This window comes from Serratia sp. AKBS12 (genome assembly GCF_024793895.1).
Lineage (GTDB): Bacteria > Pseudomonadota > Gammaproteobacteria > Enterobacterales > Enterobacteriaceae > Serratia_F.
Map to the genome: position 1 here is coordinate 57672 of NZ_JANUSB010000006.1, position 57671 is coordinate 115342.

The window sequence follows — 57671 nt, forward strand, 5'->3', positions numbered from 1 at the left end:
ACCGCCGCGGCAGTTGCGGCAATGCCCGCAGGTAATATGGCCTTCGCCGGAAACCCGATCGCCGATAGTGAAGCCTTTGACCTCCTGGCCAATCGCCACCACTTCACCGACATACTCATGGCCAACCACCATCGGTACCGGGATGGTCTTCTGGGACCACTCATCCCAGTTATAAATATGCACATCGGTGCCGCAGATCGCGGTTTTACGAATTTTAATCATGACATCGTTGTGGCCCAGCTCCGGCTGCGGCACGTCGGTCATCCAAATTCCTGCTTCCGCTTTCAGTTTTGACAATGCTTTCATGGGTTTACCTTATGCAATAACGCCAAGATCTTTACCGATACGAGTAAACGCCTCAACGGCGCGCTCAATTTGTTCCGGCGAGTGGTCGGCAGACATTTGGGTGCGGATACGCGCCTGGCCTTTCGGCACCACCGGATAGAAGAAACCTGTTACGTAAATGCCTTCCTTGAGCAACGCATTGGCGAATTCCTGCGCCAGTTTCGCTTCCCCCAGCATCACCGGGATAATGGCGTGATCGGCCCCGGCCAGCTCAAAGCCGGCAGCGGTCATTTTTTCACGGAACAGACGGGCGTTGGACCACAAGCGATCGCGCAGCGCATCACCCTGCTCCAGCAGTTCCAGCACCTTGATCGAGGCCGCCACGATCGCCGGTGCCAGTGAATTGGAGAACAGATACGGGCGCGAGCGCTGACGCAGCCATTCCACCACTTCCTTCCTGGCGGCGGTGTAACCACCGGAAGCCCCGCCCAGCGCCTTACCCAGCGTACCGGTGATAATGTCGACACGGCCCATCACGTCACAATATTCATGCGTACCGCGCCCGTGTGCGCCAACGAACCCCACGGCGTGCGAATCGTCGACCATCACCAGTGCCTGATATTCATCGGCCAGGTCGCATACGCCTTTCAGGTTGGCGATCACTCCATCCATCGAAAATACGCCATCGGTAGCAATCAGAATATGTCGTGCACCATCGGCCCTGGCCTGTTTCAACTGCGCTGCCAGCTCGCCCATATGGTTGTTGGCGTAACGGTAGCGTTTAGCCTTGCACAGGCGCACACCGTCGATGATCGACGCGTGGTTCAACGCATCGGAAATGATGGCGTCTTCCGGGCCGAGCAGCGTTTCGAACAGGCCGCCGTTGGCGTCAAAGCAGGAAGAGTAGAGGATGGCGTCTTCCATGCCGAGGAAGTCAGCCAGCTTTTGCTCCAGCTGTTTGTGGCTGTCCTGGGTGCCGCAAATAAAACGCACCGATGCCATACCAAAACCGTGGCTGTCCATGCCCGCTTTCGCGGCCTCAATCATCGCCGGGTGATTCGCCAGGCCAAGATAGTTATTGGCGCAAAAATTGATGACGTGGCTCCCGTCCGCCACGGCGATATCGGCCTGTTGCGCAGACGTAATAATGCGTTCTTCTTTGAACAACCCTTCAGCGCGGGTAGTGGCAAGCTGTTGTTCCAACTGCTGATAAAAAGACGCGGACATTCGGTTATCTCCAGGATGGGCTTATTTCCGGCATATTTTACTGATTTGTTGCCTAACTGACGACAATAGGCAGGAGAGAATATGAAAATTGCAGCAGATATCACGGCGATGTAGCGTCACGCCCGGCTCGGCAAGAGAATAAGAGCCCATCCGATGTTTGCCGCGGCACGAAATGCTATTATAGCCAACATATAGCGTGGGGCATTGTGCACCACCAGGCAGAATGACAGGGGTAAGCCCAATGATTATCGTCACTGGCGGCGCCGGCATGATCGGCAGCAATATCATTAAAGCATTGAATGATAACGGATATCGCGACATTCTTGTGGTAGACAACCTGAAAGATGGCACCAAGTTCGTCAATCTGGTCGATTTGGATATCGCCGACTATATCGATAAGGAAGATTTTATCGCCAGTATCATGGCCGGCGACGATCTCGGCAACATCGACGCGGTATTCCATGAAGGTGCCTGCTCCGCCACCACCGAGTGGGACGGCAAGTACATGATGGATAACAACTATCAGTACTCCAAAGATCTACTGCACTATTGCCTGGATCGCGAGATCCCGTTCCTGTACGCCTCATCCGCCGCCACCTACGGCGGCCGCAGCGAAAACTTCATCGAAGAGCGTCAATACGAACAACCGCTGAACGTTTACGGTTACTCCAAATTCCTGTTTGACCAGTATGTGCGTGAAATCCTGCCGCAGGCGGATTCGCAAATCTGCGGTTTCCGTTACTTTAACGTCTACGGCCCACGTGAAGGGCACAAAGGCAGCATGGCCAGCGTGGCGTTCCATCTGAACGGCCAGATCTCCCGCGGTGAAAACCCGAAACTGTTCTCCGGCAGTGAAAACTTCAAGCGCGACTTCATTTATGTTGGCGACGTGGCGGCAGTCAACCTGTGGTTCTGGAAGAGCGGCGTGTCAGGCATCTTCAACTGCGGTACCGGCCGTGCGGAAACCTTCCAGGCGGTAGCCGATGCGGTGGTGGAATACCATCAGCAAGGCGCAGTGGAATACATCGAATTCCCTGAAAAACTGAAAGGCCGTTACCAGGCTTATACCCAGGCCGATCTGACCAAGCTGCGCGAAGCAGGTTATGATGCGCCATTCAAAACCGTCGCCGAAGGCGTCAAAGAGTACATGGCCTGGTTAAACCGTACCGCTTAAGCTGAAGGAAATCTGCACGGTATGAAAATACTGGTTATCGGCCCTTCCTGGGTTGGCGATATGATGATGTCGCAAAGTCTCTACCGCACCCTGAAGGCCGAGTACCCGTCAGCAGAGATCGATGTGATGGCGCCAGCCTGGTGCCGTCCATTGCTGGCGCGCATGCCTGAGGTCAACCAGGCGCTGTCGATGCCGCTTGGCCACGGGGCGCTGGCGATCGGCGAACGGCGGCGTCTCGGCCGCGAGCTACGCGCCAATGGCTACGATCGCGCCTATGTGCTGCCGAACTCGTTCAAATCGGCCCTGGTACCGTTTTTCGCCAACGTGCCGCAGCGTACCGGTTGGCGCGGCGAAATGCGTTATGGTCTGCTGAACGATATCCGCGTGCTGGATAAAACCGCCTTCCCGTTAATGGTGCAACGCTATGTTGCGCTGGCCTATGACAAACAGCAGATTCGGCGCGCGGAAGATCTGCCGCAGCCATTGCTGTGGCCGCAATTGCAGGTCAGCGACGAAGAGATCGCCGAAACCGCCTCAGCCTTCAACCTTACTGACCAGCGGCCGACCATCGGCTTTTGCCCTGGCGCCGAATTCGGCCCCGCCAAACGCTGGCCGCACTATCACTATGCGCAGCTGGCGCAGAAGCTGATCGATCAGGGTTATCAAATCGCCCTGTTCGGTTCCGCCAAAGACCATGAAGCCGGTGAACAAATCCGTGCGGCACTGGTCGAAGAAGCGCGTGATTACTGCGTCAATCTGGCCGGTGAAACCCAGTTGGAACAGGCGGTGATTCTGATTGCCTCTTGTCGGGCGGTGGTCAGCAACGATTCCGGATTGATGCACGTTGCGGCGGCGTTGAACAAACCTCTGATAGCCTTGTACGGCCCAAGCAGCCCCGACTTTACCCCGCCGCTATCGGACAAGGCTCGAGTCATCCGCCTTATCAGCGGTTATCACAAAGTACGCAAAGGCGATGCCGACCAGGGTTATCATCAAAGCCTGATCGACATCCAGCCACAGCAGGTGTTGGACGCGCTGACGCCGTTGCTTGCCGCCAGCGAGGAGTAATCATGCAGGTGCTGATCGTTAAGACCTCTTCCATGGGGGACGTGCTTCATACGTTGCCGGCATTGACCGATGCCATGAATGCCATCCCCGGTATCCGTTTCGACTGGGTGGTGGAAGAGAACTTCAGCCAGATCCCAAGCTGGCACCCGGCGGTCGATCGCGTTATCCCGGTGGCTATCCGCCGTTGGCGCAAAAACTGGTTCGGTAGCGAAACCCGACAGCAGCGCTGTGATTTCAAACGTCAACTGCAGGCGCGCGACTACGACGTGGTCATTGATGCCCAGGGGCTGATGAAAAGCGCGGCGCTAATCACACGCATCGCCAAGGGCAGCAAGCATGGACAAGACTGTAAAAGCGCGCGCGAACCTTTCGCCAGCTGGTTTTACAACTATCGCCATGACATAGACAAGCAGCAACATGCGGTGGAACGCACCCGTGAGCTGTTCGCCAAGAGTCTGGGTTATCCAAAACCGGCGACCCAGGGCGATTATGCTATTGCCGCCCGTTTCCTTGGCTGCCCGCCAGCGGATGCCGGGCAATATCTGGTGTTTCTGCACGCCACCACCCGCGATGAGAAACACTGGCCGGAAGCAAACTGGCGCGAACTGATTGCGCTGGTCGAGCCGACCGGGCTCGGCATCAAGCTGCCGTGGGGGGCGGAGCATGAACATCAGCGTGCGCAGAGGCTGGCAGACGGTTTCCCGCACGTTGAGGTGCTGCCAAAGCTCAGTCTGCAACAGATAGCCGAAGTGCTGGCCGCTGCACAAGGCGTGGTGTCGGTCGATACCGGGCTCAGCCATCTGACCGCCGCGCTCGATCGCCCGAACATTACGCTGTTCGGCCCTACCGACCCAGGATTGATTGGCGGCTATGGGCAACACCAACGGTCGCTGGTATCAGTGGATAAAACCATGGCTACCATCAGCGCCGAATCGGTTTGGGCAGCATTACAAAAGGATATGTGATGAAGAAATTGCACATCATCAACCTGGAAAAAATGGGCGGCGTAGAACGCCTGTTTTTGCAGTATCTCAACGATACCACCGACGGCAGCAACCAGGTCATCTGCATCAGCAGCGAGGTGGGTGAAGAGATCCGCAAAAAGATGCCGCAGCAGAAAGTGACGTTTGCCAATCGCCTGTGCAACGCCTTTTCTCTGCGCTGCCCGCAGTTTCTGCGCAAATACCTATTGAAATGGAAAATTGAGCGCGCCGATGCCGATGTGGTGATCGTCTGGGACCTGATCCCGGGCCTGGCGGCGAAACCCAAGCGCGGCAAGCTGATTTATTACGATCATGGCTGTTCGTGGCGTTATGCCAAAAACCGCAAAACGCTGGGCTTCTTCGCGATGCTTGATGGGGTTATTTCAGCCTCTTATGCCTCAAAACGCGTGATGGAAATGCGCTTTAACCTGCCTTGCCCCAATCCGGTGGTGATCAATCGCATCAAGACGCCTGCCGGGATCGACAGCGAACCCAAAATGCTGGCGACGCCGGTGCGGATCGGCACCGCCTCCCGCCTGGTCACGCTAAAGGGGATCAGCGTGTCCTTGTTGATGATGCAAGAACTGCTGCGCCGTGGGCACGACGTGACGCTGGAAATTGCCGGCAAAGGCCCTGACCAGCCGGCATTCGAAGCGCTGGCCCAGCGTCTGCAACTGGGCGATCGCGTTCGGTTCAGCGGCTTTCAGGACAACGTGGCGGATTTCTTCAACCGTACCCATATCTATATCAGCACGCCGATAACCGAGCCCTTTGGCTTATCCTGCATGGAATCGCTGTATTTTGGCGTGCCGGTGATATTCCCCCTGGTTGACGGCCAGCCGGAAGCCGTCAAAGACGGCGTATGCGGTATCGGCCTGACGCCATCGGTCACCATTGAAGAGCATCAACAGCTCACCGGCCTCAAGGTCGATTTTCCGCATCAGGTCTATGACCCGATACAGGATAGCCTGGTGACGCCCAAACTGGTGTCGCACCTCGATTGCGCCGACGCGGTGGAAAAAATGCTGCAGCCTGCGACCTATCGCAGCATGAGCGCCAATGCCCGCCAATTTACTGCCGAACATTTTGATTATTCGGTCTTCAAGACCGAATTCGACCGTTCGCTCGAATCGTTTTAACCCTAAAATATAAAGTAAGCCGGAACCCGATCCATGCCAAGTGAGAAACATCCACATCCTGCTTTTAGCTACCTGATCTTTTTGGGCTGCGCGATCGCTTTTTGCACCATTCCTTTTGGCGTTGAGACAGGGCGAAACATTTTTTATATTTCTAGCTACATCTCTTTTATTGCCCTGTGCTTTAACTTCAGGTTTTATACAAAAAACAAAATCGCCCTGACGCTATTCTTATCACTGTGCCTGTTGGGAGCCGCCAGCATGATCTGGGCTCCACTCAATAAACAGCCGGACGATTATGTAAATATTTACCGCAGTTATTTCTCTACCGGCAAATTACAGCTGGCCACCGCATTTATCTTGCTTATCGCGCTGAATGAACGCCTGGATTTTCAAAAAAGCTATATCATCGTTGCCATTGGCGGCGGCCTGGCGGTCAACGCTTACGCAATCTATCAGGGGCTGTGGCTGCATTATCCGCGCGTACAGCTTAACTTCGATCGCGCCACCATTGTTGCCTATATCATCACCGCCATTAATCTCGTCATGCTGCATGCGGTATTGCTGCTGAAAACACGCTATCGGTTGATGCTGTTCCTGTTGGCGTTTATCGTCAGTTTCTCGGTGATCGGCCTGACCGGCACGCGGGCTGCGATGCTGGTATTCCCAGTGATGGTGGCTGTTTTCGTCTTCACTTCGCGCGAGTTTTTCTCGCGTCGACAGAAAATGACCATCGCCTTGGCGTTCCCGTTGCTGCTGCTGTTGAGCGCGATGATCTTCAAATCGCAAATAGAACAACGCATTCACGACTTCCATCAGGATATGGCGTCGATCAACGATCCACAGAAAGACAATTCCATCATGTCACGCCTATCGATGCAGCGCACCGGCATCCATGCCGGCAATCAGGCCCTGCTGGGTCAGTCGGCCGAGCAGCGAGCCAAAGAGATAACCGCCATGGTCAAACAGGAACCCGAACTTATGGGGGTCATGCCTTACCTGACCGTGCATTTGCATAACGAGCTTATCGAAGCCTATTCGTTGAAAGGTATTGTGGGTGCCGTACTACTGCTGACGTTTTATTTAACCTACATTTTTGCTGCATTAAGAATATATAACAACGTCTTGCTGTTTACCGTCATGCTGAGCCTTATTGCCTTTGGCCTTACCGACGTTATTTTCTTCAGTACCGAAGGTACCGTCATGTTCTGCCTGGCGATTATTGCCAGCGTCATATCAATGAAAAAAACGCCTGATTCACAGGATCTTCGACAATGAGCCAACCCGCCTATTTACTCAGTTTCATTGTGCCGTTTTACAACAATGCCGACTTTGTGGTGGAGAGCTTACGCTCGCTGTTCAGTCAGATGACCGATGATATCGAAGCGGTGATCATTGATGACGGTTCAACGGATGATTCTGCGCGCCTGGTACGGCAATTGCTGGATGAGTATCAGCCAGCCAACGTAACGCTGATTAGCCAGCCTAACGGCGGGATTGCACATGCCAGAAACGTCGGGTTGGCCAATACCCATGGTCGCTACGTCACTTTTCTTGATGGCGATGATATCCTCAGCCGCCACTACCTGCACCTGCTGCGCCCGATACTGCTGGGTGACGAATACGATCTGATCGATTTCAATTACCAGAAGTTTTCGGCAGCGGTGCCGGATGATTCCATCGATGACACCGTCGAACTTTATCCCTACCCGATTGAAAATAGCCAACTGGCATGCCTGGCGCCGTTATTTTCCCGCTCGATGTGGCACCTGTGGAACCGGGTCTACAAACGCAGCCTATTGGCGGGAGAGTCCTTTGCCACCGGCCGCCGCTACGAAGACGTCATTTTTACCCCGTTCCTGTATTTCAAAACGCAAAAGATCGCGCACCTGAATCAGGTACTCTATTTTTATCGGGACAACAGCCAGGGCATTACTCGCAATAACACGGCCAAGGACATTGAAGACCTGCGCTTCGCGATGAACAAAATGGTCTGCTTCGCATTGCAGCATGAAAATGAAGCGCAAATACGCCCGCTGGCGGCGTTAATGATTGCCAACTGCTTCAGTGAAATAAAGAATATGTCCAAATCAGTGTACGGCTATTACTACTATCCGCCGGCACTGCTGGAAGATTTTCGGCGTGCAGCCGACGTGTGCCGGGGCACCGCAGTGCCCCGCAAGAAAATGTGCCAGATGCGTTATCCGCAAATCGACACGCTGCTGTCGAAACTGCGCCGTCAGCAAAAGTAACGCCGATATCAGGCGCTATCGCTGCCCGCTTCGCGGTGTGCGGGCAGTAAGTTCGCATGCGCCGCCACCTCCTGATATACCCGCTGCGGCTGAATGACGCCCATTGGGCCTTCAGCCTCCAATGGCAGGGTATAGCCGGAACGCGAGGCGTGAACAATCCGGTGCAGTTCAAGATCCTGAATCGGCCCTGTGGTTCGCGGATCGGCGGTTACAAACAGGCTGACGGTTTTTACCTTCAGCGCCACCGCCAAGTGCAGCGGCCCGGTATCGCCGGTGACCAACAGTTCGAAACTGCCCAGCAACGTCAGCAGTTGTCGCAAACCGGTTTTGCCGATACGGTTATCCACCCGTTCGCGGGTTCTGTCTTGCACCAGCTGCAAGAATTGCTGCGCTTTGCCCTCATCAAACGGCGCACCGATCAACACAATGCGCACGTTGTCATGCTGCGCCACCAGTTGATCTGCCAGGCTGGCAAAATGCGACACCGGCCAGCAGCGCGATTGCGTTGAAGCGCCCAGTTGAAAACCGATGGTGCACAACGCGGGGTCTTTCTCCCCTGCGGGAAACGGCGCCGGAACTTCCATGCTCGGATCGTCAGTGCGGCACCCCAGAATGGAAATCAGCTCCAGCTTACGACGAATAAAGTGCCCGTAATAGTCAAACACATAGTTGGTCAACCACGGCTCCAGGCCGCAAATACCGTTACGGTAATTATCGCGAATAATGTATTTGGCGCCGGCCAATACCGCACTGATAACGTCATAAGGCTGATGGGAATGCAGAATCAATGCCAAATCGGGTTCAAATTGGCGCAACGATTTCAGCAACGGCCCCATGCTTTTAAATTTACTGTCCCAATACACCACGCGGTTAAAGTAGCGGCCGTTTTCCACCAGCTCCTGATTTTTTTTATGCACCACCAGCGTGATATGCGCGTCGGGATAACGTTCACGCACCGCGCGGATTGCCGGCGTGTTAAACATAAAATCGCCAAGCGCCGTGGTGGAATAAATCACGATATTGGCAAACTGCATGCCGGGATCGAAAGTGGCCTTATCCTGAAAACGCCCACGTTTTGCGACGTATCGCCGTAAAAACCAGTCCGCGAACTTTATTTTCCATTTCTTCGACATTTCAATTCACTTTACGTTGATAGTACTCGGCCAGCGTCATACCCGTCGTTCGTGAGTGCAGCCAGGCAAATAATTGTTCTAAATCGCGGTACAGCGCCTCGATATCCTGCTCGGTTTTAAACGTCGGGCTGCCACCGGGCATAAACTCGGACGAATGCAGCATAAACTCAACGTAGTCATGCCCCTCGGCCAGCGACTGTTCGGCAACCCGCTGCATGTTATCCAGGTTGTTACCGGTTGGGCGCAGCCAATGCACCGAAGGCGAACGCCGTTTGCCGCGCAGGCGATCGTACCCCTGCTTCAGCGCGTTCATCAGCTCTGAATGCTTGTACTGAATGCTCATCGGAACTTCCAGCAGACGCGACTGACCCGGACGGGCAATATTCTGCGGATCGATAAAATAGGCATGCGTCGGGAAATGGCGGTAATCGGTACCGCCGTTGCCGTGCGGACTGCCAGGAGAAAATTGCCAGTTAACCCGCGGCGTAACGGAACAATCGACCTGATAGCCGTATTCCAGCAATAGACCGGCATAATATTCATTGAACGCCCAGCGACCGGCGCGGTGGCTAAGCATTTTGGTTTGAAAGGTGTCTTCCAGCAACTGGGTCATGTGATCCACCTTGGCGCGGATCTGGTCGACTGGATACTCAATCAGATATGGCTTGTGGCGCCAGTCGTCATCGGTCAGTGGCGTCAACGGCGGGCTGTTCCAGGCATGCAGATGCATGCCTACCTCACCCGCGCTGCGCGCTATCACATCGCGCGCGAATTCGACGTACTGTGGGTCTACCGCCATTTCATAGTTGGTCAGATAAACCGGCTTAAAGGCGTATCGTTCGCACAGCGCCTGGAAACGCGGGAGAAAACGGGTATTTTCCGTCGAAATACGATCGTGGTTTTGCCACAGATTGTCGCCTTCGGTATCAATAGTGATGAGAAATGCCGGTTTAGTCATGAATATCGTGCCTGATATCAATAGAATGCATTATGTTACGCAGCCCGCGTGTCCAGGGCAAACGACTTCGCTGCGAGGTTTGGACAACGTTGAGGTGCATTTGTCGCGCGCAGGCCGCTGTTTTTTGCTTCACGGCAAGAAAAACCGGCAACAGTAGCCACATGGGGTAGTGTCATTTAGAATCATCCATTGGTTTCCCATATAGCGAATGATGATGAACGACGCGCCAGCACAGATCCCTGCCACTCCTCCACAGCGTATTTTGATCGTCAAGCTGCGCCACCACGGTGACATGCTGCTGACGACACCGGTTATCAACACGCTGAAAGCCAATTACCCCGAGGCGCAGATTGATGTGCTGCTGTATAAAGAAACCCAGGACATGCTGGCCGACAACCCGGCGCTGACGCAGGTGTTCATCATCGATCGTCAGTGGAAGAAACAGGGCACCAGAGCCCACCTGGCGCATGAATGGCGCCTGATCCGTCAACTGCAGGCCCGACAGTACGATCTGGTGGTCAACCTGGCCGATCAGTGGCGCAGCGCGCTGGTTACCCGCCTCACCGGCGCAGCGATTCGCCTGGGTTTTGATTTCCCCAAGCGGCGCGGGGCGCTGTGGCGTCATTGCCATACTCACCTGGTGCCGGTCGACGACCACGCCAACCTTCACACCGTCGAGCAGAACCTGTCGCTGCTGCAACCACTGGGCCTGAAAACCACCAACAGCCAGGTCACCATGAGCTATGCGGCACCAGACTGGCAGACATGCGCAACGTTATTGCAGCAACACGGCATCAGTGGCAACTACATCGTGGTGCAACCTACCTCACGCTGGTTTTTTAAATGCTGGAGTGAGGAAAAAATGGCCGCCACCATCAGCGCGCTGCACGCCGATGGCCACACCATCGTAATTACCTCCGGTCCGGACGCCAAAGAGCGCCAGATGGTCGAGCGTATTGTAGCCCAGTGCCCACCGCAGGGCGTGGTGTCACTGGCCGGGCAACTGACGCTGCGACAACTGGCCGCGCTTATCGATCATGCCAAACTGTTTATCGGCGTAGATTCGGTGCCCATGCATATGGCGGCGGCGCTGCAAACGCCGTGCGTCGCGCTGTTTGGCCCGTCAAAGCTGGTGTTTTGGCGCCCATGGCAGGCCATCGGCAACGTCATCTGGGCCGGCGATTATGGCACTCTGCCCGATCCGGATGACATCAATACCGGCACCGATGAGCGCTACCTTGACCTTATTCCTACAGACGCGGTGATTGCAGCCGCGCGGAGTCAGCTTTCATGAAAGCATTGCGTTTGGCGATTGTACGCCAAAAATACCGACCGGACGGCGGAGCCGAGCGTTTTGTTTCCCGGGCGCTGGAGGCTCTGGAACAACAGGACCTCGAACTGAACGTGATCACCCGTGAATGGCAGGGTGACGCCAACCCAAACTGGCATATTCATTTATGTAACCCAATGAAGTTCGGTCGTATCAGTCGTGAACGCGGTTTCGCCGAAGCGGCACGCGCGCTATGGCAGAAAGAGCGGTTCGATCTGGTGCAGAGCCATGAGCGGATTGCCGGTTGCGATATTTATCGTGCCGGTGACGGGGTACACCGGCGCTGGCTGTTGCAGCGTGCGCGTCTGTTGCCGGAATGGCGTCGCAAGTGGCTGTTTTCCAATCGTTATCACCGCTATGTGATGTGCGCCGAACGTGCGATGTATGCTGCGCCGGAGCTGAAGGCGGTCATTTGTAACGCAGAAATGATCAAACAGGAAATCATTGCCGACTTCGGCGTGCCGGCGGATAAAATCACCGTTATTTACAATGCGATCGATAATCAGAAGTTCCTGCCGGCCAACCAGCAGCTCAGACAGCAGCTGCGTCAGCAGTACCAGATCCCGCAACAGGCGCACTGTCTGATTTTTGTCGGTTCCGGTTTTGAGCGCAAAGGCCTGGCGGCGGCGATCCGCGCCGTCGCCGCCACCGACAGCTATTTGCTGGTGGTTGGCAAGGACAAGGCAGAAAAGCGCTACCGCGCACTGGCGCAATCGTTAGGCTGCGGTGAACGGGTGCGTTTCATGGGGGTACAAAAGCAGACGCTGTCGTTCTACCAGAGTGCCGACGCGCTGTTACTGCCGACGCTGTACGACCCCTTCCCCAACGTGATCCTGGAAGCAATGTCCTGCGGGCTACCGGTGATTACCAGCACCACCTGCGGCGGTAGCGAGTTTATTACGCCAGGGCAAAATGGCTACGTCACCGACGCGCTGGACGTCACGGCAATTACCGAGGCCATTCGCGCGTTACCACGTCAGGCCATCGGCTCATCGATGGGCGAAGCGGCAAGGCTGGGCATTATGTCGGCAACGCCGGCGCGGCTCTCCGAACAACTGGTTTCGTTGTATAACCGACTACTGGATTAACCTATGCGTATCCTGATGATTATCGATGGGCTGCCCGGCGGCGGAGCAGAAAAGGTAGTACTGACCCTGTGCCAGGGCATGCAGCAACTGGGCCATGAGGTCAGTCTGATCTCCTTGCGCGACGTATGTAACTACCCGATCCCCACAGGCATTCATTATCAGGTGGTGGCAGATCGCAGCCGCACGCCGTGGCGCAAGCTGACCGAGCTTTCACGCCGTGCCGCGCAGCTGGATCAGGCCGTTACGGCCAACGAACGGCAGCATGGCGCGTACGATTTGGTATTTTCCAATCTGCACAAAACCGATCGTATCGTCAGCCGCAGCAAGCTGCTCGGCGGCGATCGGCTCTGGTTCTGCATTCACGGCATGCTGTCTACCTCCTATCTCGGTCATCGCACCGGGCTGGACCGCTGGCTGAAGCAGCGGAAGATTGCCAAGGTTTACCATCAGCGCAATATCGTGGCCGTTTCACGCGCGGTGGGCGACGATCTGCAACAAAACCTGCCCATTCGCGCCAAACAGCTGGCGGTGATCAACAACCCGTTTGATATCGCCGCCATTGAACAGTTGGCCTCGCAGCCGTGCGAGCTGGCCGGCCAGAACTATCTGCTGCATGTCGGACGCTTCCACCCACATAAGCGCCACGATCGACTGCTGAAAGCCTATGCGCTATCCGGCATTGATGCGCCTCTGGCATTGATTGGAGCGGGTAAAGAGAGCGAACTCGACGCCGTCAGACAGCTAGCACGCCAGTTGGGCATAGAACAGCGCGTCCTGCTGCTCGGCTTCCAGGAAAATCCGTACCCGTTTATCAAGCATGCAGCTCAACTGGTGCTCAGTTCAGACAGTGAAGGGTTCGGCAACGTGTTGGTGGAGGCGCTGCTGTGCGGCACGCCGGTGGTCAGTACCCGCTGTCCGGGTGGACCGACGGAGATTTTGGAAAATGCCGATATGGCCGAGGCATTGGCGGAACTGAATGAAAACTCGCTGGCGGAGAAAATGGCGCTGATATATCGCCAGCCGCCAGAAATAAATCGCCAGCGGCTGATGCGCTACGGTCTACAGCCTATTTGCGAGCAATATCTGGCACTGAAAAAATAATCTCGGCAGGGATTAGTCCAGTCCCTGCCCATAATAATTAACCGAGCGCCTGTATCCGTTGCCAGACGTCCTCCACCGGCACGTCAATACAATCACCGGATTCGGTTTGCAATATTTCATATTGCCCTGACCAGGGATGCCAGGACGTTTTATCAGTATCGCCAAAGAATACCACCTGGGTTTTATTCAACGCCGCCGCCAAATGCATTTGCCCGCCGTCGCTGCACAACACCAAATGGCATAAATCGAATGCTGCGAGCAACTCGCGCACCGAGGCAGTCGGATACAGGGCAACGCGTTCGCTATGGCATTGAGCCAGCAACTGCTCCGCACGCTTTTGATCGCCGATATCGTCCGGCGCCAGCGTGCCCTGCGGCGACCAGAAAATCAGCACTGCATTATCGGTATCGGCGGTCAAGCGGCGCACGATCTCGGCATAACGCTCCAGCGGCCAGCGGCGGTTGGCAATGCGACTGCTGATATGCACCGCGTAAATACGTGTGGCGTCCGGCAGCAGCCGCTGCCGTCGTTGTTGCGCCAACTGCCGCTCCTCTGCGGTCAAATACACCCGCACCGGCGGAATGGCGATCGGCTTATCAGTAATGGCCGACAGATAGCTGAAGGTATGCTCCACCTGATGTTTGCCGGAAAAATCCTCATGTTTAAACGGGCGGGTTATGTCCGGCGTGCCCAGATCGGCACCGATAATATGTTTGACCCCCGCCATTTTCGCCAGCCGCAAACTGTATTTACAGGGCACCGGGTTGGCGAGGATCGCCGCATCAAAGTTAATTTTACGCAGTTTAAGAAAAATCATCAGGCGTTGAAGATAAACCCCCAGCGTGGTTTCATTTTTCGCCTTGTGCTTTGCTTTTTTATAAACAAAAACCCGTTCGATATGGGGATTATTCTTAACGACGTCCTGACTGATTTTATTGATTAACAGGTAGAGTTTGGCCTCGGGATAGGCAATTTTTACCGCTTCAATCAACGGGGTCGTACAAACCAGATCGCCAATGTTGTCGCGGCGAATAATTAAAATATTTTTCATACCAAGCCTATCGACGAAAACGCTCGCCTGTTGTCTGAAACTGCCACCCAAGGTTACCAAATTAGCGCCTTTCCCTTCCAGTTATGGTACTATTCCGAATAACCCATATAAATGAAATTGATAGAATGTTGCTGCGTTTATATCAGGTACTACTCTACCTCATCCAACCCCTGATCTGGCTCCGTTTATTGTTGCGTAGCCGCAAAGCTCCAGCCTACCGAAAACGCTGGGCAGAGCGCTATGGCTTCTGCGCCGGCAAAGTGGTGCCGGGCGGCATCATGCTGCATTCCGTTTCTGTCGGTGAGACACTCGCCGCCATCCCGCTGGTACGCGCACTGCGCCACCGCTACCCCTATTTGCCGATTACTGTGACCACTATGACGCCGACTGGTTCAGAGCGCGTTCAGTCGGCTTTCGGCAAAGACGTCCATCACGTTTATCTGCCCTACGATCTGCCCGGCTCAATGCGTCGTTTCCTCGATCAGGTGAATCCCAAACTGGTGATCATCATGGAAACCGAACTGTGGCCAAACATGATCAATGCGCTGCACCAGCGCCAAATCCCGCTGGTGATCGCCAACGCGCGCCTTTCCGCCCGTTCTGCGGCCGGCTACAAGAAAATTGGCGGCTTCATGCGTGACATGCTGCGACGCATTACGCTGATTGCCGCGCAAAATCAGGAGGATGGCGAGCGCTTTATTGAACTGGGTCTCAAGCGCTCGCAACTGACGGTTACCGGCAGCCTGAAGTTTGATATTTCCGTCACGCCGGAACTGGCAGCGCGAGCCGTCACCCTGCGGCGACAATGGGCGCCGCGTCGCCCGGTGTGGATCGCCACCAGCACCCATGAAGGCGAAGAAGCCATTCTGCTGGCTGCGCACCGCAAGCTGCTGGCTGCGCACCCCGAACTGCTATTGATTTTGGTGCCCCGCCATCCGGAACGCTTCCCCACCGCCAAAGAGCTGACGCAAAAAGCCGGCTTCAGTTACATCACCCGCAGCAGTGGCGAGATCCCTTCAGGAAGCACGCAGGTGGTTATCGGCGACACCATGGGCGAACTGATGCTGCTGTACGGTATTGCCGATCTGGCCTTCGTCGGTGGCAGCCTGGTGGAGCGCGGCGGCCATAATCCGCTGGAAGCGGCGGCGCATGCCATTCCGGTACTGATGGGGCCACATACCTTCAACTTCAAGGATATCTGCGCCAAGCTGTCACAGTCTGAAGGACTGATTACCGTCACCGACGTCGAGTCGCTGGTCAAAGAAGTGACAACGCTGCTGACCGATGAAGACTACCGCCGCTACTATGGCCGCCACGCCGTGGAAGTGCTGTATCAAAATCAGGGTGCGCTCCAGCGCCTGCTGCAACTGCTGGAGCCCTATCTGCCGCCTCGGAGTCACTAATGAGCAACCGCAAAAGTCTGTCGGTCGTCATGATTGCGAAAAACGAAGCCGATCTGCTGCCGGATTGCCTGCAATCGGTGCAGTGGGCCGATGAAATCATCGTGCTTGACGGCGGTAGTCAGGACGCAAGCCGCGCCATCGCCGAAGGTCTGGGCGCCAAAGTGCTGGAGAACAGCGACTGGCAAGGCTTTGGCAAACAGCGCCAACTCGCCCAGCGCTACGCCAGCTGCGATTACGTTTTTATGATCGATGCCGACGAGCGCGTAACCCCGCAATTGCGTCAGTCAATTGAACAGACGCTGAGCGCCGCTGACGACAACGTGGTTTACAGCGTGGGCCGCCGTAATCTTTTTCTCGGCCGCTTTATGCGCCACAGCGGCTGGTATCCAGATCGCGTCAATCGTCTGTACGCCCGTGAACGCTACCGCTATAACGATCACCTGGTGCATGAGTCGCTGGCCATCGGCAATGCCCGCGTAGTGCCGTTAAGCGGCGATCTGCTGCACCTGACCTGCCGTGACTTTTTTGCCTTCCAGCGCAAGCAGCTGCATTACGCGCAGGAATGGGCCAACCAACGCCATGCGGCCGGCAAACGCTGTGGCTATACGTCGATTCTCAGCCATACGCTGGGCGCCTTCTGCAAGACCTGGCTGCTGCGCGCCGGCTTCCTCGACGGCAAACAGGGGTTGCTGTTGGCGGTGGTTAACGCGCAATATACCTTCAATAAATACGCCGCCCTCTGGGCGTTGGGCCATAACGACGCTGAGAAGTGAATATGACCAGTAAAGCCATCTATCCCGGTACCTTCGATCCGATGACCAACGGCCATCTGGATTTGGTCACCCGCGCGTCGCTGATGTTCGATCGCGTGATCCTGGCCATTGCCGCCAGCCCAAGCAAAAAGCCGCTGTTTACCCTGGATGAGCGCGTAGCGCTGGCGTCGCAGGTCACCTCGCATCTGGACAATGTCGAAGTGCTGGGCTTTAGCGAACTGATGGCCCATTTCGCCGCCCATCAGAACGCCAATATTCTGGTGCGCGGCCTGCGGGCGGTTTCGGACTTTGAGTATGAATTGCAGTTGGCCAACATGAACCGCCACCTGATGCCCCAGTTGGAGAGCGTGTTTCTGATGCCGTCGGAAGAGTGGTCATTTATCTCTTCGTCGCTGGTAAAAGAAGTAGCACGCCATGGCGGCGACATTTCGCCGTTCCTGCCGGACGTCGTCACCCAGGCCCTGATGGCAAAGCTGTCGGCCCAGTGATCAATGCTGGCAGCGGCGGCAAAAGAAAGTGCTGCGCTGCCCGTGCTTGGCGCTTTCAATCGGCGTGCCGCAGACGCGGCAAGGTTCCCCCGCTCGCCCATACACCTGCAATTCCTGCGCGAAATATCCCGGTTTGCCGTCTGATTGCAGGAAATCCCGCAACGTGGTGCCACCTTGCTCGATCGAGCGCAGTAATACCGCCTTGATGGTTTCCGCCAGCAGTTCGGCTTCGGGTTGGCTCAACGATCCCGCCTGGCGGTCGGGCAAGATCCCGGCGGTGAACAGCGATTCGCTGGCATAAATGTTGCCGACGCCCACCACCAGTTTGTTATCCATCAGCCAGGGTTTAATCAGTGTGCGCTTGCTGCGTGATTTATCAAATAGATACTGGCCGTTAAACGCTTCGCTCAACGGTTCCGGCCCCAGGTGCGCCAACACGTTGCTGGCTGCCAGGTCGTCACACCATAGCCAGGCACCGAAACGGCGCGGATCGGTGTAGCGCAGGATCATGCCGTTGCTCATCACCAAGTCAACGTGGTCATGTTTGCCCGCTTCACTCTCTTGCGCCAGCATACGCAGGCTGCCGGACATGCCGAGATGTACGATTATCCAGCCGTGGTCCAGCTCAATCAGCAGGTATTTGGCACGACGCTGTACGCTGCGCACCGGCCGGTCGCTTAATGCCAGAATTTGTTCTGAGACAGGCCAGCGCAAACGCGCATTGCGCACCACGGCGTACTGAATACTGTGGCCAACAAGATAAGGCTCGATACCACGACGGCTGGTTTCAACTTCTGGCAATTCAGGCATGACGTGCTCTCCCTCAGACTTAACTCTTTCTTATAAAACAAAAAACCCGGCCGAAGCCGGGTTTCAATTAATCCGCTAAATTAACGATTACTTAATTTTAGCTTCTTTGTAGATCACGTGTTGACGGACAACTGGATCGAATTTCTTCAGTTCCAATTTTTCCGGCTTAGTACGCTTGTTCTTCGTGGTGGTATAGAAGTGACCAGTACCAGCAGAAGAAACCAGCTTGATCTTCTCGCGAACACCTTTAGCCATGATGCAGTTCCTTAATACTTCTCACCACGGGCACGCAGATCGGCCAAGACCGTCTCAATACCCTTCTTATCAATAACACGCATACCTTTAGCAGATACACGCAGAGTTACAAAGCGCTTCTCAGCCTCAACCCAAAAACGGTGTGAGTGCAGGTTTGGCAGAAAACGGCGTTTGGTCGCGTTCATTGCGTGGGAACGGTTGTTACCGCTCACCGGGCGCTTGCCAGTAACTTGGCAGACTCGGGACATGTCTATTCTCCAAAAATCAAATCAGCTCGAGCTTCGTATAGGGTATGGCCGCCTCGTCAGGCTTTAGAGCCCATCTCAGCAAACTTCATACTGAGGAGACTCTCGTCATCAGGTCAGAAACCGCACACCAGGTCAGAAACCTGCTGAGATAGGCTCTTAACGCCAAACCCAAGATTCTCAAAGGTGGCGTAGTATACGCTCTGAAGCGTAAGTGCTCAAGTCCCGAACAGCTAAAGATCCCTCAAGGATCGCGAAAAATTTGCCTAAAGCCATCCGCGCTCGGCGAAAGAGACACATTCACCCCGGCCAATCACCAAGTGATCGAGCACTCGGATCTCCAATAATTGACAGGCATTCGTCACCTGTTCAGTAATCAGACGGTCGGCATGACTGGGTTCGGCCTTACCCGAAGGATGATTATGCGCCAGAATGATTGCGGCCGCATTAGCCTTCAGCGCTTCGCGTACGATTTCCCTCGGGTGGACGACGACGCAGCTGATGGTACCAGTAAACATCTCTTGATGGCGAATGACCCGATGCTGGTTGTCCAAAAACAACACTAGAAATACTTCCCGCTCGCGGTGGGCCAGCAAACTTTGCAGGTAATGGTGGGTCACCTTGGGGTTTAGCAATGCGTTTTCCTGCGCCAATTGACAGGAAAAACAGCGGAAAGCCAGCTCCGAAATGGCCTGCAGCTGACTGTAAGTGGCGTCGCCCACCCCCTTCTGACTGCAAAACTGCGCATAATCCGCGGCAATCAACTGGTGCAGTGAACCAAACTGGCGTAGCATTTGCTCCGCCCGCTGCATCACATGCACGCCGGGCAACCCGGTTCGCAGAAAAATCGCCAGTAGCTCGACGTCCGACAAGGCCGCCGCGCCATCACGCAACAGCTTTTCCCTTGGTGCCAGCTCTCCTGGCCATAACGACATATCCTCACAGCTCATCATCGGCCTCCCTGACAGCGTCAAATCATGCCACGCCAACGATCGCGTGACGACAAGTGCTTGATAACCTTGCGAGGCAACGCGCAAAGCCAGATGTAACGTTTTGCACGCACTGCAGAAGCGCTCACCTGTCCGGCGGTTATGCTAAAATGGCTCATCCTTCGGTTTTCAATCGGACAATGATGATGACGGGACTTTCCGGCAAACGTATCGTACTGGGCATTAGCGGCGGCATCGCTGCCTATAAATGTCCGGAACTGGTACGCCGCCTGCGAGACAGAGGCGCTGAAGTGCGCGTGGTGATGACGCATGCGGCCAAGGCATTTATTACCCCACTGACGCTACAGGCGGTGTCGGGTTATCCGGTGTCGGACGATCTGCTGGATCCCGCCGCGGAAGCCGCCATGGGCCATATCGAACTGGGCAAATGGGCCGATCTGGTGATTCTGGCGCCGGCTACCGCCGATTTGCTGGCGCGCGTTGCCGCCGGTATGGCCAACGATCTGCTGACTACCGTTTGCCTGGCCACCGCCGCACCGATAGCCGCAGCACCGGCCATGAACCAGCAGATGTACCGCGCCGCCGCGACCCAGGCAAACCTGCAAACGCTACAGGCGCGCGGCATGCTGCTGTGGGGGCCGGACAGCGGCAACCAGGCCTGCGGCGACGTCGGTCCGGGACGCATGCTGGATCCGCTGGATATTATCGATCTGGCGAACGCCTATTTTTCTGCGCCGCAGGACCTGACACATTTAAAGGTTATGGTAACCGCCGGTCCAACGCGTGAAGCGCTGGATCCGGTCCGGTTTATCACCAATCACAGCTCTGGCAAAATGGGCTTCGCCATTGCCGCCGCTGCCGCCGCGCGTGGCGCGCAGGTCACGCTGATCGCCGGGCCGGTCAGCCTACCGACGCCGCCGGGGGTGACGCGCATTGACGTCACCAGCGCGCTGGAAATGGAGCTCGCCGTACAGCAACGTGCGGCAGCACAAAATATTTTTATCGGCTGCGCTGCGGTGGCGGATTACCGCGCTGCCCAGATCGCCGACGAAAAAATAAAAAAACAGGGTGATGACATTACCCTCAAGATGGTAAAAAACCCCGACATTGTCGCCGGCGTTGGCGCAATGAACAAAAATCGACCTTTTGTCGTTGGGTTTGCCGCCGAAACCCAGAATGTGGAAGAATACGCGCGACAAAAACTGGTGCGCAAGAAACTGGATTTAATCTGCGCCAACGATGTATCGCTTGCAGGGCACGGTTTCAACAGTGATACCAATGCATTGCATCTTTTTTGGCAGGATGGGGAAAAGCGCCTGGCGCTCAGCGATAAGGCACTCCTTGGCCAACGTTTAATAGACGAGATAGTCAGCCGTTATGATGAAAAAAATCGACGTTAAAATTCTCGACCCGCGTATCGGTCAGGATTTCCCATTACCGACCTACGCCACGCCTGGCTCCGCCGGGCTAGATCTGCGCGCCTGCCTGGACAGTGCGGTGGAATTGGCTGCGGGTGAAACCACGCTGTTGCCTACCGGGCTGGCAATTCACATCGCCGACGCCAGTCTGGCTGCGGTGATCCTGCCACGCTCCGGTCTGGGCCATAAGCACGGCGTGGTGCTGGGTAACCTGGTGGGTCTGATTGACTCCGATTATCAGGGCCAACTGATGGTTTCCGTTTGGAACCGCGGGCAGAAATCGTTCACCATTGAACCCGGCGAACGCATCGCGCAGATGGTTTTCGTGCCGGTCGTTCAGGCCGAATTCAACCTGGTAGAAGCGTTCGACGACAGTGAGCGCGGCGAAGGCGGCTTCGGCCATTCCGGGCGCCACTAGGCCCCCATTAGCACGTTATCCGGCAGAGAATGTCGCCAGGAACGTTGGCATCCGGAGAGCAAGCTTTCTCTGCGACAGACGTCCTCGACAATGCGGCATCGCATGCCGGGCAACGCGGAGAATACCGGCCCAAAAGGGCCGCTGACCCCACACCGTAAAAAAGCTATCACATAAGCCGCACAGAGTTTGCTCTGGCGCGGCCGGTGCCGGGTTTTCGAAAGTCCAAGCCGTTTTAGCAAGGGTCTAATCAGACATGGCAGAAAAAGAAAATACCAAAAGGAATCGGCGCGAGGAGATATTGCAGGCGTTAGCCCAGATGCTGGAATCCAGCGATGGCAGTCAGCGCATCACCACGGCAAAGCTGGCAGCAAACGTCGGTGTTTCCGAGGCCGCGCTTTACCGGCATTTTCCCAGCAAGACACGAATGTTTGACAGCCTGATCGAGTTTATTGAAGATAGCCTGATTACGCGCATCAACCTGATTCTTCAGGACGAGAAAGAAACTTTCAGCCGCCTGCGTCTGATTCTGCTGCTGGTTCTCGGGTTTGCCGAACGCAATCCGGGGTTGACGCGCATCATGACCGGCCATGCGCTGATGTTTGAGCAGGATCGGCTGCAAGGCCGCATCAATCAGCTGTTTGAACGTATCGAGGCGCAGCTGCGCCAGGTGCTGAAAGAGCGCAAGCTGCGGGAAGGCAAAGGGTTTATCGTGGACGAAACGCTGCTGGCCAGCCAACTGCTGGCATTTTGCGAAGGCATGCTGTCGCGCTATGTACGTTCCGAATTCCGCTACCGCCCAACGGACGAGTTCGACGGACGCTGGCCGCTGCTGGCGGCTCAATTGCAATAATAAAACGCCGGGCATGCCCGGCGTTTTTTATCTCGTCAGCGGCTGAGTCAAACGCCGTATTGCTCACGATAGGCGCGCACCGCCGCCAGGTGATCGGCCATTTCCGGTTTTTCTTCCAGATAGGCAATCAAATCCTTCAGCGTAACAATTGAAATCACTTTGCAGTGGTAATCACGCTCAACTTCCTGAATGGCAGAAATGTCGCCACGACCACGCTCCTGGCGATCCAGAGAAATCAGCACCCCGGACAGACTGGCACCGCTGGCGCTGATGATTTCCATCGATTCGCGAATTGCGGTACCGGCGGTTATCACGTCATCCACCAGCATCACCCGGCCTTGCAGTGGGCTGCCCACCAGCGACCCACCTTCACCATGAGTTTTGGCTTCTTTGCGGTTGAAGCAGTAAGGCACATCACGCTCATGGTGTTCAGCCAGCGCCACCGCGGTGGTGGTGGCAATCGGAATACCCTTGTAGGCCGGGCCAAACAGCAGATCGAAGTCAATCGCGGAGTCCACCAGCGCCTCGGCGTAAAAGCGACCCAACAGCGCCAGATCGCGCCCGGTATTGAACAGGCCGGCGTTAAAGAAATACGGGCTGGTACGGCCGGATTTCAACGTGAACTCACCGAATTTCAATACCTGTTTGTTGAGCGCAAACTCGATAAACTGGCGCTGATAGGCTTTCATTACTGCTTCTCCTCGTTTGGTCTTGATTAATGCTGCGCCCGATCTGCGGGCGTAAAAAAAGCGACCTCTCGGTCGCCTTGAAAATTAGTCTGCCAACGCCGCTTTCTGCGCCTGGAAGATGGTTTCGATGCCCCCTCGGGCCAGTGCCAGCAACGCCAGCAGCTCGTCATGGCTGAACGGCTCGCCTTCGGCGGTGCCCTGCACCTCAATCATGCGGCCATCTTCCATCATCACCACGTTCATGTCGGTTTCAGCGGCGGAATCTTCTACATATTCCAGATCGCACAGCGCCTCACCGTTCACGATGCCCACCGACACCGCTGCCACCATGCCTTTCATCGGGTTCGCTTTCAGCTTGCCGGCCGCTACCAGCGCATTCAGCGCATCGGCCAAAGCAACACAGGCGCCGGTGATCGATGCGGTACGCGTGCCGCCATCCGCCTGCAATACGTCGCAGTCGAGGGTAATGGTGAACTCACCGAGCTTTTTCAAATCGACCGCCGCACGCAGCGAACGGGCGATCAGACGCTGGATTTCCAACGTGCGCCCGCCCTGCTTGCCTTTGGCTGCCTCGCGCGCGTTACGGCTGTGGGTGGAACGTGGCAGCATGCCATATTCCGCGGTGATCCACCCCTGGCCCTGGCCTTTCAGAAAGCGCGGAACGCCATCTTCAACCGTGGCGGTGCACAAAACCTTGGTATCGCCAAACTCAACCAGCACTGAACCTTCAGCGTGTTTCGTGTAGTGACGGGTGAGTGTCAGGGGGCGAACGTGTTGTGGTGCTCTGCCAGCAGGACGCATGGGCTTTCTCCGCTTTAATTCATCATTGGCTGCGCATTATACGGGCTTCGTGACGTTATGCCTATCCTGCCTGCGGGCGCGACGCTATAATCGATCCATCTTTTCCTCTACGGGTACGCATAAATGATCCGCAGCATGACCGCCTACGCCCGGCGTGAAATCAAGGGTGAATGGGGCAGCGCAGCTTGGGAGCTGCGTTCCGTTAACCAACGCTATCTCGAAACCTATATCCGCTTGCCGGAACAATTTCGCAGCCTGGAGCCAGTGGTCCGTGAACGTATTCGCGCCCGGCTGACGCGCGGCAAAGTGGAATGCAACCTGCGTTTTGAACTGGATCCCAGTGCGCAAAGTTCGCTACTGCTCAACGAAAAGCTAGCCAAACAGCTGGTTGAAGCGGCCAACTGGGTAAAAATGCAGAGCGACGAAGGGGAAATCAATCCCATCGACGTACTGCGCTGGCCTGGCGTAATGTCCGCCCAGGAGCAGGATCTGGACGCCATCAGCGCTCAACTGATGCAGGCGCTGGACGGTGCGCTGGATGACTTTATCGCCGCACGCGAAAGCGAAGGCACCGCGCTGAAGGCACTGATCGAGCAACGCCTGGACGGTGTCAGCGGCGAAGTGAGCAAAGTGCGAGCCCAGATGCCCAATATTCTGCAATGGCAACGCGAACGCCTGGTCAGTAAGCTGGAAGAAGCGCAGGTTCAGTTGGAAAGCACCCGCCTCGAGCAGGAACTGGTGCTGATGGCACAGCGTATTGACGTCGCCGAAGAGCTGGATCGCCTTGACGCGCATGTGAAAGAAACGCACAACATCCTGAAGAAAAAAGAAGCCGTCGGCCGTCGACTGGACTTTATGATGCAGGAGTTCAACCGCGAATCGAACACCCTGGCTTCTAAATCAATCAATGCCGAGGTCACCACCTCCGCGATTGAATTGAAAGTGCTGATCGAACAGATGCGCGAGCAGATCCAGAATATCGAGTAACCCGCCTCGCGGTTCATATGCCCGCACTGCGGGCTTTTTATGACCGTTGGCGCCCCGTCAGAACTCTTGTTGGGTGGGCCGCAAGACAATCTCGTTAATATCCACTTCCGCAGGCTGTTCGATCGCATACGCCACGGCACGCGCAACCGAATCCGCCGGGATCGCCTGCTGGTAAAATTCCTGTACGAACTGCGAACTGTCGGAATCCGAGCTACCAAACTTCAGTTCGGAATCCACCGCGCCCGGGCAAATTGTCGTAGTACGGATATGTGCCCCCACCTCATGGCGCAATCCTTCAGAAATGGCGCGCACGGCAAATTTGGTACCGCTGTAAACCGTACCGCCAGGGCTGAAGACCTTCACGCCAGCCACCGAAGAAATATTAATGAAATGACCGCCGTTTTGTCGCTCGAATACCGGCAGCGCTGCCGCGATACCGTACAACACCCCTTTGATGTTGATGTCGATCATCCGCTCCCATTCATCGACTTTGCCGGCGCTGAGCGGTGCAATGGCCATCAGTCCGGCATTATTGATCACCACGTCGACGCGACTAAACTCGGCTACGGCGGCGGCGATCATCGCCTCAACGTCACTACGCCGGGCAACATCAACCTCGATCGCCAGCGCCTGACCTCCGTTGGCCACGAACTCGGTCACCAGTGCGTCAAGGCGCTCTTTACGCCGAGCTGCCAACACCAGTATCGCCCCCTGAGCAGCGAGATAGCGAGCAGTTGCTTCTCCCAACCCGCTGCTGGCACCGGTGATAACTACAACCTTGCCTGAAATGCCCCCCATGGCGATCTCCTGTGATAATACGTCGTGAGTAGGACGTCAGAAATCGGGTCTTAAAGACTGCGATGCAAAACTGACGCGTGCAAACTATCGAAGTATAGAACAGGGCAGTAAAACAGCGCCGGGGATGTCGTTACGCCCCATCAGGCTGATACAGCGCCGGCTGGGGTGACTGATGTTATTTATGAAAAACCAAAGAATTCGCACCGCTGATGACAAACGGCGCGGCCTGTGGCCTGACGATAGTATTTTGTTCTAATTATCACTCAGAGTAATGAAAGGCAGCGCAAGCTGTGGCTAAATGTCGTTTTTCTGGCCCGCTTGTTGTACGGACTCTGTATGTCGCAAATCTTGCAATTCCTTTTGGCTCTGGTGGTGATCATTGCCCTGGCGCTGTTGGTCAGCCATGACCGCAGAAAAATTCGCCCACGTTATATTCTGCAATTGTTAGCGATCGAAGGCGCTTTGGCCTATTTCTTCCTGCATTCCGCCAGCGGTTTAAGCGTGATTAAATCCATCGCCGGTTTCTTCGAGCTGCTGCTGACCTATGCTGCGCAAGGTTCCGAATTCGTGTTTGGTGGTATGAGCAAGGAAGGGTTGGCATTCATCTTCCTGGGCGTGTTGTGCCCGATAATCTTTATTTCCGCGCTGATCGGTATCCTGCAGCATTTCCGTATTCTGCCGTTGATTATCCGCCTGGTCGGTACCCTGTTATCAAAAGTTAACGGTATGGGCAAGCTGGAGTCCTTCAATGCGGTCAGCACCCTGGTGCTTGGCCAGTCGGAAAACTTTATCGCCTATAAAGGCATTATTGGTGATATCTCGCCGCGCCGGATGTACACCATGGCCGCCACGGCTATGTCGACGGTGTCGATGTCGATCGTCGGCGCCTATATGGCGATGATCGATGCGCAATACGTAGTTGCCGCGCTGGTACTGAATATGTTCAGTACCTTTATTATCCTGTCGATTATCAATCCCTATCAACTGGATGATGAGCCCGAACTGAAGCTCAACAAGCTACATGAAGATCAAAGCTTCTTTGAAATGCTGGGGGAATACATTCTGGCGGGGTTCAAAATCGCGATGATTATTGCCGCCATGCTGATCGGCTTTATCGCCCTGATTGCCGCGGTCAATGCCATTTTCGCGGCGATATTCGGCATCAGCTTCCAGCAAATTCTGGGCTACGTGTTCTACCCGTTGGCATGGCTGATTGGCATCCCGGCGCATGACGCCTTGCGAGCCGGCAGCATTATGGCAACCAAGCTGGTTGCCAACGAGTTTGTTGCGATGATCGAACTCAAAAAGATTGCGGCGGAAATGAGCCCGCGCGGTTTGGGTATTCTGTCGGTGTTTTTAGTGTCATTTGCCAACTTTGCCTCAATCGGCATCGTCGCCGGCGCAATCAAAGGCCTGAATGAACAGCAGGGCAACGTAGTTTCCCGCTTTGGCCTGAAGCTGGTTTACGGCTCCACGCTGGTCAGCCTGCTTTCCGCCGCGATTGCCGGGCTGGTGCTGTAACGTACAAGTGGCCCGTGAGCGATTCACGGGCCAAGCTTGATCAAAATGCCACACAAACCGGCGCATCAACGCGCATAACCGAATCCTGCGAGAATTGCTGTTTATAATTCGCGCGCAGCGCCTCGATATCGGCCTCGCTTGCTTTGCCAGCCATATGAATCAACACCAATGCTTTGCTGTTTTCGCGCACCAGTTGCCCCTCGTTGCCTAACCATTGGCCGCGCGCGTCAAAAACCGATAATCCCTGTTTGAAGCGCGGGGTCACTTGCCGATCGACAAAACTCTGCCACTCTTGCCCGCTAAGCGCCGGGCCATGCGGCCGGTTGAGGCCAAAATACAGCGTGGTTTGCACCATCGGTTCACCCGTGACACAGCCAGTCTGCAAGGAAGGCGCAGATAGCGGCGTGGGGCTGGACGCAACGCAGCCAACGAGTAATAACGCTGCACCGAGGGTGGTCAGCCAGGTAAAGGTTCTTACCATCATATTTCCTTATGCGCTAATATGAATGCACACGCCAAATAGCACCCTAACGGGGCAATATGAAGCAACATAAATAAAATAAACTAATCCGAAACTTAATCGGTTAGAAAAACTCAGTGGCGACATAAGGGCGTGCTCGTTACTCTTCACATTACGACTCTTATTATTGTCCTCAGCGAAGCCCTCATGTTACTGAGCATTCTTTATATCATTGGTATCACCGCCGAAGCCATGACCGGCGCTCTTGCCGCTGGCCGCCGTCAAATGGACATGTTTGGCGTAATCTTTATCGCCTCTGCCACCGCTATCGGCGGCGGTTCAGTACGTGACATGCTGCTTGGTCATTATCCACTGAGCTGGGTAAAACATCCTGAATATATTGTGATTGTCGCCATCGCTGCGATCGTTACCACCTGGCTTGCCCCGTTGATGCGTCATTTGCGCCGCCTGTTCCTGGTGCTGGATGCCGTCGGGCTGATAGTGTTTTCTATCATTGGCGCGCAAGTAGCCCTGGATATGGGCCACGGACCGATCATTGCCGCCATCGCCGCAGTGATCACCGGCGTGTTCGGCGGCGTACTGCGTGATATGTTTTGCAATCGAATCCCTTTGGTATTCCAAAAGGAAATTTATGCAGGCATCGCCTTTGCCGCCGCCTGGCTGTACATCGGTCTGCTTCACCTGAACCTGCCACACAATGTGGTGGTCATCATCACGCTGGTCGCCGGTTTAAGCGCCCGTTTGCTCGCACTGCGTTTTCGTCTGGGTCTGCCGGTATTCAATTACCAGCATCACGATCACTGAGGCTGGGAAGAAAAACCACCAATCTGCTGGTCGGCCAGCGCGTCGACCAGCAGCCTGACCGACGGATGCTGGAAGAACGCCTTGATGTTATTGGCTCGTTTTGCCCCAATCCCGGCATTTTGCTGCCATGCTTGCGTCGTCTGTTGCAGCGCCTGCGCCCAATTCTCAACGCCAAGGCTCTGTGACGGCGTCAAGGGTGCACCCAGCGCGATCAGCCAGCGCGCAAAAGGCCGTTGCCGTGCCAGCCTGAATTGCTGATAGATGACTTGCGCGCGTTTCTGGCCGATGCCCGGAACCGCCATTAGCTGCTGCGGCGTTAAGGTTAACCAGTCCGCCAGATTCTTCACCAGCGATTGTTCAATCAGCGCTTGCCAACTCGCTTCGTTCACACCGCGCAGGTTTAGCCCCCGGGGGCCACTCAGCCAGACCAGGCGCGCAATGAACTGCTGTCGACAGCCTGGCTGCAATTCGAAACAGCTCAAGGCATGGTAGCGCTTGGCATCGGGTACTGTAACCGCTTGTCGTTCAACGGCGCGCCACACCACCTCGCGCAGATGTGGAATACCATGGCCTTGCAGGTTAATGGCAACATGATCGCCGGGCAGTACGCTCAACTGTTGCCACAACGGCAGCGAACCCACGTTAACCCGGCGAACCCACTTGTCATCCAGACGTATCGGGTCCAGCGCCAAAACCACCGCAATCTTGCCGGTACGGCCAATGCGGAAAATAACCTTGTTTACTCGCGCCACCTGCTGCGCGGCCGGATACTTCCAGGCTGCTGCCCATTCCGCCGGCTTATTGCGCCAGTAACGCCCTTGCGGCGGGCTGTCTTGATGAATGACCACGCCATCGGTGACGAAAGGCAGCGGGTTTTGATGCCAGTAAGTGCGCCAATATTCAACGCCGTCGACATCATTGACCGACTGCGTATAAGCCTGCGCCAGCGGGAACCCGAGCGCAGCGAGTTGTCGCAGCCGCTCTGCCATGGTTGCCGGCCCATCCGGCCATCCCCAGACAAACAGCCCAATCTGCGCTAATAACGGCGACGGCCGTTGGCGTAACAGCGCGCCGGCCACCTGTGAACGCGCATTCACCCCACCGGTGACGCTTTGCTGATGATCGGTCATCATCAGAAACAGTTCCCCCTGCAACACCAGCCTTTCCGGCGCACGTGGCAACCAAAATGGTACCGCGGGGATGGCCTTTACTTTTTCTAGCCAGTCTTCGCCCTGCTTGCCATCGCCACGGCTAATTGCGCCAATCAGCATGCCCCGTTGGTACACCAGCGTTACCGCCACCCCGTCCACTTTCGGCTGCACCCAAAGCGCGTCGCGGCCGCGCATCCATTGCGCCACAGCCTGTCGATCCGCCAGCTTGCGCAACCCGGTATGGGCAACGGGATGCGGCGTTTTCCCCACCGGTAAAGCCGGTAATGCATCATCGCCGTCGCTCCCCGCACAAGATTGCCAAAAACGCAGCTTCTGCCGCAGGCTATCGTAGAGTTCATCGTCAATCAGCCCCTGTCCCTGCTGGTAATAGGCAACATCCCAGCGCGTCAGTTGCTGTTCCAGTGCCGTCATTTCCAACCTCAGCCGTTCCGGGCGCCACTGGGGGCATGTTTCCGCCCTGGCTGCGCCGCAGCAGCACATTGCCAGCCACAACGCGAGGCCAAGCCAGGCCTGGTATTTCCGCATGCTGCACCTCCCTGATTGAGGTCATTAAAACCACAATGCGCAAACCAGGCCAGCGGCCATAAATGACGCTGCAAAATGTCTTCCAAAAGAAATTGTTGTTTGCATAAAACCACGGAAATATCGCGATACGTTGCGCAGATTTGTTTTTTGCCGACGTTTTTCACACAAAGCAATGGGCAAAATGCGCGCAAACGCTGCAACAAGGGCGTTAGCCGTGTATACTGTGCGGAGAAAATACTCATCCGCTGTTATTGGCACATCAACCGCTATCAACGAACATCATCATGGCTCAAGGCACGCTTTATATTGTCTCTGCTCCCAGTGGCGCAGGTAAATCAAGTCTGATTCAGGCTTTGTTAAAGACGCAACCGCTGTACGACACACAGGTTTCGGTTTCGCACACCACGCGCGCAAGCCGCCCGGGTGAACAGCATGGCGAGCATTATTTCTTTGTCTCGCACGACGAATTCCGTCACATGATCGCGCAGGATGCGTTTCTTGAGCATGCCGAAGTGTTCGGCAATTATTACGGTACCTCACGCGCCGCCATCGAGCAGGTGCTGTCGACCGGCGTCGACGTTTTCCTCGATATCGACTGGCAGGGGGCGCAGCAAATTCGCGCCAAAATGCCGCAGGCGCGCAGCATCTTCATTCTGCCGCCGTCGAAGGAAGAACTGGGGCGCCGCCTGCGCGGCCGCGGTCAAGATTCCGAAGAAGTGATCGCCAGGCGCATGGCGCAGGCGGTTGCAGAAATGACGCATTATGCGGAGTATGATTATCTGATTGTGAATGATGATTTCGATCTGGCGCTGTCCGATCTGAAAACCATTATTCGCGCTGAGCGCCTGCGTTTAGGCCGGCAAATGCTGCGGCATGACGCTTTAATCAGCAAACTATTGGCAGACTGAAGTCAGTTTCAGTATTATGCCCAGTCTTTTCGTCACCTGTGGAGTAGCACAAATATGGCACGCGTAACTGTTCAAGACGCTGTAGAGAAAATTGGTAACCGTTTTGACCTGGTGTTGGTCGCTGCTCGTCGGGCACGTCAAATCCAGACCGGTGGTAAAGACGCTCTGGTTCCAGAAGAGAACGACAAGTACACCGTGATCGCCCTGCGCGAAATCGAAGAAGGTCTGATCAACAACCAGATCCTGGATGTGCGTGAGCGCCAAGAGCAGCAAGAGCAGGAAGCCGCAGAAATTCAAGCGGTTACCGCAATTGCTGAAGGTCGTCGTTAATTAGACTGCGAGTCTGCCTTTGTACCTGTTTGAAAGCCTGAATCTGCTGATTCAACGTTACCTGCCTGAGGAGCAGATTAAGCGCCTCAAACAGGCATACCTCGTTGCACGTGATGCTCACGAGGGACAGACACGCTCCAGCGGTGAGCCTTACATTACTCACCCGGTCGCCGTGGCCTGCATTCTGGCGGAAATGCGTCTCGATCATGAGACGCTGATGGCCGCGCTGCTGCATGACGTCATCGAAGACACCCCGGCCACCTATCAGGATATGGAACAGCTGTTTGGCAAAAGCGTTGCCGAACTGGTTGAAGGCGTATCCAAGCTCGACAAACTGAAGTTCCAGGACAAGAAAGAAGCACAGGCGGAAAACTTCCGCAAAATGATCATGGCGATGGTGCAGGATATCCGCGTGGTATTGATCAAGCTGGCCGACCGGACGCACAACATGCGCACCCTCGGTTCGCTGCGGCCGGACAAGCGCCGGCGCATCGCGCGTGAAACCCTGGAAATCTACAGCCCACTGGCCCACCGCCTGGGTATTCATCACCTTAAAACCGAGCTTGAAGAGCTGGGTTTCGAAGCGCTTTACCCCAATCGCTACCGCGTGATCAAGGAAGTGGTGAAAGCCGCTCGCGGCAACCGCAAAGAGATGATCCAGAAGATTCTTTCCGAGATCGAAGGGCGGCTGACCGAAGCAGGTATCCCCTGCCGCGTCAGCGGGCGAGAAAAACACCTGTATTCCATTTACCTCAAGATGCATCTCAAGGAACAGCGCTTCCATTCCATTATGGATATCTATGCGTTCCGGGTGATCGTGAAGGAAGTCGACACCTGCTATCGGGTGCTTGGCCAGGCGCACAGCCTGTACAAACCGCGTCCGGGCCGGGTAAAAGATTATATTGCCATTCCCAAGGCCAACGGTTATCAATCGTTGCACACCTCATTGATCGGCCCGCACGGCGTACCGGTAGAAGTGCAGATCCGTACCGAAGACATGGATCAGATGGCGGAAATGGGGGTTGCCGCGCACTGGGCTTACAAAGAACAGGGCGAAACCGGCACCACTGCACAGATCCGCGCCCAGCGCTGGATGCAAAGTCTGCTGGAGTTGCAGCAAAGCGCCGGCAGCTCGTTTGAATTTATCGAGAGCGTCAAATCCGATCTTTTCCCGGATGAGATTTACGTTTTCACCCCGGAAGGGCGCATTGTCGAACTGCCGGCGGGCGCAACGCCGGTCGATTTCGCCTACGCGGTGCACACCGATATCGGCCACGCCTGCGTTGGCGCGCGTGTCGATCGGCAGCCGTATCCACTGTCGCAGTCGCTGAGCAGCGGCCAAACGGTGGAAATCATCACCGCACCGGGCGCGCGGCCGAACGCCGCATGGCTGAACTTTGTCGTCAGCTCCAAAGCACGCGCGAAGATCCGCCAAATGCTGAAGAACCTCAAACGCGATGATTCCGTCAGCCTGGGGCGTCGCCTACTCAACCATGCGCTGGGCGGCAGCCGCAAGCTGGCCGAAATTCCGCAGGAAAACATCCAGCACGAACTCGAGCGCATGAAGCTGACGTCGCTGGACGATCTGCTGGCGGAAATCGGCCTTGGCAACGCCATGAGCGTGGTGGTGGCGAAGAATCTGCAGGGCGATCGCTCCAGCCTTGGCGCCTCTTCCGGCGTGCGCAACCTGGCCATCAAAGGTGCCGACGGCGTGCTTATCACCTTCGCCAAATGCTGCCGACCGATTCCGGGCGATCCGATCATTGCCCACGTCAGTCCGGGCAAAGGGCTGGTTATCCACCATGAATCCTGTCGCAATATCCGCGGCTACCAGAAAGAACCGGAAAAGTTCATGGCGGTAGAGTGGGACAAAGAGACCGAACAGGAATTCATTGCCGAAATTAAAGTGGACATGTTCAACCATCAGGGCGCCTTGGCCAACCTGACGGCGGCAATCAATGCGGCCGAATCGAACATTCAAAGCCTGAATACCGAAGAAAAAGATGGCCGGGTTTATAGCGCCTTTATTCGCTTGACCACTCGCGATCGCATTCATTTGGCGAATATCATGCGTAAAATCCGTATCATGCCGGATGTGATTAAAGTTAACCGTAACCGAAATTAGCGCCTATGAGCCCCGAACGCTATGCGCGGATTTGTGAAATGCTCGCAACCCGCCAGCCAGATCTGACGGTCTGTCTGGAACAGGTTCACAAACCGCATAACGTCTCCGCAATTATCCGTACCGCTGACGCCGTCGGCGTGCACCAGGTGCATGCCGTGTGGCCAACCACTCGCATGCGTACGCTGGTCTCTTCCGCTGCCGGCAGCAACAGCTGGGTCAATGTCAAAACGCACCGCACCATCGGCGAAGCGGTCAATCATCTGAAAAACCAGGGTATGCAAGTTCTGGCGACCAACCTTTCTGCCCGCGCGGTAGACTTCCGTGACATCGACTATACCCGCCCAACCTGCATCCTGCTGGGCCAGGAGAAATCCGGTATTACCGAAGAAGCGCTGCAATTGGCCGATCGTGACATCATTATTCCGATGATCGGCATGGTGCAGTCGCTCAACGTATCGGTGGCCTCTGCGCTGATCCTGTATGAAGCACAGCGGCAACGGCAAAATGCCGGCATGTATCGTCGCGAAGCCAGTACGCTGGAACAGGAAGAGCAGCAGCGTCTGCTGTTCGAAGGGGGATACCCGGTGTTGGCCAACGTTGCCAAGCGCAAAGGGCTGCCACGGCCGCAGATCGATCAACAGGGCCAAGTGGTCGCCAGCGCCGAATGGTGGGCAGCCATGCAGGCAACGGTGCAAAAATGAAAGGCCGCCTGCTGGACGCCGTCCCACTAACCACGCTTTCCGGGGTTGGAGCCAGCCAGGCGGGAAAACTGGCCAAAATTGGTCTGGAAACCATCCAGGATCTGCTGCTACATCTGCCGTTGCGCTATGAAGACCGCACTCGGCTATACCCGATTGGCGAGCTGCTGTCAGGTATGTTCGCCACCGTAGAGGGCGAGGTGCTGCGCACCGACATCAGTTTTGGCCGCCGTCGCATGTTGACCTGTCAGATCAGCGATGGCACAGGCATCCTCACCATGCGCTTCTTCAACTTCAATGCGGCGATGAAAAACAGCCTGGCCACCGGCCGGCGCGTTACCGCCTACGGTGAAGTCAAACGCGGCAATCACGGCGCGGAAATCATCCATCCTGAATACCGCATTCAGGGGGAACACAGCGAAGTGGAGCTGCAAGAATCCCTGACGCCGGTCTACCCAACCACCGAGGGCATCCGTCAGGCCACGCTGCGCAAGCTGACCGATCAGGCGCTAACCCTGCTGGATACCTGCGCAATTGCCGAACTGCTGCCAGCCGAATTGAGCGGAGGCTTGATGAGTCTGCCGCAGGCGTTGCATACCTTGCATCGCCCACCGCCGGATATCCAGTTGGCCGATCTGGAACAGGGCCGACATCCGGCGCAGAAGCGGCTGATCATGGAGGAGCTGCTGGCGCACAATCTCAGCATGCTGGCAGTCCGCGCCGGAGCGCAAAGTTATCACGCGCAGCCGTTGATGCCGGACGATCGATTGAAAAACCGATTTCTCGCCCAGTTGCCCTTTGCACCTACCGGAGCACAACGGCGCGTGGTTGCTGATATCGAAGCCGACCTGCAAAAGAATTTCCCGATGATGCGTCTGGTACAGGGTGACGTCGGCTCTGGAAAAACGCTGGTTGCGGCACTGGCAGCGTTACGTGCGATTGCTCACGGCAAACAGGTGGCGCTGATGGCGCCCACCGAGCTGCTGGCCGAACAGCATGCCAATAACTTCCGCCAGTGGTTTGAACCGCTGGGCATCGAGGTCGGCTGGCTGGCTGGCAAGCAAAAAGGCAAAGCGCGTATTGCGCAGCAACAAGCCATCGCCAGTGGCCAGGTTTCGATGGTGGTCGGTACCCACGCCATGTTCCAGGAGCAGGTTCAGTTCAACGGGCTGGCCCTGGTTATCATTGACGAACAGCATCGTTTTGGCGTGCATCAGCGCCTCGCTCTATGGGAAAAGGGCGAAGAGCAAGGCTACCATGCCCATCAGTTGATCATGACCGCCACGCCCATTCCACGCACGCTGGCAATGACCGCCTATGCCGATCTCGATACCTCGGTGATCGATGAACTGCCTCCCGGCCGTACGCCGGTAACCACCGTTGCCATCCCCGATACCCGTCGCGCCGATATTATCGAACGGGTCAGAAACGCCTGCCTGCAAGAAGGCCGCCAGGCTTATTGGGTCTGTACGCTGATTGAAGAATCCGAACTGCTGGAAGCGCAGGCGGCAGAAGCCACCTGGGAAGAATTGAAAACCGCGCTGCCGGAGCTGAAGGTCGCGCTGGTACACGGGCGCATGAAGGCCCAGGAAAAACAGGCGGTGATGCAGTCGTTCAAACTGGGTGAGCTGCAACTGCTGGTAGCCACCACGGTGATTGAAGTCGGCGTTGACGTGCCAAACGCCAGTCTGATGATCATCGACAACCCGGAACGTCTGGGGCTGGCGCAGTTGCACCAGCTGCGCGGCCGCGTTGGCCGGGGCGCAGTAGCCTCGCACTGCGTGCTGTTATACAAAACGCCGTTGAGCAAAACGGCGCAAAAGCGCTTACAGGTGTTACGCGACAGCAATGACGGCTTCGTGATCGCCCAGCGCGATCTGGAAATTCGCGGCCCCGGCGAATTGCTTGGCACTCGACAGACCGGCAGCGCCGAATTCAAAGTGGCTGACTTACTGCGCGATCAGGCAATGATCCCGGAAGTACAGCGCGTAGCACGCCATATTCACCAAAACTATCCAGAGCATGCTCACGCCCTGATCGAACGTTGGCTGCCAGAAAAAGCCCGTTACTCCAACGCATAAAAAATGCCGGCCACCCTGGGGTGACCGGCATGATGCTTATATGCCCTTCTCTAGCTACTCGGCTTAACCAACCGCCGGGAAAACAGGCAGCAGCAGATACAGCTTGATGACTATGGCATTGGCGATATCAATGAAGAATGCGCCAACCATCGGCACTACCAGGAAGGCCAGATGCGACGGACCGAAGCGATCGGTAATCGCCTGCATATTGGCAATCGCCGTTGGCGTAGCCCCCATGCCAAAACCACAATGTCCGGCAGCCAGTACCGCCGCGTCGTAGTTTTTCCCCATGACGCGGTAGGTAACGAAAATGGCGTACAGCGCCATCACCAGCGTCTGAACCGCCAGGATAGCCAGCATCGGCAACGCCAGCGAGGCCAGTTCCCACAGCCGCAGGCTCATCAGCGCCATTGCCAGGAACAGCGACAGGCTGACGTTGCCCAACACCGACACCGCACGTTCAAACACCGTATAGAAGCCGGTAAACGCTAGGGTATTGCTGAGGATCACGCCAACAAACAGCACGCAGACGAAGGTCGGCAGTTCAAGCACCGAACCGAGCAACAGACCGGAAATCAACTGCCCCAGACTCAAACAGATGGCAATCATGGCAATGGTCTCAATCATTACCAACGAGGTGATCAGACGGCCGCTTTCCGGCTTTTCAAAACCGCTCGGTTGCTGGCTATCATCCGGTGAACCTTCCGGCGTAGAGGAATGTTTTACCAGGTAACGCGCCACCGGTCCGCCAATCAGGCCACCCAATACCAGACCGAAGGTCGCACAGGCCATCGCCACTTCCGTTGCATTTTCAAAGCCATAACGCTCGATAAACAGCTTGCTCCAGGCCGCACCGGTACCGTGACCGCCCGACAGGGTGATCGAACCGGCGATCAGGCCCATCAACGGGTCCAGCCCCAGCATTTTCGCCATGCCAATGCCGATGGCGTTCTGCACCACCAGCAAGCCCAGCACCACAAACAGAAATACCACCAGCGCCTTACCGCCGGCGCGCAGCCGTGCCAGGTTGGCATTCAGACCGATGGAGGCAAAGAACGCCAGCATCAACGGATCTTTCAGCGACATATCGAAGCTGATTTCCCAGTTAACGGTCTTTTTCATGATCAGCAGCAGCAAAGCAACCAGTAAGCCACCGGCAACCGGAGCCGGGATAGTGTATTTTCTGAGCAGGGGGATGGTTCTAACGCATTTGCCCCCAAGGAGCAAAACCAGGGTTGCCGCGACTAGCGTGCCATAAGTATCGAGATGAAACATCTAGCTACTCCATGTGAGGGGAAAAGATCCAATTAAAATAATAAGTTATAGAAAACCATATCGTTTTTAAACTTGATGAGTGCAGGATTAGAAGAAAATTCCGCTGAAAAAACAAGAAAAAATGAATAAAAATGAATAAAAATGCGACATAACATAAAAACAGCCTAACATAATATTTATGCGCAACCGTTTGCTTTTGCTGGCTGGGCGATTAAAATGCGCTCTTTGCCGTTTCTGGAAAATGCCTTACCATGACCATGCCATCCGCCGAGCTTGATGCCGTAAAGTCCGTATCAACGACTCCCCGCAACAGTGAACTGATTTACCGACTGGAAGATCGCCCACCGCTGCCGCAAACGCTGTTCGCCGCTGGTCAGCATCTGCTGGCGATGTTTGTTGCCGTCATTACCCCGGCGTTGCTGATCTGTCAGGCGCTGGGCCTGCCAGCTCAGGATACTCAACACATTATCAGTATGTCGCTGTTTGCCTCCGGATTGGCCTCCATTCTGCAAATCAAAACCTGGGGTCCGGTCGGTTCCGGCCTGCTGTCGATTCAGGGCACCAGTTTCAATTTTGTCTCGCCGCTGATCATGGGCGGTCTGGCGCTGAAAAACGGCGGTGCCGATGTGCCAACCATGATGGCTGCGCTGTTCGGCACCCTGATGGTCGCCTCCTGTACCGAAATTCTACTGTCACGCGTATTGCACCTGGCACGGCGTATCATTACGCCGCTGGTGTCCGGTATCGTGGTGATGATTATCGGCCTGTCGCTGATCCAGGTGGGCCTGACGTCGATCGGCGGCGGCTATGCCGCGATGAACGATCACACCTTCGGTACGCCAAAAAACCTGCTATTGGCCGGCGCGGTGCTGGCGGTAATCATCCTGCTTAACCGCCAACGCAACCCGTATCTGCGCGTCGCGTCGCTGGTGATCGCCATGGCGGTCGGCTACTTGCTGGCCTGGGCGCTCGGCATGTTGCCGGAAACCCAGCCGGTGACCCCTAGCGCTCCGATCACCATTCCGACGCCGCTGTATTACGGCTTGGGTTTCGACTGGAACCTGCTGTTGCCGCTGATGCTGATTTTTATGGTCACCTCGTTGGAAACCATCGGTGATATCACCGCTACCTCCGACGTCTCTGAGCAGCCTGTCAGTGGCCCGTTGTACATGAAGCGTTTGAAAGGCGGGGTGTTGGCTAATGGCCTGAACTCGATGCTTTCGGCAGTGTTCAATACCTTCCCGAACTCCTGCTTCGGCCAGAACAACGGCGTGATCCAGCTGACCGGCGTCGCCAGCCGCTACGTCGGCTTCGTGGTCGCGCTGATGCTGATTGTACTTGGCCTGTTCCCGGCGGTAGCCGGTTTCGTACAGCACATTCCCGAACCGGTGCTGGGTGGTGCGACCATCGTCATGTTCGGCACTATCGCCGCGTCGGGCGTACGCATCGTGTCACGTGAGAAACTCAATCGCCGCGCCATCATGATCATGGCTCTGTCGCTGGCGGTAGGCATGGGGGTTTCACAGCAGCCGCTGATTTTGCAGTTTGCGCCAGACTGGCTGAAGACCCTGTTGTCTTCCGGCATCGCCGCCGGCGGCATTACCGCCATCGTGCTTAATCTGCTGTTCCCGCAAGAGAAAGAATAATCACTCTTCAACGTGATAAAACGGCCGCCTGCGGCCGTTTTTTTTATTGTCTATCAGACCATTGCCCTTGAGATGGCGGGCCAATTACGGCATAAACAGGGTATCCTTTTTTACCGACGCAGGTATAGGCGATGAAATTTATCGGGAAACTGTTGCTGACGTTGCTGCTGTTGGTAGTGCTCGCGCTAGTGCTGCTGTATGTCATCGGGCAAACGCGTTGGGCCGCCGAGCGGCTCGGCAACTGGGTAAGCGATAACAGCGACTATCGCCTCAGCATAGGCAAAATCAGCCACGCCTGGCGACAACCGGCTCAAATCAGCCTGGAAGACGTGACGCTGACACGCCCCAACCAGCCGCAGTCGCTGGCCGCCAAACGGATCGATCTCGGCCTGAGTCTGCGCCAAATTACCAACCCGCGCTATTTCCACAGCGTCACGCTGCGCGACGGTACGTTGAACCTGCAGCCGCAGGCAGCGCTGCCATTACAGGCGGACGTACTGCAATTGAGCAATATGGCGCTGCAGTCCAACGGTGCCGATTGGCAGCTCAACGCGCAGAAGGTCAATGCCGGCATTACGCCATGGCAGCCAAAAGCCGGCCATATACTGGGTGAAAACAACCAGTTCCAGTTCAGCGCCGGTTCGCTGTCGCTAAACGGCATCCCCGCCTCCCAGGTGCTGGTGCAGGGGGAAATCAAGCAAAACCGGCTGTTGCTGAACGATTTTGGCGCCGACCTGGCGCAGGGTGATCTGACCGGCAAGGCCAGCCGTGCCGCCGATGGCAGTTGGCTGGTGGAACGTCTGCGCTTGAGCAATGTACGGCTGCAAACGCCACAGACGCTGGGTCAGTTTTGGCAACGCTTCACCGCCCTGCCGCCGGTCAGCGTAAAACGTTTTGATCTGATTGATGCGCGGCTGGAAGGCAAAGAGTGGGCATTTAACGATCTCGATCTGTCGCTGCAAAACGTCAGCTTCCACCAGGGGGACTGGAGCAGCCAGGACGGCTCGCTGAACTTCAACGCCGGCGATATGATCAGCGGCCGAGTCCACCTGATCGATCCGATCATCAATATGCGACTATCGCCGGCGGGCATTGCCATCGAACAGTTCACTTCGCGCTGGGAGGGCGGGCTACTGCGCGCCTCGGGCAGTTGGCTGCGCGCCAATCATCGCCTGCAGCTGGACGATGTCGCCGTGGTGGCGTTGGAATATACCCTACCGCAAAACTGGCGCGAACTGTGGCTGCAACCGCTGCCGGACTGGCTGGCTCAGGTATACGTCACCAAGTTGACCACCAACCGCAATCTGATCATTGATATCAACCCCGAATTCCCATTCCAGCTGACATCGCTGGACGGTTACGGCAGCAATTTGCTACTGGCGAACGATCATCACTGGGGCATCGGTTCAGGCTCGCTGACCCTGAACGCCAGCGAGGCCACCTTCAACAAGATCGACGTCAGGCGCCCTTCTCTGGCGCTGACGGCAGATCCGCAGCAAATTGCCGTTACCGAACTCAGTGCGTTTATGCCAAACGGCTTGCTGGACGCCAAAGCCAGCGTGTCGCAACTGCCAGGCAAGCCGTTCACGCTGGCGCTGAATGGCCGTTCGGTACCGTTGAATACCTTGCAACAATGGGGATGGCAGCCGATACCGCTCGAGGGCGATGGAAATCTGCAGTTGCAGCTGAAGGGATTACTCAATAGTGATGGGCCGTTTAAAGCATCTTTGCGGGGCCAGTTGCAGGCTACCAGCAAGGATGGGCAAACGCTGGAGCAGCAGGTGCCGTGACGAAGGGGTTCCCGGCGGACGGGTCAGTAAAAAAGGTCGTGTGGCTGGTAATCCAGGCCGCCTCGCAAAAATTGACAATGCCGCTGAGGGACTGGCGCATGGCAATGAGTCGCTTTATTATCGAGTTCGGTGACCGTCTGGACGGTCACTTCTGAGAAAGGCATTTACACAGAATCGTGTACAGGGTCGCTGTCCGGCGGTAACGGCGGCCAGCATCGGGCTGTGTGGATCAACGTCACTATCCAGACGGTATCGGCTTCTTCATCCAGTTCATACACAAGCCGGTAATGTTCATGTGGTATAAGCTCCCGCGTGCCAGCTATTTTTCCCTGTACTCCCATCAACGGCTGCTCTGCCAGCAGGGCAGCCGATTCGCTGAACCGCTCATCCATCTCTGCCGCTGCCAGTGGGTTTCTTTCTGCCAGGTAATCCCATATCGCTGTACGGTCATCCAGTGCCTCCGGCACCCAGCGAACCTTCATATTTTACCTGCCACTCTGGCCCGTCGTTCTGCGAACAGCTTTTCAACCTCTTCGTTATCCGTTCCTGCACCTGCCCGGATAGACTGACGCCCTCTCTCCACTTTCTGCGCCAGGTAAGCATCGTAAGCCCGGCTCTCGCTCTGACGTCTGATATATTCCCGCATCAGTTCACGTAACACCTGAGAGGCCGGTCTGTCGCTGGCTTTCGCTGCGGCGATAAAGTCTTCCCGCAGCGAGCTTTCCAGCTTCATCGTGAACACCGCTTCTTTAGGCATGGTTCTTTCTCCCAGTCCGCTTAAGTACTGGCTAAGTATATACCTTATCATTACCTTTACTCCACTTCGCCTGGGTTTCGTTCGTATTTCTGCTCCGCCGGATGCGTACTGGCGTGTACCGCCTGCAACGCACGGATGCTCAGCTGCGTGCTCTCCACACTACGATGACCCAGCATCGCCTGTACCTTCCTTCGACGCCTTGGGCGGCAGCACCCCCGCCACACCGTGCGCTCCGGCGAACCCGGCTCAGGTCGGCGACATTTTGTTGCTGGTTGTCCTTGTCACGAACAGTGATGTTACCTTCACTCACCGCCGCCTGCGTGGTGCCGCTAGCATGGCCGCTGCCGTTCAGGCCCGATACCCTCGAACCGATACCGGAACTGACGATTAACGGCGACACCCTCGCCGAGCTGGGTTTTACATCCGGCGCACCCTTTCAGCTCACACTCAGGCCCGATGGCCTGTGGATCACCGCCGTCACCGACGAATCCACATGGGAAGCCGTCTGCGCGGCCAGCCAAGATCGGCAAGATTTGGGGGCGGATTGGGTGCGGCAGAACGGCGAGCTGATCATCGGCGGGGATTGGCTCACCGAGTCCGGCATTACCGATGCCGAACAACTGGAAGTCGCCGCCGCATCCGGTGTTATTCGGTTGCAGCGGCGGGAAGTCGAAGTTTTCAACGCGTAAAAGCAAAGATCCCGGCCAATTGGCCGGGATTTACCAAGGATTCAGCGATAATAAAAATACCAAAAAATAAAGCCAGCAGGTGGCCCCATCCAAGTGAGTTTGAGGCAGGCAAAAAAATCATCTAATGAGAACGGAAAGTTATCATTCATATTCCAAGCTAACCAAGCACCTAATAAACGTCCAAACATTGTCAAAATAAACAACACTACGCTCATCGCACAGCATAAATATAAAAGGTTAAGTAATGATTTAGTGCTATTTTTCATCACTTGCCTCCACCGTCTTTCAACTTATCCTGAACCATACCAGATACAGCAGAATCACCGATATTACCTGCTATTGATGGTAATGGATGTTGTGGTGCTGGTTTAGTTATTGTCCAGACACCTGTTGGAACCCATTCATACTGCTTTGATATTGGATTTAGTTTTTTATCAAATGGCACTTTGATAACGTTACCTGCTGCATAACCCGCTGAAGCCCCGACTTTACTCAGCAACGTCGCCATAAACGGATCATCACCGCTGATTTCAGCCTGATAATAGCCGCCAGCCGCGTTCCATGCCATCGTTGGGTTGTAACCTTTACCGGCGGTAATCCCACCAACGATTACTGAGCCAATTACATCCGACAGTTTTACTTCACCTGTCGTACCATATTGGATACCAGCCCCTAAGCCAGCACCTACGCCCACAGCAATAAGCTGTTCTTTGGTGTTATTCACTGCATTAGTAATAATTGCCTTCCCGCCCATTATTGCTACTGGCCAGGAGGTTGGGGTCATTACCACATCCATGATTCGATCACCGGTTGTAATATTATCCGCCAGGAATTTAAGATCCGTTCCGTTGAGATAATTCACCAGTGCTGCGGCACTTGGATCTTTCAGCTTTTCATCCAGTCTGATTTGATGCGGGTTCGCATCATTCGCCACATTGGTCGCCCCCTGTATCAGTTCCTGCCAGCTCACACAGGCAACGCCACCACCGGTACAAGCTTCAATCAGTTCCTTACTGTTTTTATTACTAATGTCGATATATTTTTCGACCACCTTATTACAGTCACCGCCAGAGGCTTTGCAGTCCTGCATTTCTTTATCAAGCGCTCTGGCTTCTGTGCTGCTCAGATAGTTATTCTCAACCGCATTCTTACCGGCCTGAGCACCCGCCAGAGCATTCGCGGTGCTATCGCCCGTCACGCCGCCTGCCAAACCCGCTGCCAACGTCGATAGCGCACTGAGACTCTGCTTCTGCTCCTCACTCAGTTTAGCAATTTTTTCCGGCGTGTCTGCACCATATAACTTCTCTGCCAGATAACGCGCAGCCAATTCACCTCCCGCTGCCCCCGCAGCACCCGCGGCGGCCGAGTTGCCGCTCACTTGTGCTGCCATCGCCCCCCATACCGCATGGGCAAGCGCGTTAGCCGTTTCATTCGTGCCGGTATACTTCTTGATTTGCTCTGCCGCGTACGGGCTCAAACCACCAGCAAGGGCCTGGGAGATATTTCCTCCTGCCAGCCCCTGCAACGCAGCCGTTACCGCCTGCGCCGCTTTCTGCACGTCACTGCCCGTACCATACTGCTTCATGGCCTCTTTATACGCAGTGGTGTCTTTCAGGATGCTGACGTACTGAGCAATCTCTTCCTGCTTGGCATTTTTTCCCGGCTCCGGCGGCAGTTTGCCATCTTTAGCTAGTTCTGCCTTTGCCGCATTCAGCCCGTTTATCTCACCCTGCGTGCGGATGACATCCGTTGCCTGCCCACCTATCTCTCCGATCAACTGCGCCTGTTTCAACCGCTTCTGCTCTTTCTCCTTGTCAAAGATCGGCGCAATACTGCCGTTGGCATTCTCCGTATCCCGGTTCAGGTCGGCGACATTTTGTTGCTGGTTGTCCTTGTCACGAACAGTGATGTTACCTTCGCTCACCGCCGCCTGCGTGGTGCCGCTAGCATGGCCGCTGCCGTTCAGGCCCGATAGCATCCCGCCCGCCAGGTTGCCCTGGAACTCCTTACCACCAAAGTCGCCACCGCCGCTTATCCCAACCCCGACATGTTCGACGTTGTAGTCCGCCTTATTGTACAGGTCACTGAAGCCCAGCGTCCCGGTATCCAGGCTGTTTTTGTCCGCCGCGCCCGTTGAACTGATTACCGCGCCATCCAGTTGGGTATGCTCGCCGACCTTAACGTCAAAGCCGCCCTTGCCCGCATAAATCCCGGTCTGCTCCTGCACCGAGTCGTAGTTGCTGTGCATCTTGTCCTGACTCAGGTTCAGGTAGCCAGAACCGCTCATCGAGCCCCAGGTGAAGCTGCCACCCGCACTGGCGTTCTGCTGCTTCATGTCGTAGAGATCGCTGTCCTGCTGGCTTCTGAGCGTCAGATTACGTCCGACGTCAACATCCACCTTGTCACCGCTGACCTGTGCACCGGCCAGGGTGGTATCGCGCCCGCTGTTCATGGCAAGCGTCTTACCGCTGTCGATGGTTGTCTCTGTCCACTGCGTACCGGTACCTTTCTCACTGCCTTTGCCAGCGTTGACGTTGGCGAACACCTTGATACCCGTGTCTTTACCCAGGCTCAGGCCGATACCGATTTCACCACCGCTGCTCTTGTTACTCCCCGTCTGCTGCTGGGAATTAGCAGCCCCGGCAAGCAAAATGTCGCGAGAGGCATCGATGGTGGTATCGCCACCCGCTTTCAACTGGCTACCCGCAATCACCACATCGCCACCGTTGGCACCACTGCCTTTACCGGTTGCGGTCACCGACAAATTATTACCCGCCGTCAACGTCGAACCGGTGACATTATCAGAGACCTGTTTTTGCGTGGATGACGACTTTTGGGCCCCCAGGGAAAGGCTGATACCAATCGCATTACCCGCATCGCCCTTGGTATCTTCCAACACCGCGGCCTGCCCTGCCTGCACCCCAGACAACGCGGCTTTGGTGCCTTGCAAGGCGGCCAAACGGCCATCGCTTTCACTTTTGGCACTTTGCGCTGCCGCTATTGCTGAGTTGGCCGCTGCACCTGCCGCACCGGACAACGCCACCGTCAGGCCACTCTGCTTCTGCTCAAACCGCTCTTCTACCGTACGCAGGTCATGCCCCGGTTCGATAACGACGCTGTCGCCAGTAACGCTGAGATTTTTACCGGCAATCAGATCCGCACCGCCAATATGTGCCTTGCCGCCCGCAACGATATTCACATCGCCGCCGGTCGAGCCGATAGTGCTGACACTCTGGCTCTGCGTGGTACCGTCTTCATTCACCAGATGGCGAGAGCTGGAGCTACCAATCGTCACCCCGATACCGCCGGTGCCCATCAGCCCGCTCTTTTTCTTCTCATCCAACCGATAGCTGGACTGTTCTTCCGTCGCCGCCACGATCTCGACGTTGTTACCCGCTTGCAGGTTAACCTTGCCGTCACCCACAACCGAAGACCCCTTCACCGTCAGATCGTTACCCGCAGACAGCGACACGTTGTCGCCGCTCAGCAGCGTGCCTTTTTCCTGCGTGGCGTAATCTTCCCGCACCGTGTGGGTGGTGGTCTTTGACAGGAACCCTTTCTTGGTTTTGGTTTCTTCGAAGAAGGAGTAGTCGCTTTCGGTGGCACTGTTGAGCGTCAGATCGCGCCCGGCGCTTACCGCCACATCACCGCTGGCCTGCACCTGTGCCGCATTCAAGGTGGTATCTCGATCGGCGCGAATGGTGGTATTGCCCCCGCTGGCGATCTCCGTTCCTTGCTGACGAATAGACTCATCCACCTGCTGGCGTTTACCTTCCTTGCTTTCGCGGTATTCACTGGTTTGCTGGGTGTTGAGGTTCACGTCACGCCCGGCGTTCAGGTTGACGTTGTTGTCCGCCACCATTGCTGCGGCCTGCAAGTTCATATCCCGGCCTGCAGCCAGCGTTAAATCGCCTCCGCTGGTGAGGGTGGTGCGCGTGGCATCGTTAGTGCGCTGTTCGGTGCCGTTATCTTTCTGCCGGGTGCTCGCTTCCTGTGTTTGCAGGTTGATATCGCGCCCAGCCATCAGGGTAGTATCAGTCTGGCTGCCAACCTGGCTGGCCTTCACGTTGACATCACGGCCCGCATCGGCTGTCAGCGGCCCACCAGCGCTAATTTCGCTGCCCTGGCTGCTGTGAGTTTCGCTCTCTCTTACGTTCCGCCAGCCCTGATATTTATCGGCACTGTAGGTGGTGTTGGCCAGGACGTTGATATCGCCCCCCGCCAGCAGATCCATTGCACCGCCGGAAGTCAATTTGGCTCCCAGAATGTCGATGTTGTTGCCAGCGCTCAGGCTCAAGCTGTCCAAGGCCTGGATGGTGCCGATATCGCCGATTTCCGTGCGTGACAGCGACAGGCTTTGTGGCATCCAGCCGCCCAGAGAACCCTGGGTATTCCACTGATTCGTCAGCGTCTGGTTGATGATGCTGCCATCAAGGCTTTCCAACTGTACCATTTTGCCGCTGATGATTGAGCCGATATTATTGATATCGCCAATCGCGCTCAGTTGCAGGTTGCCGCCCGCATTGAGTAGGCCAGCATTGAGGTTGCTGATGCTGTTCTGGCTATCGAGCGTCAGCGCGTTCTGTGCGGTCAACGTGCTGCCACTGTTGGTGATATTACCGGCGGTGAGCGAGACATTTTTACCGGCAATCACGCTACCGTTATTGATCGTCACATCTTTTGGTGACAGGTAGAGCTTCGGCACCATCACCGTCTGGCCATTGATGCTGGTCGCTTCCCACCATAAGATGCTGTGATCCAACGAGGCGATCTGCTCCGCCGTTAACGCGACCCCGAACTTCAGCCCCAGCGACTGTTGCGCCCTGGCGGCGTTATCCATCAGGGTTTGCATCTGCTCCAGATCTGAACCCACGCCGTTCAGATAACGGCTGCCCGTCTGATTCAGCATGGCATTGCTGACGTAACGGGTATCAAAGGCCGCATCCCCCAGGAAACGGTAGTCGTAATCCGGGTGGAGGTTAAGGCGGTCCAGGAAATAGGAAGAGCCGATAAATTTGTCTTCTACCGTGAACTGTTCGTTGGTTTCACGCGGGCTCTGACCTGGGTTGATCCCCAGCAATGCGTAGAGATCGCCAAACAGGTTCGGATCGAGTTGCCCCAGGCCGTTCAGTTTCGGGTTGGTGGTGATCAGATACGGGCTGTCCGGATCGGTGGACGCCACAAAATAGCCGTTCTCGCCCGTAGGCAGAGGATACGCGCTGGTATCGACCGTTTTGCCTTGATACTGGTTTAAGGCCTTACCATCCGTGCCGATCAGGTCCTTGCCATCGGTGGTAGTGTTTTGTAACTTGGCTCCATCACCCAGATTGGCGTTACCCTGGTCACCGTCGCTGTATTTTCCTAACCCGGTGAGCTCAGGCGTGACGTTATCCAGGCCGCTGCCCCCGTTAATCTGTTGCAGGGCATTTTGCAGACTGTCTTGCCATTCAGGCAAATTGACCGCCGCCTTATCACCGACTGACAACGCCTGTTTCTCTACGGCATTACCAATTGTCTGTTGACTCAAAGTATTGAGCGTTGGGACATTGATAGTGTGACTTACACCATCTGCGTTGGGTGAGGTGGTGGTATTACTCAGATCGTTGGCAAAGTTGGCCACGACGTTACCGCCAGCCTGAATAACGGAACGGTAGATTTCACCTTCTCCACGTTCATAGCGTACTTTGCCCGTCGCCGTGTAGACGATGTAGTTGGATGTAATCTCCCCTTTAGAAACGCTGGTTTCTGGCACCGGAACTTTACTCAGGCCATAACCATACTGATACGTTTGATAGCGGGTTTCAGTGCCCGAGAACCAGGATTGGTTATTCAGGTTACTCCCTGAAAGATAGGCATTGTTATTGGCTAAAATATTGCTGGCCTGATTGTCCAGTTGGCCAGCATAAAGGCTGAGATCGCGCCCGGCCGCGATACGGGCTGCGCCACCGTTTGCCGTGACGGTGATCGTCGAAACGCCAGAGGCAAACTCCTTAATCCGTTGGTTAAGATAAGGCGTTGGCGTTGAACTGTAATGCGTTGTCGGAGACGCTCCGTGGCCAGGGCTGCCGCCGCCCGATTCCCAGGACTTGATGACATAGCCGTAGTCGCCTTTGTTGAAGAAGGTTAACGGTATTTTGGCCTCAAAATCTGTCACCCAGGAGTACTGCGGTGCGCTGCTTTCAGAGCTGACCACACTCAGCCCATCGCGCTGATTCAGCAAATGGGCGGTGTTAATGGTGATATCACCATTTTGTGTCTCAATGGTGCCAGAGCTGTTCACCACTTCAGCGTTGGCATTGCCTGCCATATCACGCTGCATCCACAGGCTATTGCCCGCCAGGATGTCACCGCGCAGGTTTTTGATGCTGTTGGCCAGCAGGTACAGGTTGTTACCGGCATACAGCAAGGCGGTGTTAATCAGGCCGCCAGCCGCATTCAGCGTCATCGAGCCCAACGTGCCGGTAAACCCGTCCACGGTGATATCGCTCTGGCTGTTCAGGGTTACGTCGCCCCCTGATTGCAGGGTTCCGGCCGCGTTCATGGCTATAGCGCTGCCACTGAGGGTGCTGGCCCCACTTCCGCCGGTAATTTGCCCGTTGTTGGTCAAGATGCCGTACGTCGTGAGGTCGACGCTCTGCCCCTGCAGAGTTCCCTGGTTGGTCAACGTCCCCTGGCTGTTGATATTCAGGCTCTGGCCTGCGGCAATCACGTTCTGGTTGGTAAAGGCGTTCACCAGTTGTAGTGTCAGGTTGCCCAACGCCACGACCTGGCCACGTTGGTCAAAATCGCCACTGCTCAGCAGTAAATCGCCCCCGCTGAACATTTTTCCTGTCTCTTGCAGCGCCACCTGACCGGCATTGATGCCAAGCCCGGAAGTGCCAAGCAGCGTGCCGCCGTTAGTCAGTTGCTGAGTATTCAACGCCAGGTTGCTTCCCTGGACCGTGCCCTGATTGTTCAGGCTATCTGCGGTCAACGTTCCCTGCAGTTCTGCCAACAAGGTACCGCTGTTGTCCAACGCATCCGCATTCAGTAACAGGGAGCCTGCCTGCAACCAACCAGTGTTGGTAAATTGCGAGCCATAGAGTGACAGATCGGAGCCAGCAAGCAGGCTACCGTCATTACGCCCTGATATCGTCCCCTCAAACCGGGTGTCAGCACCGCTTTGCATCAGGCCGCTGTTGACCCAGTACGGCGAGGTAATGGTGAGTGCGTTCTGGCTGAGAAGGGTGCCCGTAGCGTTATTGGTCAACCCACCGCTAAGGTTCAGCGTTAAGCCTGTTTCACCTTGCACACGCCCGCTGTTGGTTAGCGTACCGCTGTTAACCCACACGCCGTTCCCCTGGATCCGCCCAAGGTTGGTGACCGAGGCCGCATCCAGTTTCAGGTCACCCGCCGTCAGCAGGGTTTTATCTTGCTGTTGGGTGAAATCTCCGCTCAGCGCGACCGTCAGGCCGTCAACGCCGCTTATTTCACCCTGATTATTCAGGGAGTCAGCGCGCAGGGTGAGATTTTTTGCCAGCCACTGTCCAGCGTTGGTCAACGACTGTGCCTGTAATACAGCTGCACCATTGGCGGTAATTTTGCTGCCAGCCGTCGCATTCAATGCCCCAGACAGAACCATTTGCAGCGCATCCGCACTCTGGATTGCGCCACTGTTATTCAACGTCTGAGCATTCAGCAGGATCTGTTGCCCCTGCCAGCGACCGTCACTGGTCACCGTACTGCCATTGACAGAAAGCGTTCCCTGCGTCAGAAGTGAGCCCTGGCTACGGTTCACCAGCGTCAACAACGGGACGGAGAATGCCTGAATGCCTAACGTCAGCGACTGCAGGCCGATCAGCGTACCTGCGTTATTCACCAAGTTCTGCGTCAGGTTGAGGATGTTACCCTGTACGGCACCTTGGTTGTTCAACGTAGCGCCCGCCAAAGACAGATTTCCGTCGCTCAGGACGGCACCGTCATTGGTCAGCGTCTGCGCCTGTATTTCGCTGTTACCCTGGCTAAGCAGTGACCCTTCATTCACCAATTCATCGGTGACGTTGACTGCCAGAGAATCGCTCCCCAGCAGGTTGCCACGGTTCAACCAGCTAGTGGCCGTGACGTGGGTTTGTCCACCTTGAACCAACCCTTCTGAGGTCAGTTGCCCGGCATTCAGCGACAATGCGCCCCCGGCCAACGTGCGGCTTGACTCACCCAGCGTCAGCGCATCACCGCGGGCATTCAGCCACTCGCTACCTTGCCATAATCCCGTGTTACTCAGCGTGGCGGCATCCAGCGTCAACCGGTTGGCCACCAGCTTGCCGCTGTTGGTTAAATAGTCGCCGCTCAGGTTCAGCGTCTCCAGGCTGCCCATCTGCCCGCTGTTTTGCAGCGTATTGAGCACCGTGCCAGTCAGGCCCGCAACCGCGTTTATCGATCCGCGGTTATCCAGGCTATCGACGCCAAAAGTCAGGTTATTCCCCTGCCAGAACCCGGCGTTGGTGACTGCGCCACCGTTGACTGCCAGCTCACCCCCGCTCAGCAGTTGTGCACCGGCCAGCACGTTCAGCGCGGTGCTGTTCAGAGTCAGCCCGGCATTGCCCTGCATGATGCCGCTGTGAGTCACGGCGCCACTGTCCACCGCCAGCGAATTGCCCGCCAAGACTCCGGCATTGTTCACCGATTGGCTGCGGAAGGTGGCATTTTCACGGGCCACCAGTTGGCCGCCTTGCTGGTTTACCAAGGCACCCTGCACATTCAAGTTCAGGTTGTTCGCCAGGATGCTGCCCTGGTTGGTGAATTGCTGGCCGGTGAGAGACAAATCATCGTTCACCTGCAATAGGCCAGCGTTCTCCAGTCGATCGAGCGCCAGCTCCAGCGCACCGCCGCTGACCAGCTTTCCGCTGGCAAGGTTACTGATAGTGGGGATAGCCAGTTGCAGATGGCTGTTGCCCTGTAGCAGGCCGCTGTTGGTCAGCTGTGGCGCGGTCAATACCACCTTGTCTGCCGCCAAGGTGCCCTGGTTCAGAATATGAGCCGCCTTGAGATCAAACCGATCCTGGCTCAGTAACAGGCCACTGTTGAGCATGTCCCCGGTCAGGTCTGCCGTCAGGCGATCTTGCGCCTGGGCACTGCCACTGTTCTGCCAGGTCTGGGCTTTCACCGCCAGTTGTTGCCCCTGCAGAGCACCCTGGTTGACCAACCGTTGGCCTTCAAGGCGTAACGCCCCGCTCGATAACATCTGGCCTGTGGCTGCGTTATTGAGATAAGTGCCGGAAAGTTGCAGGGACTGACTACCCTGCACCAGCCCCTTGTTGATAACGTCGCCCACGACGGAGAGCACGGTGGCCGCCAGCCATCCCGCGTTGTCCACTGAGCCCGCAGAGACAGTCATCCCTTGCTGGCCGAGGATCTTCCCTTGGTTGGTCAACGTATTGGCGACTGTCAGGCTCGTCGTTTGTTCACTCAGCGCATTGCCGTTGTTAAGCCATTCTTGGGTGGACAGATCCAGTGTCTGGCCTTGAAGCAATCCGCTATTGGTCAGCGAATCTGCCCGTAATGTCAGTGCACCGCCACTGAGTAAAGCACCACCGAGCTGGTTGTCTAACGTGGCGGTGCCGAGATTGAGCTGACGGCTGCCTTGCAGAGTCCCCGTATTGAACAGAGCCGTGGTATCCAAGGTCAGCGTCGTTGCGGCCAGCAGGCCATCATTACTGAACTGAGGGGTGGTCAGCGCCAGGGAGCCACTCGCGTTGACGGTGCCGTTTTGCTGGTTGCTGAACTGTTTGGCCAGTGACAAGACCATCAGGATCGCCTGCATCGTCCCGGCGTTGGTCAAGGTGTCTGCAGTCAGGTTTAGCGAACCGCCGGTGAGTACACGCCCACGGTTGGTGGCTTCAGCAGCCTTGATAGCAAGAGCGCTGTCGCCCTGCAACGTGCCGCTATTGGCGATGTTGTTGGTGTTCAGGGTAAGTTGATCGGCTGCCAGTTGCCCGGCATTGGACAACGCCATACCGTTCAGTGACAGCTTATCTTTCGCCAATAACAAACCGCTCTGCTGGTTATCGACTCGCTGGGTTTTGGCCGTCAGGTTCACCGCATTGATTTCACCGCTGTTGAGCAGTTGATCGCCACTGAGCACCAAATCCCGATCGGTGGTGATCAACCCGGCGTTTTTCAGAGTCGGGATAGCCAGTGACAGGGCATTGGCCGTATACACGGTGCCGCCCTTCTGGTTATCCATCAGGCGTGCGATCAGATCCAGGGTCTGACTGCCTTGTAGCAAGCCGCTGTTGGTCAGCGTCTGGCTGTTGATTTTCAAGACAGGAGCGACCAGCGTGCCCTGGTTGGTCAGGGTGTCCGCCTTCAGGGCCAGGGTTGCGGCATGGCTTTTACCACTGTGCAGCAGTGAGCCAGCCTCTACCGTTAATGCCCCTTTCGCCGTTTGGGTTCCCGCCAGCGTGGCTTGTTGGGCCTGGAGGGTGAGTTTGCCCCCGCTTTGTATCTGGGCACCCGGCTGCGTGTTCAACGTCGTGCCATGCCAGGCCAGATCGCCATCCGCATTCCATTCCCCGCCTAACGTGGCGTTACCCGCGTTAACCGTGATCTTGCCTTGGCTGGTGGTGAGGGAATCTGCCACCGTGGTCAGCGTATCGCTGTTGAGGGTTAATCCCGTCGCGCCGGAGATCAGGCCATTCTGTTGCAGCGTTCCAGCCCACAGCGTCAGGCTGTCGTCACTCAGCAACTCGCCGTAGCGGCCATTTCGCAACGTATCGCTAACGGTAAGATCGGCTTTGCCTTTGGCGCTCAAGGTGCCGTCTTGATCCAACGTCTGGCTGGTAAGGGCCAGCGCTCCTCCACTCAGTATCTTGCCGCTGTTGGCGAGTGACTGGCCGCTCAACGACAGGTTGCCCTGGCTCTGAACGGTTCCACTATTTGCCAGGTTGGAAAGGGTGCTTTGTATCGCCCCATTGGCCGCCAGCGTGCCGCTGTTGACCAAGCTAGTGCCGCTGAGGGTGAGGTTTTGCCCGGCGGTCACTTGCCCCTGCGTCATACCGCTTTTGAACAACGTCATGTCGACATGGCGGGCAGCATCAATCTGGCTCGAACTGTCCACCAGCGCGTCACGAGCCCGCAGGGTGACATCGTTGCCAGAGATCAGCTTGCCGCTGCTCATCTGCAACGTACCACCGCTGGTGAGAGCGATATTCTGGTCACTGACCAGTGTCCCCCCCTGCTGGGAGAGGTCTCCCTGGCTGTTTAACGTGATGGAGCTGGTGGCCTTGTGGTCACCCAACATGCTGATACTTTGCCCTGTCGCCGTTAATGCACCGCCTTGCGCCAGCGAATTATTGAGCGTCAATTTGCCGTTGGCATCCAGGGTGATATCCCCGGCACGGGCATTGAGGTTACCGAGGTTGACGCCTACGCCTTTGTCGCTGGAAACCAGATGAATACGGTTGGCATACATGCCGCCCAGCGCACCGGTATCGACCGCCACTTTAGGCTCCTCTCCCTGGCCCGCGATCGGGGTCGCATTACCCTGCGCATCCACCCGGTTGGCCCCCAGCGTGAGGGTGGCATCCTGGGCATACAGCTGGGCGTTGATCTCGGTAGCACGGGCGATCAGGGCAAATTTCCCGCTCTGGCTGGCATCCAGTCCTTTGCCCTGAATGCTGATGGCCCCTTGCGTGACTTCCAGCGCCTGCAGTTTGCCGTCCGGCCCTAACACCGGTTTACCGGTGGTCAGCGTCGCATTCGGGGTGTTGATGAAGCCGCAGCCGTTGCAGGTGATGCCGTAAGGGTTGGCAACCATCACGTTGGCCTGTTTGCCCGCCACCTCCATATAGCCTTGCAGCTGGGAGCGGTTCGGGGCGACAACCTCGTTAATGATGCCTTGGGCTTCCTGCCCGGCCTTCAGATTGGGGTTGTTCTGGATCAGGCCGCCAAGCTGGGTCTGATTGAGCTGCCCGGTGGCGTTGTTGAGGATTAGCCCCTGTTTGTCCACGTTGAATTCATTGTATTTATTGTGGGAAATGCCCGCCTGATTAGGCGTGGCGATGTTGACCACCGGCACACCATTACCAGCCTGATCGAGTCGGGTATTCCCTTCGGCAACGTTAACACCGTTCGCCAAGGCGGGCAGCAACGGCTGCCAGGCCAACAGGCTGCACAGGGTATAACTCAGCCAACGCTGGCCAGCATGAACGGGTCTATCCTCTTTCTTCGTCATCCTTGAAATCCTTCCCTGTGAATTAAAGAACGATGTTAATACGGTAGTAAATCGATACCCGGTCCGGCTCTAACCAGCTCGGATGCGCCAGCGGCCAGCCAACGGTAAATTGGCTGCTGAAATAGCGATTGCGGCTGCCCAGCCCCACCGCGCCGCCCCATAACGTGCCGGAAGCGTAGGCATCCACAGAGTCGTGGTGCAGATAACCGCCATCTACGGCAGCCAATACGGAAATATCGCCCAGATACGGTAGGCTGAACGGCGACCAGTTGACCTCGTTACGCCAGTAGCCGCCTTTATCGCCGGAGAGATACTGTTCCTTGAAGCCACGCACCGAACTTTCGCCACCTAGGGGCAGGCGTTCACTGCCGTAAAGGCGATCGGGCGTCCACTGGCCGTACAGGCTGGTGAGGTAGTTCCAGTTCGGTGCCAACGGCAGGTAATAGCTGCCGGAGAGCGTGTATTTATTAAACTCCGCCCTAGGTGCTTCGCTGGCTTTACCGCTGTCATCTTCCGCGCCTAACCAGGGAATGCCACGGCTGTAGGAAGGATTGAGCGTGGCAAAACCCCCCCACAGTTTTTGGCTATGGCTCATGCCCAGAGATACGCTGGTCAGTTTGCGGCTGCTGCTGTCCAACCGGGTGTCATTAAGATAGTTGCGGTTGATGCGGTGGGTCAGGCCCAGCGCCAGGCCGGTTTTCATGTCACTGTTACGGAACAATACGCGCGAAACGTTGAAGCGATGGGTTTGGCTGTCGCCGGTGGATCGCCAATCAAAGCCCTGATTGTCTATCGTCGAGAGATACTCGCTGTAAGAGTAGTTGTAATCCACCAGCCAATAACCATAAGGCAGGCTGACTCCGGCCTGTACGCTGCGGGCATCGTGATCGTTGGCGAAATCGCTGCTGCGCGCACCGGTCACAAACCACTGATCCGCCAACCCCAGCAGGTTATTGCCGGTCAATGAGCCGTTGATTTGCCCGGTGCCGGTACTCTTTTGCCCGCTATTATCAAAACCCAACCCCAGCATCACCGGGAACTCGGGTTTGGCGGTCAAATTGACCACCGAATAACCCGGTTGGCTGCCGGGCAGGATTTCAATCTGCACCGGTTGTTGGCGCAGGCGGTTGATCTGCTCCATGCCCTGTTCGATATCGCGCAGATTAAGGATGTTGCCCACCAGGCCGGGGAATGCCATCTTCAGCATTCGGTCATCCCGTTGGTCCAGCCAGATCTTCTCCAGTTGCCCTTCCAGTACCAGCAGCTTCAGTTCCCCATGGGACAGGTCTTGCTCGGTCAGGAAAGCGCGGCTGGTGATATAGCCCCGTTCGATATACCAGTCGGAAACCTGCTGCACCAGGGTGTTGATCTGGGCCAGATTCAGGCAGCGTTGCAGATAGGGCTGCGTCAAGGCTTGCCGCGCACGGGCGGGCAGATGGCTGGCACCTTCAAGGTGAATGGTCGTAATGGTAAAGCACGGCCCGCCGGGGGCTGTGGCTGCTGGCGTTTGTGGCAGCACCGGGGACAGGCTGCGTTGCAATTCCTGTCGTTGCTGTTGGTTTTGCTGCAACAATTCACGTTGTTGCTGTTGGATAGTATCTCGATCCGCCGGGCTGAGCATATTGGCGCCAGCAGCCGAACTGAGAGAAAGAAATAACAATGATACTGCCAACCGCTGAGTTACTGAGTCCATTCAGATAAACCGCCTTAATGATTTTGCGGCATTCTAACGACAGGATTCAGCATCAGACAAGCAGGAGATCGTGACTTTGCGGGACCTGATGTCATCAATATCAGGATAAATCTCAAGATTAGACGAGGTAAATATCCTTAAACCGATTTACTCCATTCAATGTATTTGTTGAGTGCAAATTAAATAGTCAATTATGCCAAATAAGCAAAGATATTTCTGATTAAACAAACAATCGGCAACTACGCCACATATCTACGATAGATTAAGCCATCAATTAAGCCCAACCCGTTAAGCGGGCGCAGCATGCAGCACCCATCTGGCCAGATGCCCTATGCTGCGCTTGATGCTCAGTTCGCTATCGCCTCTGAACCGCCTTTGTCCAACGGCTCTTCCGGTTCGGCTGGCAGCACCATATAGGTACCCTCAAATACTGCCCCTTTGTCATCGTCACCGAATAGATGCACTTCTGCCTGCACGCGCGCCCGGCGGCCACGAGCCAAACGGGCCAGATCGCCACTCAGTGAGCTCAGATCGGCCACGGCGCGCGGTCGTCCGGTGATAGGTTTGCTATAGCGAATATGCGCATCCGCCAGAATGATGGTGCCGCCCAGATGACGCTCACGCAACAGCAGCCAGATCAATCCCCAGGCCGTCAGCGTTGCCAGCGAAAACAGGCTGCCGGCAAACAGCGTATGGTGCGGGTTCTGGTTGCCGACTTCCGGCATGGTGGTAACAAAACGCTGGCCGGTATATTGGCTGATGCGCACGCCCATCTTTTCGCTCAGAGGAATATGATCGTACCAGGCCTGCTGCAATTGCCCGCACCAGTCAGGACGGTGCAGGATATCGTCCAGCGTCGCTACCGGTTTGATCATCAGGTAGTGGCGTATCGGCGTGGTTTGCGGCGCCGTGATCTCGCCCTGGCTTTCAAACCCCAGCTTGGCGAAGAACTCGACCGCATCCTCACGCGCGCTGCACACGACGCGTTTGACGCCTTCCTGTCGCGCCACCGATTCCAGCGTCATCGCCACCAGCGTCCCCAGCCCTTTATCCTGCACCGAAGGGTCAACCGCCAGAAAACGGATCGCAGCCTCATTGTCGGCATTGATATACAGGCGCCCGATAGCGACGATGTTGCCACTCTCGTCCACCACCATCTGGTGATGAGCCATGGCGTCATAGGCATCCTTTTCCGAACCCACCGGCTGGTGCAGCGGTTTGCGCAGCATTTCCCAGCGAAACTGGTAATAATCCTTCAGTTCTTGTTCTGTTACGGGTACTCGTAGGTGATACA

Annotated in this window: 47 protein-coding genes and 3 pseudogenes (2 of these 50 cut by a window edge); 27 read left to right on the forward strand and 23 right to left on the reverse strand. The window is 56.1% G+C overall.

The window, feature by feature from the left end:
• A protein-coding gene (gene tdh / locus NYE85_RS04275; RefSeq protein WP_259003167.1) for an L-threonine 3-dehydrogenase crosses the window boundary here: on the reverse strand, positions 1-306 show its beginning. The gene continues 720 nt to the left of window position 1, outside the view; only the first 306 of its 1026 coding nucleotides appear in the window; its start codon is at positions 304-306; its stop codon lies off the left edge, out of view.
• A gap of 9 nt (positions 307-315) precedes the next feature.
• Positions 316-1512, reverse strand: a complete 1197-nt coding sequence (gene kbl, locus NYE85_RS04280; protein WP_259003169.1) for a glycine C-acetyltransferase — start codon at positions 1510-1512, stop codon at positions 316-318.
• Positions 1513-1753: 241 nt separating this feature from the next.
• Between kbl and rfaD the strand changes: the two genes are divergently transcribed.
• The 6 genes from rfaD to NYE85_RS04310 are packed head-to-tail and all read left to right on the forward strand — an operon-like array spanning position 1754 to position 8125.
• On the forward strand, positions 1754-2686 hold the full coding sequence (gene rfaD, locus NYE85_RS04285; protein WP_259003171.1) for an ADP-glyceromanno-heptose 6-epimerase: 933 nt from the start codon (positions 1754-1756) through the stop codon (positions 2684-2686).
• Between the two features lie 21 nt (positions 2687-2707).
• Complete coding sequence (gene rfaF, locus NYE85_RS04290) at positions 2708-3754, forward strand: ADP-heptose--LPS heptosyltransferase RfaF (protein WP_259003173.1); 1047 nt, start codon at positions 2708-2710, stop codon at positions 3752-3754.
• 2 nt (positions 3755-3756) lie between these two features.
• Positions 3757-4719 (forward strand): lipopolysaccharide heptosyltransferase RfaC, encoded by a 963-nt coding sequence (gene rfaC / locus NYE85_RS04295; protein ID WP_259003174.1) that lies wholly within the window; start codon positions 3757-3759, stop codon positions 4717-4719.
• On the forward strand, positions 4719-5876 hold the full coding sequence (locus NYE85_RS04300) for a glycosyltransferase (protein WP_259003175.1): 1158 nt from the start codon (positions 4719-4721) through the stop codon (positions 5874-5876). The genes rfaC and NYE85_RS04300 overlap by 1 nt, the downstream gene beginning before the upstream one ends.
• 33 nt (positions 5877-5909) lie before the next feature.
• Positions 5910-7151: an O-antigen ligase gene (locus tag NYE85_RS04305; RefSeq protein WP_259003177.1), complete on the forward strand. Its 1242-nt coding sequence runs from the start codon at positions 5910-5912 to the stop codon at positions 7149-7151.
• Positions 7148-8125, forward strand: coding sequence for a glycosyltransferase (locus NYE85_RS04310; protein WP_259003178.1), 978 nt, complete (start codon positions 7148-7150; stop codon positions 8123-8125). Before NYE85_RS04305 ends, NYE85_RS04310 begins: the two co-directional genes overlap by 4 nt.
• Positions 8126-8133: 8 nt before the next feature.
• Here NYE85_RS04310 and NYE85_RS04315 read toward each other — a convergent pair whose 3' ends face one another.
• Both NYE85_RS04315 and NYE85_RS04320 read right to left on the reverse strand, forming a co-directional pair.
• Entirely contained in the window at positions 8134-9258 is a 1125-nt protein-coding gene (locus NYE85_RS04315; RefSeq protein ID WP_259003179.1) for a glycosyltransferase family 9 protein, read from the reverse strand.
• Position 9259: 1 nt separating this feature from the next.
• The gene (locus tag NYE85_RS04320) at positions 9260-10216 is read right to left on the reverse strand and encodes a polysaccharide deacetylase family protein (protein ID WP_259003180.1); all 957 of its coding nucleotides are present in this window, start codon (positions 10214-10216) and stop codon (positions 9260-9262) included.
• Between the two features lie 211 nt (positions 10217-10427).
• On the opposite strand from NYE85_RS04320, the gene rfaQ reads away from it, so the two are divergent.
• Genes rfaQ through NYE85_RS04335 form a run of 3 tightly spaced genes read left to right on the forward strand, consistent with a single transcriptional unit; the run spans position 10428 to position 13735 of the window.
• The gene (rfaQ, locus tag NYE85_RS04325) at positions 10428-11510 is read left to right on the forward strand and encodes a putative lipopolysaccharide heptosyltransferase III (protein WP_259003272.1); all 1083 of its coding nucleotides are present in this window, start codon (positions 10428-10430) and stop codon (positions 11508-11510) included.
• Complete coding sequence (locus NYE85_RS04330) at positions 11507-12634, forward strand: glycosyltransferase family 4 protein (RefSeq protein ID WP_259003181.1); 1128 nt, start codon at positions 11507-11509, stop codon at positions 12632-12634. The genes rfaQ and NYE85_RS04330 overlap by 4 nt, the downstream gene beginning before the upstream one ends.
• A gap of 3 nt (positions 12635-12637) precedes the next feature.
• Positions 12638-13735: a glycosyltransferase gene (locus tag NYE85_RS04335; protein WP_259003182.1), complete on the forward strand. Its 1098-nt coding sequence runs from the start codon at positions 12638-12640 to the stop codon at positions 13733-13735.
• Between the two features lie 37 nt (positions 13736-13772).
• On the opposite strand, the gene NYE85_RS04340 is transcribed toward NYE85_RS04335, so the two are convergent.
• Entirely contained in the window at positions 13773-14786 is a 1014-nt protein-coding gene (locus tag NYE85_RS04340) for a glycosyltransferase family 9 protein (RefSeq protein WP_259003184.1), read from the reverse strand.
• Between the two features lie 125 nt (positions 14787-14911).
• Between NYE85_RS04340 and waaA the strand changes: the two genes are divergently transcribed.
• From waaA to coaD, 3 genes are read left to right on the forward strand one after another with little or no spacing between them, the layout of a single operon-like run.
• On the forward strand, positions 14912-16189 hold the full coding sequence (gene waaA / locus NYE85_RS04345; protein ID WP_259003186.1) for a lipid IV(A) 3-deoxy-D-manno-octulosonic acid transferase: 1278 nt from the start codon (positions 14912-14914) through the stop codon (positions 16187-16189).
• A complete protein-coding gene (locus NYE85_RS04350; protein ID WP_259003188.1) occupies positions 16189-16962 on the forward strand; it encodes a glycosyltransferase family 2 protein in 774 nt (257 codons plus the stop codon). The genes waaA and NYE85_RS04350 overlap by 1 nt, the downstream gene beginning before the upstream one ends.
• A 2-nt stretch (positions 16963-16964) precedes the next feature.
• Positions 16965-17450 (forward strand): pantetheine-phosphate adenylyltransferase, encoded by a 486-nt coding sequence (gene coaD, locus NYE85_RS04355; RefSeq protein WP_259003190.1) that lies wholly within the window; start codon positions 16965-16967, stop codon positions 17448-17450.
• On the opposite strand, the gene mutM is transcribed toward coaD, so the two are convergent.
• The 4 genes from mutM to radC all read right to left on the reverse strand — a co-directional run bounded on the left by mutM (position 17451) and on the right by radC (position 19695).
• Positions 17451-18260, reverse strand: a complete 810-nt coding sequence (gene mutM, locus NYE85_RS04360) for a bifunctional DNA-formamidopyrimidine glycosylase/DNA-(apurinic or apyrimidinic site) lyase (RefSeq protein ID WP_259003191.1) — start codon at positions 18258-18260, stop codon at positions 17451-17453.
• A gap of 87 nt (positions 18261-18347) precedes the next feature.
• Positions 18348-18515: a 50S ribosomal protein L33 gene (gene rpmG / locus NYE85_RS04365; protein WP_004392084.1), complete on the reverse strand. Its 168-nt coding sequence runs from the start codon at positions 18513-18515 to the stop codon at positions 18348-18350.
• An 11-nt stretch (positions 18516-18526) separates the two neighbouring features.
• Positions 18527-18763: a 50S ribosomal protein L28 gene (gene rpmB, locus NYE85_RS04370; RefSeq protein ID WP_004931195.1), complete on the reverse strand. Its 237-nt coding sequence runs from the start codon at positions 18761-18763 to the stop codon at positions 18527-18529.
• A gap of 263 nt (positions 18764-19026) precedes the next feature.
• Positions 19027-19695 (reverse strand): DNA repair protein RadC, encoded by a 669-nt coding sequence (radC, locus tag NYE85_RS04375; protein WP_259003215.1) that lies wholly within the window; start codon positions 19693-19695, stop codon positions 19027-19029.
• A gap of 197 nt (positions 19696-19892) precedes the next feature.
• Between radC and coaBC the strand changes: the two genes are divergently transcribed.
• The 3 genes from coaBC (at position 19893) to slmA (ending at position 22396) form a co-directional block, all read left to right on the forward strand.
• On the forward strand, positions 19893-21110 hold the full coding sequence (gene coaBC / locus NYE85_RS04380) for a bifunctional phosphopantothenoylcysteine decarboxylase/phosphopantothenate--cysteine ligase CoaBC (protein WP_259003216.1): 1218 nt from the start codon (positions 19893-19895) through the stop codon (positions 21108-21110).
• Positions 21088-21546 carry a dUTP diphosphatase gene (dut, locus tag NYE85_RS04385; RefSeq protein WP_004956733.1) on the forward strand — a complete coding sequence of 153 codons (459 nt, stop codon included), beginning with the start codon at positions 21088-21090 and terminating at the stop codon, positions 21544-21546. Before coaBC ends, dut begins: the two co-directional genes overlap by 23 nt.
• Positions 21547-21799: 253 nt before the next feature.
• The gene (slmA, locus tag NYE85_RS04390; protein ID WP_259003217.1) at positions 21800-22396 is read left to right on the forward strand and encodes a nucleoid occlusion factor SlmA; all 597 of its coding nucleotides are present in this window, start codon (positions 21800-21802) and stop codon (positions 22394-22396) included.
• 47 nt (positions 22397-22443) lie between these two features.
• Here slmA and pyrE read toward each other — a convergent pair whose 3' ends face one another.
• On the reverse strand, positions 22444-23085 hold the full coding sequence (gene pyrE, locus NYE85_RS04395; protein WP_259003218.1) for an orotate phosphoribosyltransferase: 642 nt from the start codon (positions 23083-23085) through the stop codon (positions 22444-22446).
• Positions 23086-23169: 84 nt separating this feature from the next.
• Positions 23170-23886 (reverse strand): ribonuclease PH, encoded by a 717-nt coding sequence (gene rph / locus NYE85_RS04400; RefSeq protein ID WP_039991437.1) that lies wholly within the window; start codon positions 23884-23886, stop codon positions 23170-23172.
• 123 nt (positions 23887-24009) lie between these two features.
• On the opposite strand from rph, the gene NYE85_RS04405 reads away from it, so the two are divergent.
• On the forward strand, positions 24010-24873 hold the full coding sequence (locus tag NYE85_RS04405) for a YicC/YloC family endoribonuclease (protein WP_259003219.1): 864 nt from the start codon (positions 24010-24012) through the stop codon (positions 24871-24873).
• Positions 24874-24930: 57 nt separating this feature from the next.
• Here the strand turns inward: NYE85_RS04405 and NYE85_RS04410 are convergent, their stop codons facing one another.
• Positions 24931-25671, reverse strand: a complete 741-nt coding sequence (locus NYE85_RS04410; RefSeq protein WP_259003220.1) for an SDR family oxidoreductase — start codon at positions 25669-25671, stop codon at positions 24931-24933.
• 336 nt (positions 25672-26007) lie between these two features.
• On the opposite strand from NYE85_RS04410, the gene NYE85_RS04415 reads away from it, so the two are divergent.
• A complete protein-coding gene (locus tag NYE85_RS04415) occupies positions 26008-27192 on the forward strand; it encodes a NupC/NupG family nucleoside CNT transporter (RefSeq protein ID WP_259003221.1) in 1185 nt (394 codons plus the stop codon).
• A 40-nt stretch (positions 27193-27232) separates the two neighbouring features.
• Here NYE85_RS04415 and NYE85_RS04420 read toward each other — a convergent pair whose 3' ends face one another.
• A complete protein-coding gene (locus NYE85_RS04420; RefSeq protein WP_259003222.1) occupies positions 27233-27676 on the reverse strand; it encodes a DUF3574 domain-containing protein in 444 nt (147 codons plus the stop codon).
• 183 nt (positions 27677-27859) lie between these two features.
• Between NYE85_RS04420 and NYE85_RS04425 the strand changes: the two genes are divergently transcribed.
• Positions 27860-28477 carry a trimeric intracellular cation channel family protein gene (locus tag NYE85_RS04425; protein ID WP_259003223.1) on the forward strand — a complete coding sequence of 206 codons (618 nt, stop codon included), beginning with the start codon at positions 27860-27862 and terminating at the stop codon, positions 28475-28477.
• Here NYE85_RS04425 and ligB read toward each other — a convergent pair.
• Positions 28471-30174, reverse strand: a complete 1704-nt coding sequence (gene ligB, locus NYE85_RS04430; protein WP_259003224.1) for an NAD-dependent DNA ligase LigB — start codon at positions 30172-30174, stop codon at positions 28471-28473. The genes NYE85_RS04425 and ligB overlap by 7 nt on opposite strands.
• A 284-nt stretch (positions 30175-30458) precedes the next feature.
• On the opposite strand from ligB, the gene gmk reads away from it, so the two are divergent.
• The 5 genes from gmk to recG are packed head-to-tail and all read left to right on the forward strand — an operon-like array spanning position 30459 to position 36316.
• Entirely contained in the window at positions 30459-31082 is a 624-nt protein-coding gene (gene gmk, locus NYE85_RS04435) for a guanylate kinase (RefSeq protein ID WP_259003225.1), read from the forward strand.
• Positions 31083-31136: 54 nt separating this feature from the next.
• Positions 31137-31412 (forward strand): DNA-directed RNA polymerase subunit omega, encoded by a 276-nt coding sequence (gene rpoZ, locus NYE85_RS04440; protein ID WP_004956763.1) that lies wholly within the window; start codon positions 31137-31139, stop codon positions 31410-31412.
• 19 nt (positions 31413-31431) lie between these two features.
• Positions 31432-33537 (forward strand): bifunctional GTP diphosphokinase/guanosine-3',5'-bis pyrophosphate 3'-pyrophosphohydrolase, encoded by a 2106-nt coding sequence (gene spoT / locus NYE85_RS04445; RefSeq protein ID WP_004956765.1) that lies wholly within the window; start codon positions 31432-31434, stop codon positions 33535-33537.
• Between the two features lie 5 nt (positions 33538-33542).
• Complete coding sequence (gene trmH, locus NYE85_RS04450) at positions 33543-34238, forward strand: tRNA (guanosine(18)-2'-O)-methyltransferase TrmH (protein WP_259003227.1); 696 nt, start codon at positions 33543-33545, stop codon at positions 34236-34238.
• Positions 34235-36316, forward strand: coding sequence for an ATP-dependent DNA helicase RecG (gene recG / locus NYE85_RS04455; protein WP_259003228.1), 2082 nt, complete (start codon positions 34235-34237; stop codon positions 36314-36316). The genes trmH and recG overlap by 4 nt, the downstream gene beginning before the upstream one ends.
• Before the next feature lie 63 nt (positions 36317-36379).
• On the opposite strand, the gene gltS is transcribed toward recG, so the two are convergent.
• Entirely contained in the window at positions 36380-37591 is a 1212-nt protein-coding gene (gltS, locus tag NYE85_RS04460; protein ID WP_259003229.1) for a sodium/glutamate symporter, read from the reverse strand.
• Between the two features lie 251 nt (positions 37592-37842).
• Here gltS and NYE85_RS04465 point away from each other — a divergent pair, with 251 nt between their 5' ends.
• The 3 genes and pseudogenes from NYE85_RS04465 to NYE85_RS04475 all read left to right on the forward strand — a co-directional run.
• Positions 37843-39237, forward strand: a complete 1395-nt coding sequence (locus NYE85_RS04465) for an NCS2 family protein (RefSeq protein WP_259003230.1) — start codon at positions 37843-37845, stop codon at positions 39235-39237.
• Positions 39238-39368: 131 nt separating this feature from the next.
• Positions 39369-41027 carry an AsmA family protein gene (locus NYE85_RS04470; protein ID WP_259003231.1) on the forward strand — a complete coding sequence of 553 codons (1659 nt, stop codon included), beginning with the start codon at positions 39369-39371 and terminating at the stop codon, positions 41025-41027.
• A 2-nt stretch (positions 41028-41029) separates the two neighbouring features.
• Positions 41030-41182 (forward strand): annotated as a pseudogene (locus NYE85_RS04475) (IS256 family transposase); the annotation flags it as partial.
• A gap of 9 nt (positions 41183-41191) precedes the next feature.
• Here the strand turns inward: NYE85_RS04475 and NYE85_RS04480 are convergent.
• The 4 genes and pseudogenes from NYE85_RS04480 to NYE85_RS22785 all read right to left on the reverse strand — a co-directional run.
• The gene (locus NYE85_RS04480; protein ID WP_259003232.1) at positions 41192-41509 is read right to left on the reverse strand and encodes a type II toxin-antitoxin system RelE/ParE family toxin; all 318 of its coding nucleotides are present in this window, start codon (positions 41507-41509) and stop codon (positions 41192-41194) included.
• A complete protein-coding gene (locus NYE85_RS04485) occupies positions 41506-41784 on the reverse strand; it encodes an antitoxin of toxin-antitoxin stability system (RefSeq protein WP_259003234.1) in 279 nt (92 codons plus the stop codon). The genes NYE85_RS04480 and NYE85_RS04485 overlap by 4 nt, the downstream gene beginning before the upstream one ends.
• 56 nt (positions 41785-41840) lie before the next feature.
• A pseudogene (locus NYE85_RS04490) lies at positions 41841-41975 on the reverse strand (recombinase XerD); the annotation flags it as partial.
• Between the two features lie 50 nt (positions 41976-42025).
• Positions 42026-42133 (reverse strand): annotated as a pseudogene (locus tag NYE85_RS22785) (hemagglutinin); the annotation flags it as partial.
• Positions 42134-42194: 61 nt separating this feature from the next.
• Here NYE85_RS22785 and NYE85_RS04495 point away from each other — a divergent pair.
• Positions 42195-42473, forward strand: coding sequence for a hypothetical protein (locus NYE85_RS04495; protein ID WP_259003274.1), 279 nt, complete (start codon positions 42195-42197; stop codon positions 42471-42473).
• A gap of 41 nt (positions 42474-42514) precedes the next feature.
• Here the strand turns inward: NYE85_RS04495 and NYE85_RS04500 are convergent, their stop codons facing one another.
• From NYE85_RS04500 to fabY, 4 genes are all read right to left on the reverse strand, one after another.
• Positions 42515-42739, reverse strand: coding sequence for a hypothetical protein (locus NYE85_RS04500; RefSeq protein WP_259003235.1), 225 nt, complete (start codon positions 42737-42739; stop codon positions 42515-42517).
• Positions 42739-54684 (reverse strand): hemagglutinin repeat-containing protein, encoded by an 11946-nt coding sequence (locus NYE85_RS04505; protein WP_259003237.1) that lies wholly within the window; start codon positions 54682-54684, stop codon positions 42739-42741. The genes NYE85_RS04500 and NYE85_RS04505 overlap by 1 nt, the downstream gene beginning before the upstream one ends.
• Before the next feature lie 22 nt (positions 54685-54706).
• Positions 54707-56377: a ShlB/FhaC/HecB family hemolysin secretion/activation protein gene (locus NYE85_RS04510; RefSeq protein ID WP_259003239.1), complete on the reverse strand. Its 1671-nt coding sequence runs from the start codon at positions 56375-56377 to the stop codon at positions 54707-54709.
• A 347-nt stretch (positions 56378-56724) separates the two neighbouring features.
• Positions 56725-57671: the 3' portion of a fatty acid biosynthesis protein FabY gene (gene fabY / locus NYE85_RS04515; RefSeq protein WP_259003240.1), read on the reverse strand. It continues 1 nt past the right edge of the window; 947 of the gene's 948 nt are visible here — the last part of the coding sequence; its start codon straddles the right edge of the window (only 2 of its three bases are visible, at positions 57670-57671); it ends in the stop codon at positions 56725-56727.

Excerpts from the sequence above, each read along its gene's own strand:
- rpoZ (WP_004956763.1), top strand. The coding sequence starts at position 31,137 with ATGGCACGCGTAACTGTTCAAGACGCTGTAGAGAAAATTGGTAACCGT.
- dut (WP_004956733.1), top strand. The coding sequence starts at position 21,088 with ATGATGAAAAAAATCGACGTTAAAATTCTCGACCCGCGTATCGGTCAG.
- rfaC (WP_259003174.1), top strand. The coding sequence starts at position 3,757 with ATGCAGGTGCTGATCGTTAAGACCTCTTCCATGGGGGACGTGCTTCAT.
- NYE85_RS04425 (WP_259003223.1), top strand. The coding sequence starts at position 27,860 with ATGTTACTGAGCATTCTTTATATCATTGGTATCACCGCCGAAGCCATG.
- NYE85_RS04415 (WP_259003221.1), top strand. The coding sequence starts at position 26,008 with ATGTCGCAAATCTTGCAATTCCTTTTGGCTCTGGTGGTGATCATTGCC.
- NYE85_RS04405 (WP_259003219.1), top strand. The coding sequence starts at position 24,010 with ATGATCCGCAGCATGACCGCCTACGCCCGGCGTGAAATCAAGGGTGAA.
- NYE85_RS04505 (WP_259003237.1), bottom strand. The coding sequence starts at position 54,684 with ATGACGAAGAAAGAGGATAGACCCGTTCATGCTGGCCAGCGTTGGCTG.
- rfaD (WP_259003171.1), top strand. The coding sequence starts at position 1,754 with ATGATTATCGTCACTGGCGGCGCCGGCATGATCGGCAGCAATATCATT.
- NYE85_RS04500 (WP_259003235.1), bottom strand. The coding sequence starts at position 42,739 with ATGAAAAATAGCACTAAATCATTACTTAACCTTTTATATTTATGCTGT.
- NYE85_RS04470 (WP_259003231.1), top strand. The coding sequence starts at position 39,369 with ATGAAATTTATCGGGAAACTGTTGCTGACGTTGCTGCTGTTGGTAGTG.
- recG (WP_259003228.1), top strand. The coding sequence starts at position 34,235 with ATGAAAGGCCGCCTGCTGGACGCCGTCCCACTAACCACGCTTTCCGGG.
- NYE85_RS04300 (WP_259003175.1), top strand. The coding sequence starts at position 4,719 with ATGAAGAAATTGCACATCATCAACCTGGAAAAAATGGGCGGCGTAGAA.
- rpmB (WP_004931195.1), bottom strand. The coding sequence starts at position 18,763 with ATGTCCCGAGTCTGCCAAGTTACTGGCAAGCGCCCGGTGAGCGGTAAC.
- rfaF (WP_259003173.1), top strand. The coding sequence starts at position 2,708 with ATGAAAATACTGGTTATCGGCCCTTCCTGGGTTGGCGATATGATGATG.
- NYE85_RS04335 (WP_259003182.1), top strand. The coding sequence starts at position 12,638 with ATGCGTATCCTGATGATTATCGATGGGCTGCCCGGCGGCGGAGCAGAA.
- NYE85_RS04410 (WP_259003220.1), bottom strand. The coding sequence starts at position 25,671 with ATGGGGGGCATTTCAGGCAAGGTTGTAGTTATCACCGGTGCCAGCAGC.
- kbl (WP_259003169.1), bottom strand. The coding sequence starts at position 1,512 with ATGTCCGCGTCTTTTTATCAGCAGTTGGAACAACAGCTTGCCACTACC.
- NYE85_RS04315 (WP_259003179.1), bottom strand. The coding sequence starts at position 9,258 with ATGTCGAAGAAATGGAAAATAAAGTTCGCGGACTGGTTTTTACGGCGA.
- coaBC (WP_259003216.1), top strand. The coding sequence starts at position 19,893 with ATGATGACGGGACTTTCCGGCAAACGTATCGTACTGGGCATTAGCGGC.
- NYE85_RS04510 (WP_259003239.1), bottom strand. The coding sequence starts at position 56,377 with ATGGACTCAGTAACTCAGCGGTTGGCAGTATCATTGTTATTTCTTTCT.
- rpmG (WP_004392084.1), bottom strand. The coding sequence starts at position 18,515 with ATGGCTAAAGGTGTTCGCGAGAAGATCAAGCTGGTTTCTTCTGCTGGT.
- ligB (WP_259003224.1), bottom strand. The coding sequence starts at position 30,174 with ATGCGGAAATACCAGGCCTGGCTTGGCCTCGCGTTGTGGCTGGCAATG.
- NYE85_RS04330 (WP_259003181.1), top strand. The coding sequence starts at position 11,507 with ATGAAAGCATTGCGTTTGGCGATTGTACGCCAAAAATACCGACCGGAC.
- gltS (WP_259003229.1), bottom strand. The coding sequence starts at position 37,591 with ATGTTTCATCTCGATACTTATGGCACGCTAGTCGCGGCAACCCTGGTT.
- NYE85_RS04480 (WP_259003232.1), bottom strand. The coding sequence starts at position 41,509 with ATGAAGGTTCGCTGGGTGCCGGAGGCACTGGATGACCGTACAGCGATA.
- rfaQ (WP_259003272.1), top strand. The coding sequence starts at position 10,428 with ATGATGAACGACGCGCCAGCACAGATCCCTGCCACTCCTCCACAGCGT.
- coaD (WP_259003190.1), top strand. The coding sequence starts at position 16,965 with ATGACCAGTAAAGCCATCTATCCCGGTACCTTCGATCCGATGACCAAC.
- trmH (WP_259003227.1), top strand. The coding sequence starts at position 33,543 with ATGAGCCCCGAACGCTATGCGCGGATTTGTGAAATGCTCGCAACCCGC.
- pyrE (WP_259003218.1), bottom strand. The coding sequence starts at position 23,085 with ATGAAAGCCTATCAGCGCCAGTTTATCGAGTTTGCGCTCAACAAACAG.
- NYE85_RS04310 (WP_259003178.1), top strand. The coding sequence starts at position 7,148 with ATGAGCCAACCCGCCTATTTACTCAGTTTCATTGTGCCGTTTTACAAC.
- radC (WP_259003215.1), bottom strand. The coding sequence starts at position 19,695 with ATGTCGTTATGGCCAGGAGAGCTGGCACCAAGGGAAAAGCTGTTGCGT.
- NYE85_RS04320 (WP_259003180.1), bottom strand. The coding sequence starts at position 10,216 with ATGACTAAACCGGCATTTCTCATCACTATTGATACCGAAGGCGACAAT.
- waaA (WP_259003186.1), top strand. The coding sequence starts at position 14,912 with ATGTTGCTGCGTTTATATCAGGTACTACTCTACCTCATCCAACCCCTG.
- NYE85_RS04340 (WP_259003184.1), bottom strand. The coding sequence starts at position 14,786 with ATGAAAAATATTTTAATTATTCGCCGCGACAACATTGGCGATCTGGTT.
- NYE85_RS04350 (WP_259003188.1), top strand. The coding sequence starts at position 16,189 with ATGAGCAACCGCAAAAGTCTGTCGGTCGTCATGATTGCGAAAAACGAA.
- gmk (WP_259003225.1), top strand. The coding sequence starts at position 30,459 with ATGGCTCAAGGCACGCTTTATATTGTCTCTGCTCCCAGTGGCGCAGGT.
- mutM (WP_259003191.1), bottom strand. The coding sequence starts at position 18,260 with ATGCCTGAATTGCCAGAAGTTGAAACCAGCCGTCGTGGTATCGAGCCT.
- NYE85_RS04420 (WP_259003222.1), bottom strand. The coding sequence starts at position 27,676 with ATGATGGTAAGAACCTTTACCTGGCTGACCACCCTCGGTGCAGCGTTA.
- NYE85_RS04485 (WP_259003234.1), bottom strand. The coding sequence starts at position 41,784 with ATGCCTAAAGAAGCGGTGTTCACGATGAAGCTGGAAAGCTCGCTGCGG.
- NYE85_RS04305 (WP_259003177.1), top strand. The coding sequence starts at position 5,910 with ATGCCAAGTGAGAAACATCCACATCCTGCTTTTAGCTACCTGATCTTT.
- slmA (WP_259003217.1), top strand. The coding sequence starts at position 21,800 with ATGGCAGAAAAAGAAAATACCAAAAGGAATCGGCGCGAGGAGATATTG.
- NYE85_RS04465 (WP_259003230.1), top strand. The coding sequence starts at position 37,843 with ATGACCATGCCATCCGCCGAGCTTGATGCCGTAAAGTCCGTATCAACG.
- rph (WP_039991437.1), bottom strand. The coding sequence starts at position 23,886 with ATGCGTCCTGCTGGCAGAGCACCACAACACGTTCGCCCCCTGACACTC.